48 protein-coding genes and 2 pseudogenes (2 of these 50 only partly in view) are annotated in these 57,671 nt (G+C 70.8%); 27 read left to right on the top strand and 23 right to left on the bottom strand.

The window, feature by feature from the left end; genetic code table 11:
- A protein-coding gene (locus ACFP2T_RS09710) for an amylo-alpha-1,6-glucosidase (RefSeq protein ID WP_377419865.1) crosses the window boundary here: on the bottom strand, nt 1-347 show its beginning. It extends 1,828 nt beyond the left edge of the window; 347 of the gene's 2,175 nt are visible here — the first part of the coding sequence; it begins with the start codon at nt 345-347; the stop codon falls past the left edge of the window.
- Nucleotides 348-523: 176 nt separating this feature from the next.
- Nucleotides 524-1,240, bottom strand: a complete 717-nt coding sequence (locus ACFP2T_RS09705) for a VOC family protein (RefSeq protein WP_377419863.1) — start codon at nt 1,238-1,240, stop codon at nt 524-526.
- 160 nt (nt 1,241-1,400) lie between these two features.
- Here ACFP2T_RS09705 and ACFP2T_RS09700 point away from each other — a divergent pair, with 160 nt between their 5' ends.
- From ACFP2T_RS09700 to ACFP2T_RS09675, 6 genes are all read left to right on the top strand, one after another.
- Nucleotides 1,401-2,450 (top strand): FecCD family ABC transporter permease, encoded by a 1,050-nt coding sequence (locus tag ACFP2T_RS09700; protein WP_377419861.1) that lies wholly within the window; start codon nt 1,401-1,403, stop codon nt 2,448-2,450.
- Nucleotides 2,447-3,484, top strand: coding sequence for a FecCD family ABC transporter permease (locus ACFP2T_RS09695; RefSeq protein ID WP_377419859.1), 1,038 nt, complete (start codon nt 2,447-2,449; stop codon nt 3,482-3,484). The genes ACFP2T_RS09700 and ACFP2T_RS09695 overlap by 4 nt, the downstream gene beginning before the upstream one ends.
- On the top strand, nt 3,485-4,339 hold the full coding sequence (locus tag ACFP2T_RS09690; protein ID WP_377419857.1) for an ABC transporter ATP-binding protein: 855 nt from the start codon (nt 3,485-3,487) through the stop codon (nt 4,337-4,339).
- Nucleotides 4,285-5,235 carry an ABC transporter substrate-binding protein gene (locus ACFP2T_RS09685; protein WP_377419855.1) on the top strand — a complete coding sequence of 317 codons (951 nt, stop codon included), beginning with the start codon at nt 4,285-4,287 and terminating at the stop codon, nt 5,233-5,235. The genes ACFP2T_RS09690 and ACFP2T_RS09685 overlap by 55 nt, the downstream gene beginning before the upstream one ends.
- Before the next feature lie 395 nt (nt 5,236-5,630).
- Nucleotides 5,631-6,458, top strand: coding sequence for a hypothetical protein (locus tag ACFP2T_RS09680; protein WP_377419853.1), 828 nt, complete (start codon nt 5,631-5,633; stop codon nt 6,456-6,458).
- 2 nt (nt 6,459-6,460) lie between these two features.
- Nucleotides 6,461-7,276 (top strand): hypothetical protein, encoded by an 816-nt coding sequence (locus ACFP2T_RS09675; RefSeq protein WP_377419851.1) that lies wholly within the window; start codon nt 6,461-6,463, stop codon nt 7,274-7,276.
- Nucleotides 7,277-7,380: 104 nt separating this feature from the next.
- On the opposite strand, the gene ACFP2T_RS09670 is transcribed toward ACFP2T_RS09675, so the two are convergent.
- The 3 genes from ACFP2T_RS09670 to ACFP2T_RS09660 are packed head-to-tail and all read right to left on the bottom strand — an operon-like array spanning nt 7,381 to nt 9,489.
- The gene (locus tag ACFP2T_RS09670) at nt 7,381-8,016 is read right to left on the bottom strand and encodes a nuclear transport factor 2 family protein (protein WP_377419850.1); all 636 of its coding nucleotides are present in this window, start codon (nt 8,014-8,016) and stop codon (nt 7,381-7,383) included.
- 16 nt (nt 8,017-8,032) lie between these two features.
- On the bottom strand, nt 8,033-8,485 hold the full coding sequence (locus ACFP2T_RS09665) for a nuclear transport factor 2 family protein (RefSeq protein ID WP_377419848.1): 453 nt from the start codon (nt 8,483-8,485) through the stop codon (nt 8,033-8,035).
- Nucleotides 8,486-8,496: 11 nt separating this feature from the next.
- A complete protein-coding gene (locus tag ACFP2T_RS09660; protein WP_377419846.1) occupies nt 8,497-9,489 on the bottom strand; it encodes a helix-turn-helix domain-containing protein in 993 nt (330 codons plus the stop codon).
- 115 nt (nt 9,490-9,604) lie between these two features.
- Here ACFP2T_RS09660 and ACFP2T_RS09655 point away from each other — a divergent pair, with 115 nt between their 5' ends.
- Entirely contained in the window at nt 9,605-10,624 is a 1,020-nt protein-coding gene (locus tag ACFP2T_RS09655; RefSeq protein WP_377419844.1) for a hydroxyacid dehydrogenase, read from the top strand.
- 87 nt (nt 10,625-10,711) lie between these two features.
- On the opposite strand, the gene ACFP2T_RS09650 is transcribed toward ACFP2T_RS09655, so the two are convergent.
- The gene (locus tag ACFP2T_RS09650) at nt 10,712-11,602 is read right to left on the bottom strand and encodes a family 43 glycosylhydrolase (protein ID WP_377419842.1); all 891 of its coding nucleotides are present in this window, start codon (nt 11,600-11,602) and stop codon (nt 10,712-10,714) included.
- Nucleotides 11,603-11,619: 17 nt separating this feature from the next.
- Nucleotides 11,620-13,053, bottom strand: coding sequence for an RICIN domain-containing protein (locus ACFP2T_RS09645; protein WP_465264258.1), 1,434 nt, complete (start codon nt 13,051-13,053; stop codon nt 11,620-11,622).
- 82 nt (nt 13,054-13,135) lie between these two features.
- Between ACFP2T_RS09645 and ACFP2T_RS09640 the strand changes: the two genes are divergently transcribed.
- On the top strand, nt 13,136-14,344 hold the full coding sequence (locus tag ACFP2T_RS09640) for a substrate-binding domain-containing protein (RefSeq protein WP_377419838.1): 1,209 nt from the start codon (nt 13,136-13,138) through the stop codon (nt 14,342-14,344).
- A gap of 148 nt (nt 14,345-14,492) precedes the next feature.
- On the top strand, nt 14,493-16,667 hold the full coding sequence (locus ACFP2T_RS09635) for an alpha-glucuronidase (protein ID WP_377419836.1): 2,175 nt from the start codon (nt 14,493-14,495) through the stop codon (nt 16,665-16,667).
- A 40-nt stretch (nt 16,668-16,707) separates the two neighbouring features.
- On the opposite strand, the gene ACFP2T_RS09630 is transcribed toward ACFP2T_RS09635, so the two are convergent.
- Together ACFP2T_RS09630 and ACFP2T_RS09625 are read right to left on the bottom strand one after the other, a co-directional pair.
- A complete protein-coding gene (locus tag ACFP2T_RS09630; RefSeq protein ID WP_377419835.1) occupies nt 16,708-17,916 on the bottom strand; it encodes a dienelactone hydrolase family protein in 1,209 nt (402 codons plus the stop codon).
- A gap of 125 nt (nt 17,917-18,041) precedes the next feature.
- Nucleotides 18,042-18,560, bottom strand: a complete 519-nt coding sequence (locus ACFP2T_RS09625) for a GNAT family N-acetyltransferase (RefSeq protein ID WP_377419833.1) — start codon at nt 18,558-18,560, stop codon at nt 18,042-18,044.
- Nucleotides 18,561-18,608: 48 nt separating this feature from the next.
- Here ACFP2T_RS09625 and ACFP2T_RS09620 point away from each other — a divergent pair, with 48 nt between their 5' ends.
- On the top strand, nt 18,609-19,193 hold the full coding sequence (locus ACFP2T_RS09620; protein ID WP_377419831.1) for a helix-turn-helix domain-containing protein: 585 nt from the start codon (nt 18,609-18,611) through the stop codon (nt 19,191-19,193).
- Between the two features lie 139 nt (nt 19,194-19,332).
- Nucleotides 19,333-20,766, top strand: a pseudogene (locus ACFP2T_RS09615) (DEAD/DEAH box helicase); the annotation flags it as partial.
- A gap of 1,317 nt (nt 20,767-22,083) precedes the next feature.
- On the opposite strand, the gene ACFP2T_RS09610 reads toward ACFP2T_RS09615, so the two are convergent.
- Complete coding sequence (locus ACFP2T_RS09610; protein WP_377419829.1) at nt 22,084-22,875, bottom strand: SDR family NAD(P)-dependent oxidoreductase; 792 nt, start codon at nt 22,873-22,875, stop codon at nt 22,084-22,086.
- Nucleotides 22,872-23,384 carry an EXPERA domain-containing protein gene (locus tag ACFP2T_RS09605; protein ID WP_377419827.1) on the bottom strand — a complete coding sequence of 171 codons (513 nt, stop codon included), beginning with the start codon at nt 23,382-23,384 and terminating at the stop codon, nt 22,872-22,874. The genes ACFP2T_RS09610 and ACFP2T_RS09605 overlap by 4 nt, the downstream gene beginning before the upstream one ends.
- Nucleotides 23,385-23,511: 127 nt before the next feature.
- On the opposite strand from ACFP2T_RS09605, the gene ACFP2T_RS09600 reads away from it, so the two are divergent.
- The gene (locus tag ACFP2T_RS09600) at nt 23,512-24,120 is read left to right on the top strand and encodes a TetR/AcrR family transcriptional regulator (RefSeq protein WP_377419825.1); all 609 of its coding nucleotides are present in this window, start codon (nt 23,512-23,514) and stop codon (nt 24,118-24,120) included.
- On the opposite strand, the gene ACFP2T_RS09595 is transcribed toward ACFP2T_RS09600, so the two are convergent.
- The 9 genes from ACFP2T_RS09595 to ACFP2T_RS09555 form a co-directional block, all read right to left on the bottom strand.
- The gene (locus ACFP2T_RS09595) at nt 24,113-24,808 is read right to left on the bottom strand and encodes a TfuA-like protein (protein ID WP_377419823.1); all 696 of its coding nucleotides are present in this window, start codon (nt 24,806-24,808) and stop codon (nt 24,113-24,115) included. The genes ACFP2T_RS09600 and ACFP2T_RS09595 overlap by 8 nt on opposite strands.
- Entirely contained in the window at nt 24,805-26,130 is a 1,326-nt protein-coding gene (locus ACFP2T_RS09590) for a YcaO-like family protein (RefSeq protein ID WP_377419821.1), read from the bottom strand. Before ACFP2T_RS09590 ends, ACFP2T_RS09595 begins: the two co-directional genes overlap by 4 nt.
- Before the next feature lie 99 nt (nt 26,131-26,229).
- Nucleotides 26,230-26,409 (bottom strand): hypothetical protein, encoded by a 180-nt coding sequence (locus ACFP2T_RS09585; protein ID WP_377419820.1) that lies wholly within the window; start codon nt 26,407-26,409, stop codon nt 26,230-26,232.
- A gap of 196 nt (nt 26,410-26,605) precedes the next feature.
- The gene (locus ACFP2T_RS09580) at nt 26,606-27,337 is read right to left on the bottom strand and encodes a class I SAM-dependent DNA methyltransferase (RefSeq protein WP_377419818.1); all 732 of its coding nucleotides are present in this window, start codon (nt 27,335-27,337) and stop codon (nt 26,606-26,608) included.
- 49 nt (nt 27,338-27,386) lie between these two features.
- Complete coding sequence (locus ACFP2T_RS09575; RefSeq protein ID WP_377419816.1) at nt 27,387-28,571, bottom strand: cytochrome P450; 1,185 nt, start codon at nt 28,569-28,571, stop codon at nt 27,387-27,389.
- Nucleotides 28,572-28,711: 140 nt separating this feature from the next.
- Nucleotides 28,712-30,121, bottom strand: a complete 1,410-nt coding sequence (locus ACFP2T_RS09570) for an ABC transporter substrate-binding protein (protein WP_377419814.1) — start codon at nt 30,119-30,121, stop codon at nt 28,712-28,714.
- Between the two features lie 42 nt (nt 30,122-30,163).
- Complete coding sequence (locus ACFP2T_RS09565; RefSeq protein ID WP_377419812.1) at nt 30,164-30,994, bottom strand: carbohydrate ABC transporter permease; 831 nt, start codon at nt 30,992-30,994, stop codon at nt 30,164-30,166.
- The gene (locus ACFP2T_RS09560; protein WP_377419810.1) at nt 30,991-31,836 is read right to left on the bottom strand and encodes a carbohydrate ABC transporter permease; all 846 of its coding nucleotides are present in this window, start codon (nt 31,834-31,836) and stop codon (nt 30,991-30,993) included. The genes ACFP2T_RS09565 and ACFP2T_RS09560 overlap by 4 nt, the downstream gene beginning before the upstream one ends.
- Before the next feature lie 306 nt (nt 31,837-32,142).
- Nucleotides 32,143-32,661 carry a hypothetical protein gene (locus ACFP2T_RS09555; protein ID WP_377419808.1) on the bottom strand — a complete coding sequence of 173 codons (519 nt, stop codon included), beginning with the start codon at nt 32,659-32,661 and terminating at the stop codon, nt 32,143-32,145.
- A 252-nt stretch (nt 32,662-32,913) separates the two neighbouring features.
- Here ACFP2T_RS09555 and ACFP2T_RS09550 point away from each other — a divergent pair, with 252 nt between their 5' ends.
- Entirely contained in the window at nt 32,914-33,630 is a 717-nt protein-coding gene (locus ACFP2T_RS09550; protein ID WP_377419806.1) for a hypothetical protein, read from the top strand.
- Between the two features lie 17 nt (nt 33,631-33,647).
- Here ACFP2T_RS09550 and ACFP2T_RS09545 read toward each other — a convergent pair whose 3' ends face one another.
- Nucleotides 33,648-34,880, bottom strand: a complete 1,233-nt coding sequence (locus ACFP2T_RS09545) for a PucR family transcriptional regulator (RefSeq protein ID WP_377419805.1) — start codon at nt 34,878-34,880, stop codon at nt 33,648-33,650.
- A gap of 249 nt (nt 34,881-35,129) precedes the next feature.
- On the opposite strand from ACFP2T_RS09545, the gene ACFP2T_RS09540 reads away from it, so the two are divergent.
- The 9 genes from ACFP2T_RS09540 (at nt 35,130) to ACFP2T_RS09500 (ending at nt 45,433) form a co-directional block, all read left to right on the top strand.
- Complete coding sequence (locus tag ACFP2T_RS09540) at nt 35,130-37,169, top strand: metallopeptidase domain-containing protein (protein WP_377419803.1); 2,040 nt, start codon at nt 35,130-35,132, stop codon at nt 37,167-37,169.
- 74 nt (nt 37,170-37,243) lie between these two features.
- Nucleotides 37,244-38,425 carry an NAD(P)/FAD-dependent oxidoreductase gene (locus ACFP2T_RS09535; protein WP_377419801.1) on the top strand — a complete coding sequence of 394 codons (1,182 nt, stop codon included), beginning with the start codon at nt 37,244-37,246 and terminating at the stop codon, nt 38,423-38,425.
- Nucleotides 38,412-38,708: a (2Fe-2S)-binding protein gene (locus tag ACFP2T_RS09530; protein WP_377419799.1), complete on the top strand. Its 297-nt coding sequence runs from the start codon at nt 38,412-38,414 to the stop codon at nt 38,706-38,708. Before ACFP2T_RS09535 ends, ACFP2T_RS09530 begins: the two co-directional genes overlap by 14 nt.
- A complete protein-coding gene (locus tag ACFP2T_RS09525; RefSeq protein ID WP_377419797.1) occupies nt 38,705-40,186 on the top strand; it encodes an FAD-dependent oxidoreductase in 1,482 nt (493 codons plus the stop codon). Before ACFP2T_RS09530 ends, ACFP2T_RS09525 begins: the two co-directional genes overlap by 4 nt.
- The gene (locus tag ACFP2T_RS09520; protein ID WP_377419795.1) at nt 40,183-41,079 is read left to right on the top strand and encodes a dihydrodipicolinate synthase family protein; all 897 of its coding nucleotides are present in this window, start codon (nt 40,183-40,185) and stop codon (nt 41,077-41,079) included. The genes ACFP2T_RS09525 and ACFP2T_RS09520 overlap by 4 nt, the downstream gene beginning before the upstream one ends.
- On the top strand, nt 41,072-42,076 hold the full coding sequence (locus ACFP2T_RS09515; protein ID WP_377419793.1) for a proline racemase family protein: 1,005 nt from the start codon (nt 41,072-41,074) through the stop codon (nt 42,074-42,076). Before ACFP2T_RS09520 ends, ACFP2T_RS09515 begins: the two co-directional genes overlap by 8 nt.
- A 185-nt stretch (nt 42,077-42,261) precedes the next feature.
- On the top strand, nt 42,262-44,307 hold the full coding sequence (locus ACFP2T_RS09510; protein ID WP_377419792.1) for a M6 family metalloprotease domain-containing protein: 2,046 nt from the start codon (nt 42,262-42,264) through the stop codon (nt 44,305-44,307).
- 86 nt (nt 44,308-44,393) lie between these two features.
- Complete coding sequence (locus tag ACFP2T_RS09505) at nt 44,394-44,834, top strand: hypothetical protein (protein ID WP_377419790.1); 441 nt, start codon at nt 44,394-44,396, stop codon at nt 44,832-44,834.
- Nucleotides 44,831-45,433 (top strand): TlpA family protein disulfide reductase, encoded by a 603-nt coding sequence (locus ACFP2T_RS09500; RefSeq protein WP_377419788.1) that lies wholly within the window; start codon nt 44,831-44,833, stop codon nt 45,431-45,433. Before ACFP2T_RS09505 ends, ACFP2T_RS09500 begins: the two co-directional genes overlap by 4 nt.
- 66 nt (nt 45,434-45,499) lie before the next feature.
- Here ACFP2T_RS09500 and ACFP2T_RS09495 read toward each other — a convergent pair whose 3' ends face one another.
- Nucleotides 45,500-47,329, bottom strand: a complete 1,830-nt coding sequence (locus ACFP2T_RS09495; RefSeq protein WP_377419786.1) for a S8 family serine peptidase — start codon at nt 47,327-47,329, stop codon at nt 45,500-45,502.
- A gap of 227 nt (nt 47,330-47,556) precedes the next feature.
- Between ACFP2T_RS09495 and ACFP2T_RS09490 the strand changes: the two genes are divergently transcribed.
- The gene (locus ACFP2T_RS09490; protein WP_377419784.1) at nt 47,557-48,090 is read left to right on the top strand and encodes a cysteine hydrolase family protein; all 534 of its coding nucleotides are present in this window, start codon (nt 47,557-47,559) and stop codon (nt 48,088-48,090) included.
- 117 nt (nt 48,091-48,207) lie between these two features.
- Complete coding sequence (locus ACFP2T_RS09485; RefSeq protein WP_377419782.1) at nt 48,208-49,503, top strand: MFS transporter; 1,296 nt, start codon at nt 48,208-48,210, stop codon at nt 49,501-49,503.
- 260 nt (nt 49,504-49,763) lie between these two features.
- On the opposite strand, the pseudogene ACFP2T_RS09480 reads toward ACFP2T_RS09485, so the two are convergent.
- Nucleotides 49,764-52,136 (bottom strand): annotated as a pseudogene (locus ACFP2T_RS09480) (beta-L-arabinofuranosidase domain-containing protein); the annotation flags it as partial.
- A gap of 535 nt (nt 52,137-52,671) precedes the next feature.
- Here ACFP2T_RS09480 and ACFP2T_RS09475 point away from each other — a divergent pair.
- The 3 genes from ACFP2T_RS09475 to ACFP2T_RS09465 form a co-directional block, all read left to right on the top strand.
- Nucleotides 52,672-54,225, top strand: coding sequence for an aldehyde dehydrogenase (NADP(+)) (locus tag ACFP2T_RS09475; protein WP_377419780.1), 1,554 nt, complete (start codon nt 52,672-52,674; stop codon nt 54,223-54,225).
- Nucleotides 54,226-54,461: 236 nt separating this feature from the next.
- Nucleotides 54,462-56,633 carry a Xaa-Pro dipeptidyl-peptidase gene (locus tag ACFP2T_RS09470; RefSeq protein WP_377419778.1) on the top strand — a complete coding sequence of 724 codons (2,172 nt, stop codon included), beginning with the start codon at nt 54,462-54,464 and terminating at the stop codon, nt 56,631-56,633.
- 204 nt (nt 56,634-56,837) lie between these two features.
- Nucleotides 56,838-57,671, top strand: the 5' portion of a protein-coding gene (locus ACFP2T_RS09465) for a TolB family protein (protein WP_377419776.1). It continues 513 nt past the right edge of the window; the window shows 834 of its 1,347 coding nt (coding positions 1-834); its start codon is at nt 56,838-56,840; the stop codon falls past the right edge of the window.

Below are 57,671 nucleotides of genomic sequence, written 5' to 3'. Positions count from 1 at the left end.
GGCAGGCCCGGCAGCTCGGGGTTGGTCAGGAAGAACGCCGCCGAGTAGTCGTCGACGGTTCCGGAGCCCAGGATGAGCAGCCGTTCCTCGTTGATCATGAGTTCCCAGCGGCTCAGGAACCGGGTGTCGTCGTGGACCAGGCCGCCGATCGACCCCTCAGGCACGTCGCCGAGTGCGTTGGAGACCATGAAGGTGCGCCCCTCCAACACCGAAACCGCGTCCGGCCCCAACTCCGGAGGCAGGTTGCGGGCGACCGAACTCCCTACCCGGTCCGCGCGCGTACCGGCGGGTGTCGGGTCGGCTGGGGTGGGCCTACGGCCTGTCGTGGACGTGGCGCGCCTCCGCATCGGAAGAAGCTGGCGGGCTTCGCCTTCGTCACTCACGGTAGTGGACCGGCCCGAGGTGCGAGGCATGATCGATCGACGCCGACGGAAGGGTGTCCCTTTTGCTGCCGCCCAGCTCAGACCGATCCCGTGTGCGCGGTCTGTACCCCGTCGACCGGGCCGGGCGGTTCTGCTCCTCCTCACCGCTCCTTCGGCGCGAACGCGCAGAACTCGTTGCCCTCGGGATCCTTCATGATCCACCAGCTGATCACGTCGTCGGGTTCACGGTGCACCGTGGCGCCGGCCTCGACCAACTTCGCCGGGTTCCGGTCGACGAGGTCCACGTCCCAGTGCATCCGGTTCTTCACGGTCTTCGGCTCGGGAACCGCATCGAAGACCCAGCGGTCCCACGGAAAGCCGCTGGCCGCCACGACCGACGCGGCCGAACCCGAGACGTCGACCCGGCCACCCGTGACGGCGGCCCACCACCGCGCCTGGGCGACCGGGTCGCGACTGTCGACGACGAGTTCGAACACGGTCGGCCGGGCGACGCCGGTTCCGCCGTCGGCACTGGGTGGAAAGGCACAGAAGAGATTGCCGTCGGGGTCGGCGAGGACCCACCAGCCGGTGTCGTCGTCGGGCTCCCGCACCAGGGTCGCGCCCGCCGCGACCAGGGGGGTCGGGTCCGGCGTCGGCAGGCGGAGGTCGAGGTGGACCCGGGTCTTTCCGAGGCGGGGCTCCGGGACCGGGTCGATCCAGATCGACTCGGTGCCCGGGACACCCTCGGCGCGGTCGAACCGGGCCGATCCGTCGCCGAGGTCGACAAGGTGGCCGGAACGCACGTCGGTCCAGAACCGGGCGAGCCGCAGCGCGTCGGTCGCGTCCATGCACAGGTCTTTGAAGTGGGCGATGGTCACCGGCATATGGTGCCGGACCCGTCCGGCCGACGGTTGCCCGAGCGCGTCGCCGCCGGTGAGCGCCGGGTCGGCTCGGTGAGATCCGTCATCCCGGATAGGCGTGCCGAACTTCGGATCGTAAGGTTAGCCGATCCTAATTCGAGGGGTGCGAGGAAACATCGTGACAACCGTTGCGACCCGGCTGACCAGGCCGGGGGAGACCCGGCGGCGCCGCCGCGCCGCCCGGCGCGTCGCAGTCACCGCCGGTGCCGCGGTGCTGCTGATGCTGGTGGTGCTGGCGAGCCTCGCGCTCGGCAGCAAGCCGCTCGCCCCCGGTCAGGTATGGCACGCTCTGGTCGCGCCGGACGGTGGCGAGGCCAGCACCATCGTCCGGGAGCTTCGGGTCCCGCGTACCCTGCTCGGTCTCACCGTCGGACCCGCCCTGGCCCTCGCCGGGGTGCTGCTACAGGCGCTGACCCGCAACCCCCTCGCCGAGCCGCGGATTCTCGGCGTCAGTGCCGGTGCCTCCCTGGGCGTGGTGGTCGCGATCGCGGTCTTCGGCATCGGCAGCCTCGCCGGGTACGTCTGGTTCGGCGTCGTCGGCGCGCTCCTCGCCGGCCTGCTGGTCTTCGGCATCGCGAACCGGGCCCGGGAGGGCGCCAGCCCGGTGACCCTGGCCCTGGTCGGCGTCGCCCTCGACGCGAGCCTCGGCGCGGTCGTCATCGCCCTGCTGACCGCCGACGCCCGCACCTTCGAGGAGTACCGGTTCTGGGTGGTCGGCGGGCTGACCGGCCGGGACGCCGGGGTCACCGCCCAGGTAGCGCCCTTCGTCCTGGCCGGCGTCCTGCTCGCCGGCTTCGCCGCCCGGGGCCTGGACGCGCTGGCCCTCGGCGATGACGTGGCCCGGGGCCTCGGCCACCATGTCGGGCTGGTCCGGCTGGCCGGCGGTGCCGCGGCGGTACTGCTCATCGGGGCGGCCGTGGCCGGGGCCGGGCCGATCGCGTTCATCGGACTGGCCGTGCCGCACCTGGCCCGCGCCCTGGTCGGCGCCGACCACCGCTGGACCCTGGTGGTGGCCGCGCTGCTCGGCCCGGCTCTGCTGCTCAGCGCCGACGTCGTGGGCCGGCTGGTCGCACCCCCGGGAGAGGTGCCGGCCGGCATCGTCACCGCGCTGCTCGGCGCGCCACTGCTGGTCGTGCTGATCCGCCGGGCCCGGGTGGTGACCGCATGACCGCGCTGCCCGTGGGCCGGACACTGGTCCGGCTCGGCCCCGCCCGGCTGGTCGTACGGCACCGGCCGCTGCTGGTCGGCGGCATCCTGGTCGTCCTGCTCGCCGCCGCCGTCGTACTGAGCCTGTCCGTCGGCACCCCGTACGTCGCCCCGGTCGACGTGCTCCGGTCACTGTCCGGGGCCGGCACCCAGTACGACCTGGTCGTGCTCGACCTGCGGCTGCCCCGGGTCGTGCTGGCCGCGCTGGTCGGTGCCGTGTTCGGCATCGCCGGCACCCTGATCCAGAGCGTCGCCCGTAACCCGTTGGCCAGCCCAGACGTCGTCGGTGTCACCCAGGGCGCCGGGCTCGCCGCCACGGTGGCGTTGACCAGCGGTGCCGCCGCGTCACTGATCGCGCCGGCAGCGCTCGCCGGCGGGCTGGCCGCGACGGTCGTGGTGCTGCTGCTCGGACTGCGGCACGGGCTGGCCGCACACCGGTTCGTGCTGGCCGGGGTTGCCGTCGCGGTGGCACTGCGGGCGCTGACCGAGGTCGTGATGCTCTCCGCGGACCCGATCGACGGGCTGCGTGCGCAACTCTGGCTGGTCGGCACCCTGGCCGGCAAGGGATGGCGCGAGGCGGCGTACCTCGGGGTGACCCTGCTGGTGCTGCTGCCGGTGCTGCTCTGGGCCGGCTGGGCGTTGAACGGCAGTGCGCTCGACGACGACACCGCGCGCGGGGTCGGGCTCCGCCCGGTGGCCCGCCGGGTGGGCCTGGCCACCACCGGCGTCCTCGCCGCCGCGATGGTCACCGCGCAGGTCGGCGCGGTGGACTTCGTGGCCCTGGTCGCCCCGCAGGTGGCCCGGCGGCTGGTCCGTGCCGAGCGACCGCCGCTGGTCTGCGCCGCGCTGGTGGGCGCGCTCCTGGTCGTCCTCGCCGACCTGGCCGGACGACGGCTGTTCGCCCCCACCCAACTGCCCGCTGGCGTGCTGACCGCCGCCCTCGGTGGGCCGTACCTGATCTACCTGCTGCTTCGCGGTCGACGGAAGGTCTCCTAGATGCTCTCCACTCGCGATCTCGCGGTCGGGTACGACGACCGGACCGTTCTCGACGGCCTCGACCTCGACCTGCCCGCCGACGCGTTCACCGTCATCGTCGGGCCGAACGCGTGCGGCAAGTCGACGCTGCTGCGCACCATGGCCCGGCTGCTCACCCCGCGCCGGGGCACCGTACTGCTGGACGGGGCGGCGATCCGGGACCTGCCGACCCGCGCGGTGGCCCGCCGGCTGGGCGTGCTCCCGCAGAGTCCACTGGTGCCCGAGGGGGTCACCGTCGCCGACCTGGTCGGCCGGGGGCGGCAGCCGTACCAGCGGTGGTGGCGGCAGTGGTCGCCGGAGGACGAGGTCGCGGTCTCCGAGGCGATGGCGTTGGCCGACGTCCAGGAGCTGGCCGAGCGGCCCGTGGACACCCTCTCGGGCGGGCAGCGGCAACGGGTCTGGATCGCCATGACACTGGCCCAGGACACCGAGACGCTGCTGCTCGACGAGCCGACGACCTTCCTCGACCTCGCCCACCAGGTGGAGGTGCTCGACCTGCTGCACCGGCTGCGTACCGAGCGCGGCCGTACCGTCGTCGCCGTCCTGCACGACCTCAACCAGGCCGCCCGGTACGCCGACCACCTGGTCGCGATGCGGGCGGGTGCGGTCGTCGCCGCCGGGCCACCCCGGCAGATCCTCACCGTGGACCTGGTTCGCGACGTCTTCGGGCTCGACTGCGTCGTCGTGCCCTGCCCGGTGACCGGGGCGCCGTTGGTCGTCCCGACGCTCAGCACATCATCGTCCGTTACGAAAGGTTCGTCATGCGCCGCAGAGTTCTCGTCCTCCTCGCCGTCGCCGCCATCGGTGCCGGCCTGACCGGATGCGCCAGCAGCGATCCGGTGGTCGGAGAGGAGGCCGCCGGGGAGAGCCGGACCATCACCCACGCGATGGGCAGCACCAAGGTGCCGGCGCATCCGAAGCGGGTGGTGGTGCTGGACTCCGACAAGATCGATTCGGCGCTGTCGCTCGGCGTGACCCCGATCGGCGCGGCGCAGGCGGGTGAGGTCGCCGGCTGGCCGACGTACTTCGGCGCCGACGCCGTCGCCGGGATCAAGCAGGTCGGCCTGCTCACCGAGCCCGACCTGGAGGCGATCAGCGCCCTGCAACCGGACCTGATCCTGGGCAGCAAGTTCCGCCAGGAGAAGTTCTACGACGAGCTGTCCGCGATCGCGCCCACCGTCTTCACCGAGCGGGTCGGCATCACCTGGAAGGAGAACTTCCTCCTCGACGGGCAGGCGCTCGGCAAGGAGCAGGAGGCCAAGGACCTGCTCGCCGCGTACGAGAAGCGGGCCAAGGATGTCGGTGCCAAGATCGGTAACCCGGGAGAGCGGAAGATCTCCATCGTCCGGTTCCGTCCCACCGAGATCCGGGTGTACGGGCCGGCGTCGTTCTCCGGCCTCGTGCTCGGCGACGTCGGACTGGGGCGTCCCGAGCGGCAACTCCTGGCCGACAAGGAGGACAAGCGGTTCGACAAGGTGAGCCTCGAACGGATCGCCGAACTCGACGGAGACATCATCTTCGTGACCGCCTTCGGCGAGAAGGCCGCGGCCGAGCAGACCAAGGTGACCGGCGGCAGCCTGTGGCAGAACCTCGGGGCGGTCAAGGCGGGCAAGACGTACGTGGTCGCCGACGAGACCTGGATGACCGGGATCGGGGTCACCGCGGCCGGGAAGATCCTCGACGACCTGGAGAAGTACGTCCCGGCGGCCTGAGGCGTCGCGGGCCGGGATCGCCCCTGCGACGAGGGGTGATCCCGGCCTGAACAGCGGTCGAGGAGGCCGGGGCCCTGCTTTGCGTATCCCAGACGGCTTCGGTGGGGTTGAGGTCCGGAGCGAAGCTTTTCGGGCGGGCATGTCCGCCCTGATGGGGGACAGCAGAAAATGGTCCATCGTGCATTGCCCGGCGCTGGCCGGGTCTTATGAGTAATGAGATGGTCCGATCCGCCGCAGCTCGGCTTCATGACGTCAACCCGGGCGGCGAACGGTTGATCGACATAGCTGAGTGTCCATTAGACTCTGGCTGCCCGTCATCGCATTTGACGTAGCCTCTCCTGCTTCCTTCTCCTAGTGTTGGCCGGAACTGCCGACGAGTGCGGGAGGGGCCGGCTGTGTCTGCTCAGAAACAGGTTTTCATCAGCCATACCGATGATCAGGTTGGCAACGCGATGCAGGATGTCGTCCAGCGCGCGTTTGATGGCAAGGTGAGATCGTTCAACACGTCGCGTGCCGCCCGTGGCCTGGCTGCGGGAGTTCGCATCGACGAAGGCCTGCTGGAAGGCTTGCAGAGTTCGGATCTGTTCTTGTCGTTGTGGACCCCTGGGGCCGTCGCTCGACCAGCGTGGATGTCGTGGGAGCTCGGTGTGGCCGCTGCCATGCGAGCGACAGTTCTGGTTGGTCGTGCCCTGGGTGTCGACGTGGGACAGTTGCCACTCGGCCTCGGCGCCCGCTTCGCCAACGATCTGGGCGACGAGGATTCACTCGTCCGGCTCGTCGAAGATATCTCAGCCATCCTGGACGTCGATAGCGACACCGCGCGCGTTCGGGAACACTTCTCCGGCCCACGTCATTCGGTGTTCCGCGCCCGCCACAGTTCAGCGCCCAAGTTGAGTATCAGCGTGCACCGCAAGTATTTCTTGATCGAGAACGTGAGTACGACCGAGTTGGACGATCTGCGGGTCGTTCCCGTCGAAACCGACACTCTTGGTGTCAGCGTGGTCAAGGCGCTTGATCGTGCGCTCCACAAGGACGGACGCAAGTTGTCTGCGTCGGGCCGGCTCGTTGCCACCCTCCCTGACGGGGGCGGCGATGATCGACAGCCACCGGACCTCGCCATACTCAGAGAGCGGGACTTGATCATGCAGGCGGAATGGCGCGCGCCGGAAATCGGCCGCGAGTGGGCCGAGGTCACCATCTTTGGTCGAGACTCGGAGGCCTGAGCATGCGGTTCTATCTCGATTTGAAGTACCAGTTGAAGCCGCACGACGACGTGGACGAGTTTATTACGAGGATGCGACGTGACGCGATTCTGGCGATCGACGGCGCGGGTGACTGGACCCGGAGCGTCGGGCGGGATTTCGAGCTGTTGATCAAAGAGATGGTCACGCAACTGCCGGAGGAAGACGCTGACCGCTTCCTGCGGACTGTCGACTTTGGCTTTCGTAGCAGCGGACTTGAGACCGGGATGACTGTCAGTGTGCTGCAGGTTCCCCTTGCCGAGGGGGCCACGGGTGTTCGTCTGAGAGTACGAATCCTTACACTGGCCGAACTGGAGGCCAAGCTGCCGACGATCGGACTGATGATTGCGAACCTGCTTCTTCGCAAGCTGCCGTACCTTGCATTCGCCGCCATGATGATATGGAAGGACCGCAACCGCAAGCCGGTTCTTGAGGGCGATATGAGACCGCGACGTACCCGCCGCGAAGTCACCGCTGCGGCTGCCTCCTCCGTGATCCTGTTCATTCTGTCGGCAGTCGCACTCCTGGCCCTGTTTACTGGAGCGCTCGTGCAGGACGGGACCGGATTCACTCTCAGCTTCCTGCGTTCCGATGCGTTGGACTGGTTCAAGCGCCTTGTCGGACCCTTGTTCTGGGCAGCAGTCACCGCGTTGACCCTGATTCTGCTGGAAATACGGAAGGATCGCGAGCCTACAGCCTTCTGGCGGCTCGACGCAGTTCGTACCTCACACAGCGACAGGCATCCCTCCCGAGCGCGTACGAAACGCAGAAGAGCGCCTCGGCTCCGTAGTGGCCGTTGATCTGGCATCCCTCGGGGTGACATCACTGGTTCCGCCCAGCCCCGCCAGCCGGACGGTCAGTCAGTCAGTCGGGAATGTCCCTACGGGTCTAGCCCTTGCCCGGATCACTCCGGCGGAACGTGGGTCCAGGCCAGCTCGTTGCCGCGGGCGTGGGTGACGTCGGTCAGCGCGATGGCGCTGCACCGCCAGCCCTCGCGGGTACGCACGAGCCGGTGGGCGTAGTTTCCCCACACCTCCCACAGTGCGTCGCCGAGCGGGCGGGTCAGCCTGTTGAAGGCGTACCCCTTCGACCGGACGCCGGCCCGGTCGCCGTCGACGGTGACGCGGTGGTTCGACCGCATGTGAAAACTGGTCTTGTCGGCGAACAGGTTGCGCCGCCATCCGGCGACGAGGTCGTCGGCCGGCATCCGGCTGGCCGGCCCGCCGTTCAGGGCGGCGAAATCCACGTCCACCTCGTCGGTGAAGAACGCGCGACAGCGTACCCAGTCCTTGGCGTCCACCGCGTCGTCGATGCCGTCGACGACGAGGCGTACGGCGTCGACGTCGTACGAGGAGGGCGGGCCGGCCCACGCGGGTGGTGCGGGTGCCGTGACGGCGATTCCGGTGCCGGCCACCGCACCACCGGCTACCCCGACGACCCCGGCCAGGACCGCCCGGCGGTGTACGGGGCCGGGCCCGACCGGGCCGGTCACGGCCGACGGCTCCTCCTCGGGGATGTCACGTCCTTCGTTCTGGCACATCTCTCGGCTCTCCTTCTCAGGCGTACTGGAGATCGGCGACGGCGATGAGATCGCCCGCGTACGTGAACCGGTAGTGGGCGCGCCAGCCGGTGGAGCCCGCCGGGGCCCACTGGACCAGCAGGTCCTGCCCACCCGCCGTCTCGCTCACCGTGATGACCTGGAGCCGGCCGCCGATGACCTCGTTCTCCGCCCAGGTGCGGATCGCGGTCCGGCCGGTGATCCGGCGGGTCACGTCGACGATGGTTCCGTCCTCGGCGAACGCGGCGACGAGAGCGTCCAGGTCCTCGCTGTTCACCGCGTCCACATAGGCCTGCCCGGCGCGGGCGACGGCGTCGTCGGCGGAGGTGGGGCGCTCGGCGGAGGTGGGGCCTCCGGCACAGGCCGCCAACATCGCGATCGCGGTCGTCGCCACGATCCGGATCGGCCACCGGGCCGTACGTCGGGACCAGCCACCGGTTTCGTTCCGCACGTCTGCGCCTCCTAGCTGCGACGATCGCCAGATCTGTCGCCAGCGTAGGAGGGAGCGACGTCCGCCCGGTTGTACGTTCTTGCGGATCTGGCGTACCGGCCGGGCCGCATGCCGACCAGCCGGGTGAAGTGCCGGGTGAAGTGGCTGGGGTCGTAGAACCCGGTGCGGTACGCCACCTCCGTCACGCTGCCGGCCTGGAGCAGGAGCCGCCGGGCGAGGTTGATCCGGGCCTGGAGCAGGTAGGCATGGGGGGAGAGCCCGAACTCCTGGGTGAACGTGCGCGCCAGGTGGTACGGGCTCAGGTTTGCCACCCGGGCCAGCTCGACAAGTGACACGTTGCTGGCCAGGTTGTCCAACAGGTACGCCCGCGCCTGGCGTACCGGGTGCCTGGCGCCGGTCGTCGTTCCTCCGCCGCCCGGCCGGCGACCACCGTGCCGTCCCAGCAGTCCCGCCAGCGCCGACTGGAGCAGACAGTCGCGGGTCAGCCTCGACTCGCCGACCTGGTAGGCCCGGTGCAACCGGCTGAAGCGGTGGAACAGGTCGTCGTCGGGCACGACCAGGTCGGCGAAGCTCGGGCGGGCCGCCGGGCGACCGACGAGTTCGGTGGCCAACTCGTCGACCGGGCCGGGGCCGAGATAGAAGACCCGGTAGTTCCCGCCGGCCACGCGATCGTCGACATCGCGGGTCTCGTGCACCTCTCCGGAGGCGACGACGGTCAGGCTGCGTGGCGGTACCGTGTGCCACGCCCGGTCGTACCAGACCCGGCCGGGCAGTTCGAAGTTCAGGCAGAGCTGGTATTCCTCGTGTGCGTGCCGGGGATAGGCGACCCGGGGTCCCGGGCCGTACCGGTACCGCTCCAGCACGACGTCGTCCACGGTCCACGCCTCGATCTGCGGCTCGCCCACCCGTGTCGGCACCGCGCCGTCCCCCTTCGCGTGTCCGGCCCGCCGCAGGCGGTACGTCGCCGCGCCCCGATGTTCGTTCCTGACCTGTTCCGACCGCATTCGATCGAACTATGGCCGGCACGCGCGCAACCAGGTTATCGATGTTGTACACGGACCACACGCTTTCCGGAGGCTCGCGGCGACCACCTCCCGGACTGTTCGAAGGGGAGAGACGTTGTCGGAGAGAACGAAGCCCACCGCGCTCGTGGTCATGGATCGGCCGTCGTTCCGGGCCCACTTCGACCCGGTACGCCTCGAACGGCTCGGACGGCTGGTCACCCTGCCCGATCCGGTCTGGGTGGACGAGTTGGACTCGCCGTCGGCTCGCGCCCGGCTGGCCGAGGCGGAGGTGCTGCTGACCTCGTGGGGAGCGCCGACGCTGACCCCGGAACGTCTTGCGGCGGCCCCCGCGCTGCGGGCGGTGTTCCACTGCGCGGGCAGCGTCCGCTCGCTGGTCACCAGCGAGGTCTGGCGCCGGGGCATCCAGGTGACCAGCGCGGCGGACGCCAACGCGATCCCGGTGGCCGAGTACACCCTGGCCGCGATCATCCTCGCCGGTAAGAAGGCACCCTTCATTGCCGCGAACCCCGACGCGGCCAATCGGGGCTGGGGTCACCTCGCCGGCTACGGCGACCTGTCGAACTACCGCCGTACGGTCGGCATCGTGGGCTTCTCCCGGGTCGGCCGTCGGGTCGTCGACCTCCTGGGGTGTCTCGACTCCACGGTGTGCCTGGTGGCCGACCCGTACGCGGACCCCGAGGTGGTGCGGTCGGCCGGCGGCACGCTGCTCGACCTGTACGAGGTGCTTCCCCGCAGCGAGGTGCTGTCGCTGCACGCACCCGCCCTGCCCAGCACCCGTCACATGATCGGAGCGACCGAACTCGCGCTGCTGCCCGACCACGCGACCGTGATCAACACGGCGCGCGGGAGCCTCGTCGACTCACCGGCCCTCGCGGCGGAATGCCGGTCCGGCCGGCTCTTCGCGATCCTCGACGTCACGGAGCCCGAGCCGCTGCCCGCCGACTCGCCGTTGCGTGCCACACCCAATGTGATGATCACCCCCCATCTCGCCGGTTCGCTGGGTTCGGAGATCCTGCGGCTGAGCGACCACGCCCTGGACGAACTCTCGCGCTGGACCGTCGGGGAGCCGCCGCGGGCCGAGGTCACCCCCGAGGCATTCGTACTGAACGCCTGAACCCGGCACCGGGCCCGGGCGACACCGATCCGCGGCGCCCTCGGCAGCCTGCGCGGCCGGCCCAGGGCGCCGCAGATCGGCGCGGGGTCACTGGCGGGCGACCGTGCCGTGCCGGCAGCCGGGGCAGTCGATGCGGCTGATGCCCGACCAGTTGTTCAGGTCCGAGCTGGTCGCGGTCCAGATCCCGCCGTTGGTGTACCGGTCGATGTAGATGCGCCAGGTGCCGTCGTCCATCTGGATCACGGACGGCCCCTCGTGCCCGGACGTCCAGAGGCTGCTCACGGGCACCCATCCGCTGGTCAGGTTGGCGGTGGTCGTCCAGTGCTCGATGTACTTCGACGTCTCGTCCTTGACGAAGGCGTGGTACGTGCTGCCGGACTTCACCACGAACGTGTCGATGTGGTTCGTTCCCAGCCCCCACATCTGCGCGGGTCCGCTCCAGGACTCCAGGCCGGTGTTCTGGGCGGTGTAGACGTACGGCCGGAAGCAGTTGGAGCAGGTGGTCTGGGCGACGCTGGCGATGATCCGGACGGTGCTGCCCTCGACGAAGAACTCGGGGGCCCAGACGAACCTGGTGTTGGCGATGCCCGAATTCACGGTGGCCACGTGCGTCCAACTGGTCAGGTTGGTGCTGGAGGCGACGTGGAAGTACGTCGAGTTCGTCGTCCACGACTGGACCGTGTACGCGATGAAGTACCGGCCGTTGTGCTTGATGATGCTGGGGTCCCGCAGGACGCCGGTGGGGCCCCGGTAGTTCGTGTCCGCCAGCACGCTGAAGCTCGTGCCGTTCGTCGACCGGTAGATCCACAGTTCCTGGTCCGCGGCGCCGTCGCCCTTGAACGTCGGGTAGACGTAGGTACTGGCCGCGTGTGCCGGCGGCGCCGCGAGGACGAGGCCGCCGACGAGGACGAGCAGCGCGCTGGTCAGGCTGGCCAGCCAGCGCCGGGCGCCGGGCCGCCGATCCAACTCAGCTCTCATGGCCGTCTCCTCTCGGTTCACGACTGGGTGCGGGACCATTGCTGGTTGGTCTGGCTGCCGCAGGCGTACTGCTGGATGTCTCCGCCGTCGGCGGTGGAGGAGTTGACCACGTCGAGGCACTTGCCGCTGTGCCGGGCGCGGAGCTGGAAGTAGCTGCCGGTGGCGACCCATTGCCATTGCTGGTTGGTGCCGCCGCCGCAGGCGTACTGGATGATGTTCGCGCCGTCGGCGGTGGAGGAACTGGCGACGTCGAGGCAGTGTCCGCTGTTCTGGTTGATTATCTGGTAGTAGCCGCCGCCGGTGTCCTGGAAGAGCCACCTCTGGTTCGCGCCGCTGTTCCAGCCCCACTGCTTCACCTCGGCGTTGTTCGCCGTCGAGGAGCTGATCACGTCCAGCACCTTGCCGCTGTGCCGGGCGGTGATCCGGTAGTAGGTGCCGGTCGGTGGTCCGCCGCTGCCGGAGATGGTCCCGGTGGCGGTGTCGATGGTGACCTGCGGATACCAGCTCAGGCTCATGCTGGTGCTGGAGGGAAAGGCGATCGGCAACCAGACGTACTGGGAGTCGTTCGCCGGCCCGCCCCAGGCGCCGGCCCACCGGTCGCCCATGTACAGGTAGCTGGTCGTCGACGAGCCCTGGACCGGCAGCACGTACGTCGGCTGGGAGTCGAAGGTCGTCGAGTTGCCGGCGTTCGTCCACCCGGTCCACGGCCCGGAGATGCTCGACGCGGTCGCGTATCTCGCCTGGTTCGGGCTCCAGCCCGTCGCCCCCGAGGTCAGCAGGAAGTAGACGCTGCCCCGCTTGAACATCGCCGGGGCCTCGCGGTGGGCGCCGTCCCAGAAGTTGCCGACCAGTGTGCCGATGCTCAGGTAGTCCGAGGTCAGCCGGTAGATGTGCAGGTCGTAGTTCTCGTCGGCCGCCGAGATCATGTACGCCGTGCCGTTGTCGTTGTAGAGCGTGATGTCCCGGGACATGTGTCCCAGCGGCCGGAAGCTGCCGTGGTACGTGTAGGCGCCGTCGACGGTGGCCGAGGAGGCGACCGCGGCCCGCGCCTCGCCGTAGTCGGATCCGTTCTCCTTGTGCATCCACATGACGTACCGGCCGGTGGAGCTGTTGTAGATGACCTTCGGGCGCTCGATGTTGGCGACGTTCAGCTCGGAGTGCGACGACTGGGTCAGGACGTTGTTCCGGAACTCCCAGTTCCGCAGGTCGGTGGAGCGGTAGACGGAGACGGCCCGGAACGTGTTGTTCGAGTTCCGGTTCTCGCCGAACCAGTAGTAGTAGTCGCCCACCTTCAGTACGCCGCCGCCGTGGGCGTGCAGGACGTTGCCGCCGGTGTCGCGGAACTGGGTGCCGTTGGTGATCGTCACCGGCGCCGCCTGGGCCGCCGGTGCGCCGTAGCCCACGACGACGGTGGTGAGCAGAAGCGTCAACACGAGCGCCGCACGCCGCACTGTCCCGAGCGGGGAACGCGCCGGGTGACGAGGTTGGTCCACTGTGGTCGGCCGCGGTGCGGACGGGTGTTGACGAGCCATCATGATGATCCTCTTGGATGAAAGACATGGAAGCTGGTCACTGTGTAGGACCCGAGTGCATCGTTTCGATGCGGTAACGTCAAGGCTTCTGAAAGGTTTCGATCTGAAACGGTCACCAATGCTTACCCAGGAACGTCACGATGTGATCTTGGAGGAGCTTCGCCGCGTCGGTGTGGTCCATGTCGACCGTCTCGCGGCCAAACTCGCGGTCAGCGCGGTGACCGTTCGGCGCGACCTCCGCGAACTCGCCGACCGGGAACTGCTGCGCCGGGTCCGCGGCGGTGGGGTGCTGCCGGTGGTCCCGGGCGCGGCCGGGCGCAGCACCGCCCGGCCCACCGGCCTGGTCGTCGGCATGGTCGTTCCCTCGCTCGACTACTACTACCCGCAGATCATGCGGGCCGCGCAGGCCGCCGCGAACGCGTACGGGCTCCGGATCGCCTTCCGGGGCTCGATGTACGGCTCGGCCGCCTCCGACCAGCGCCAGATCGAGCGGCTGCTCGGCGAGGGCGTCGCGGGCATGCTGCTCACGCCCTCGTCGCCACTGAGCGACCGGGAACCCCTGCTCGACTGGGTGGGCGCGCTGGACATGCCGGTGGTGCTGATCGAGCGGCAGCCACCGAGCGACAACGCACGGTGGGCGAGGCTGGAGAGCGTCAGCACCGACCACGAACTCGGCGCGGCACTCGCCGTCGAGCACCTCACCGCCCTGGGGCACAAGGCGATCGGTCTGGTCGTGCCCCGGACGAGTCCGACCAGTGAGCCGTTGCGCGCGGGCTTCCTCGCCTCGATGCGACGGCTCGGTGCGACCCGACGCCGGATCACCGAGATCGACGGCGACGAGGTCGCAATGGGGGGCGCGGGTTCGGCCAGGGCCCTGGAGGCGTGCCTGGCGATGGGGGCGAGCGCGCTCCTGGTGCACGCCGACCGACACGCCGCCGCGCTGACCCAGGCGGCCCGGGACGCCGGGATCGACGTACCGGGGACGCTGTCGGTGATCAGCTACGACGACGAGATGGCCGGGGCGTTCGACCCGCCGCTCACCGCCGTACGGCCACCACGCACTGCCATCGGTCAGGCGGCGCTGGAGCTTCTGGCCGCCCGATTGTCGCCGAGCCAGAACCGCCGCCCACCCTGCCGGATGCGGCTCGCTCCACAGCTGATCCTGCGCCAGAGCACCGCCAGACCGGCCCGCGTCCCCGCGCCGAGATAGCGGAGAGGCCCGGTCGTCCCGACCGGATAGCTCCCGAGATGTACTAAAGTCGATCACCGGCCGGCGCCCCGTCCGACCAGCCCTCCGTCGGACCCGGGCGGCCACCCACCCACCGCCGTGATGATCGCACGCATCCCCTGGAGCCTCCGTGACCACTCCTCACCCGTCCGGCGTCCACCCCGCCTGGTTGCCGCCGGAGGCGTTTCGCGCGCTCGGTTCGCGCCGGACCCTGGTGCACGGTGCCGGAGGGCTCGTCGACACCGTGCTGCGCGAGGTGGCGCAGGCCGGCGCCGGGCACGGCGGCCAGGTGCGGCACCAGGAGCCGCGGCCCGCCGACGGGCAGCGGGTGGTGGCGGGGGAGGTCGACGCCGGAGCCGGGGAGTTCGACCTGGTGCTCGCGCTCCGCACCACGGCACCGCTGCCGGACCAGGCGGTGGCGGTCGAGGCCGAGTTCCGGCAGAGGTACGGGGAGCACGCGGACCCGCTCGGCGACGAGGGTTTCGTGCTCGGCCGGCACGGCCAGGGCACGGTGGTGCTGGCCGACGCGCCGGCCGGACTGCTCTACGGGCTGTTCCACGTGGTCCGCCTCGGCGAGTCCGCGTTCGGCGCCGACCGTCCGGTGGAGCGGCACCGGCCGGCGATGCGACTGCGGATGCTCGACCACTGGGACAACGTCGACGTGCATCACGACTCGGGCCAGGTCGAGCGCGGCTACGCGGGTGGGTCGATCTTCTGGCAGATCGGTGAGCCGCGCCGCGACCCGGACCGGGTGCGGGCGTACGGACGGCTGTTGGCGGCCTGTGGGGTGAACGCGGTCGCGGTGAACAACGTCAACGTGCACGCCACCGAGGCGCGGCTACTGACGGACCGGATCGGTGACGTCGCCGCGATCGCGGAACTGCTGCGTCCGTACGGGGTCCGGGTGTACCTGTCGGTCAGCTTCGCCGCGCCGATCGTCCTCGGCGGACTATCGTCGGCCGATCCGCTCGACGAGGAGGTCCGGGCGTGGTGGGCCGGGACCACCCGCCAGGTGTACGAGACGATCCCCGACTTCGGGGGCTACGTGGTCAAGGCCGACTCGGAGGGGCAGCCGGGCCCGTTCGCGTACGGGCGCAGCCACGCCGACGGCGCCAACGCACTCGCCGAGGCGCTGGCCCCGTTCGGCGGAGTCGTGCACTGGCGTGCCTTCGTCTACAACCACCGGCAGGACTGGCGCGACCGGTCGACCGACCGTGCCCGCGCGGCCTTCGACCACTTCGCCCCGCTCGACGGTCAGTTCCGGGAGAACGTGATCCTCCAGGTGAAGCACGGCCCGATGGACTTCCAGGTGCGTGAGCCGGTTTCGCCGGTGATCGCCGCGATGCCCGCCACCCGGTTGGCGGTGGAGTTCCAGGTGACCCAGGAGTACACGGGTCAGCAGCGGCACGTCTGCTACCTGGGCCCGTTGTGGCGCGAGGTGCTCGACTTCGGCCCGTGGGGTGCCGGCGGACCGACCGTCGCCACCGTGGCCGCCGGCCCGGCGGTGGACGACGGCGGCTCGGCGTCGGCGGCCGGCGGCTCGGCGCCGACGGCCGGTGGCGGGCTGGTCGCGGTGTCCAACGTGGGCGACGATCCCTTCTGGACCGGGCACCCGCTCGCCCAGGCCAACCTGTACGCCTTCGGCCGGCTGGCCTGGGCGCCGGGAATGGATCCGTCGGCCATCCTCGACGAGTGGATCGACCTCACCTTCGTGCCGTCGACGACCGCCGACCCCGAACTGCTCCGACGGACGTTGCACGAGATCATGGACGACTCCTGGCACACCTACGAGCGGTACACGACGCCGCTGGGGGTCGGCTTCATGGTCCGCCCCGGACACCACTACGGCCCCGACGTGGACGGCTACGAGTACACCGCCTGGGGCACCTACCACTTCGCGGATCGGGACGGCATCGGCGTGGACCGGACGCGGAGGTCGGGGACGGGGTTCACCGGCCAGTACCCGCAGCCATGGTCGGACGTGTACGAGTCGCTGGAGCGGTGTCCCGACGAACTGCTGCTCTTCTTCCACCACGTCCCGTACGGGCACCTCCTGCACAGCGGTTCGACGGTGATCCAGCACATCTACGACACCCACTTCGCCGGGGTCGAGGAGGTGGCCCGAATGCGGCGGCGCTGGGAACGGCTCTCCGCCGCCGGCCTGGTCGACCCGGGCTTGGACGCCCGGGTGCGGGAACGCCTCGACGAGCAGTTGCGCTCCGCGCAGGAGTGGCGGGACCAGGTCAACACCTACTTCTTCCGCAAGTCCGGGGTGCCGGACGCGCGGGGACGCCGCATCCACTAGAGCCGCATCTCACTGACGCCGGGACCCGCCGCTGCCCGGGTCAGGTACTCCGCAGCCACCGGTCGAGCCAGCGGAACGCCTGGTCCTGCATCTCGGGCGGGAACACGTGGCCCAGTCCCGGCCAGAGCACCGGGAGGAGCCGGTCGTCCGCGCGCTGGGACCGCCAGACGGCCCGCATCTTCGCGTAGGCGTCGTGTACTCCGGCGACGGGGAAGAGGGTGTCGAGTTCACCGTTGAAGAACAGCATCGGCTTCGGTGCCGCGATGCTCGCCACGTCGGGGATGTCGAGGTGCCGATGCAGGCCGGGGTGCAGCATGAAGTACGCCGACTGGCCACGCAGGGTGTTGTTGCCCGGCACCATCATCGCCTTGAGGGTGGTCATCCAGCACACGGATGCCGCCGCGGCGACATGGTCGGAGAGCGCGGCCACCTGCCATGCCCGGTAGCCGCCCATGGAGAAGCCGAGCGCCGCGATCCGCCGCCGGTCCACGTACGGCAGCGTGCCGAGGAAGGCGGCCATCCGTACGTCCTCCCGGGCCGTCAGACCGGCCAGGGAGGAGCCGAGGTGGAACAGGTTGCTGGCGAGCGCCTGCTGCGCCTCGTAGCCGAGGCCGGATCGGTCGCCCCAGCCGAGCGCGTCCACGGCGAGAACCACGTACCCACGGCGGGCGAGTTCGTCGCCGACGAACCGGCCGCCGAAGTACCGGTCGGACCAGGCCTGGGCCGACCCGAGCCGGTCCTGGTCGTACCAGGGCCGGATGAGTTTCTCCTTGCCGATGTCGAACTTCGAGCCGTGGTCGTGCAGGAGCAGCACGGCGGGGTGCGGCCCGCGACCCCGGGGCACGAGCATCGCCGCCCGGACCCGGCTGTGCCGGGTCAGGTTGACGCTCAGCGTGCGTTGCAGGTAGCCGTCGCCGTCCCGCTCGTCGAGGATCTCGGGATCGAACCGGGTGGCGTCGTCCGGCTGGCAGAGCAACTCCTCGACCTTCGCCCGGGCGGTCCGGCGCCAGGTGCGGAAGCTCCGGGTCCGTGACCTGGTCCAGGCCAGTGGGAAGGTGAGTTCGTCGGCGAGTGCCGGGTAGAACGCCGGCAGGTTGCCGTCGACGATCGCGGGCGAGGAGAAGGCGGCGCCGGCCGACGCGGTCACGCTTCCGCCGGTTTCGGTCAACCCGGTCGGGGGCGCCGCCCCGGGCATGGTCGGGGGCAGCATCGCCAGTGCGGGAAGGGACACGAAGGACCGTCTCTTCATCCGGGACTCCTACCGGTCCGGACACCGGCACCTGCCGCCGGGGCGGTACGACTGCTGGGGCTGGGGCGGCGGGGTCGGTGACATCGACGTCTGTCGTGCCGAGTCTAGCGGGAAAGCGGTTACCTCTACGCCTCTGGCAGCAGGGAGCGTTGCAGCAGTACGGTGTCCAGCCAGCGCTCGTGCTTGTGACCGACCCTGCGCAACCGGCCGACCTCGGCGAATCCGAGCCGGCGGTGCAGCCTCATCGAGGCCGGTTCACCGGTGTCGACGATCACCGCGATCAGCTCGCGGACCCCGGCGACGGTGCTGACCCGCAACAACTCGGCGAGCAGTGCCGTGCCCAGTCCCCGGCCGACGGCCCGGGGCGCCAGGTAGATCGAGTTCTCGGCGGTGTGCCGGTACGCCGGTCGCGACTTCCAGCGGGTGCAGTACGCGTATCCCGCGATCCGTCCGTCCACCTCGGTCACCAGGAACGGCAGTCCGGTCTCGGCGATCGCCCAGTAGCGCGTCGACCAGTCACGCCGGCCCGGCGCCCGCAGCTCGAAGGTTGCCGTCGTGTTCGCGACGTAGTGCGCGTAGATCTCGCCGATCGCGTCGAGGTCCGCGGGCGAAGCCGGTCGGATCGTCGCGAGGTCCTCGTCCATCGGGCACCCCGTTGCGCTATAGAGGAATTGATTGCTACTATAGCGTACATGGATCTGGAGCTTCTCGGCCAACGGGTTCGCCGGCTGCGCCTGGACGGTGACCTGACCCTGCAGGGACTGGCCGACCGGTGCGGGGTCAGCGTGAGCATGCTGTCCTCGATCGAGCACGGCGACAAGGCGGCCACCGTCGTGCTGCTGGACAGGATCGCCACCGGGCTGGGCGTCCGACTGGTCGACCTGCTGACGGACGAGACGGACCGCCGGTTCACCGTGCGCCGGGCGGCCGAGCAGGACGTCGCCGACGAGCCCGGCGGCTGGCGTCGGACGATCCTCACCCCGGTGGTGCCCGGGGTGAACTTCGAACTGGTCCGCACCTCGCTGCCGCCGGGGTGCGACGCCGGGGAGTTCCCGGCCTACGCGCCCGGCTCGCACGAATTCGTCGTCGTCGACTCCGGAACATTGCGGCTGACCGTCGGCGACCGGACCGCCGACCTGACCGCCGGGGACTCGGTCTACTTCGCGGCCGACCAGCCACACCGGTACCTGAACCCGGGGCGTACCGCCTGCGGCTACTACGTGGCCGCCATCATCATGCGTCCCCGAGGCCCGGCGGCCCGGTTCGTCCGGCCGTAGCGTCGACCGGACGGGCCCCTCGGCTGGCCCGGCCCCACCCGCCGGTCCCGTCACCGCCGACGGCGGCCGAGAACGGGAGCCAGGTCGGTAAGGTCACCATGGGCGGAGCGATCAACCGAGAGTGGAGCGATACGGGTTCATGGATCCAGGCGAGGGGCGTCCACGACCCATCCTGTGGCTGAAGATCGCCGATCCTGCCGTGCCACTGCCCGAGATCCCGCCCGGCGCCGACATCCGGGTGCTGCTCCCCACCGACGACGGCTGCACGGCACTCGCCGAGGCACTGGCGGCCCGTGGCGCCGAGGTCCGCCGGGTTCCCTTCCTGCTGGAAACGGAGTTCGTCCACGATCCGGGTCCGGGTGCACCGTTGGTCGGGCAGAGCGAACCGTGCGGACTCGTCCGGGGCGGCCGACGCGGCATGGTGCGCAGCTCCGGAGCGGCCGCCCGAGCCGCCCGTGACGCCTTCGCGCTGCTGTGGCACATGCACGCCCCCAGCATCGAGTCACGGCCGCCGAGCCCCGTCGCGGACATCCTCCCGACGGACTGGGTGCGGTTCCTCGCGCATCCGACGCTGAATCCCGCCCAGGCCGAGGTGATCCCCGCGATCCTGGACAGCGACCGGAACCTCGTCGTCGTCGCGCCGACCGGAGCCGGTAAGACCATCATCGGCATGGCCGCCACCCTGAAGGCGATGCTCCACCAGGGACGGCGTGCGGTGTGGCTCGTACCGCAGCGCTCGCTGACCGACGAACTCGACCGGGAACTCGACGCCTGGCGGCGCCAGGGCGTCACCGTGGAGCGGCTGTCGGGCGAACACGCCATCGACGTGGAACGACTGCGGCACGCACAGCTCTGGGTGGCCACGACCGAGAAGTTCGAGGCGGTATCCAGGACCTCGAGCCTCCGCGACGCGATCGACGCGGTCGGCTGCGTCGTCGTCGACGAGATCCACCTCCTCGGTGACGACGCCCGCGGCTCGACCCTGGAGGCTCTGCTCGCCCGCATCCGCGACCTCGGATCGAGTGTCCGCGTCGTCGGCCTCTCCGCGACGGTGAGCAACGCGGACGAGATCGCGGACTGGCTGCACGCCGCGCTGATCCAGGTGTCGTGGCGGGCCAGCCAACTCACCTGGCAACTCCCCATGATCGCGGCGCACGCCGACTGGAACGTCACCGACGCCACCCGGACGAGACTCGCGGCGGCCATCACCCACCTGGTCGCCGGGACCGGCGGCAGTGTGCTGGTCTTCTGCGGCAGCAAACGCAACGTCCGGCGGACCGCGTTGGTGATCGCCGCCGGGCGGGGCGCCAGCGTCACCGGTGTGCACCCCGATGACGTCCAGCGGGTCCACGACACCTGCGCCGCCGTCGGGATCGGGCTGCACTACAAGGGCTGGGACCACCGGCACGACGCGGAACGCGCGTTCCGGGAGCGGCGCTTCGACGTACTCGTCGCCACCCCGACCGTGGCCGCCGGAGTCAACCTTCCGGCGCGTGCGGTCGTGGTCCGCGACACCCAGGTCGGGCTGGGTACGTTCGACGTCGCGATCGTGCAGCAGATGTTTGGCCGTGCGGGCCGGGTCGGCACCGGCGAGCGCGAGGGGGCCGCGTTTCTGATCACGGACCAGGACGAGCGTGCGCAGTGGCAGGCCCGCCTCGTCGCCGGAAACCGGGTACGGTCCCAGATCCACGCGAGCCTGCCGGACCACCTGCTCGGCGAGATGGTACGGGGCACCGTCGGCACGATCGGCGAAGCGGAACAGTGGTGGGTCCAGACGCTCGCGTTCCACCAGGGGAACCGGAGCCTCGACGCGCTGCACGGGGCCGTCCGGTTCCTCGACGACGCCGGTCTGGTCGCGAGGGGCGGGCAGGACGACGACGACAAGGGCGTACTCACCCCGACGGATCTCGGCTCGCTCACGGCCCGGCTCATGGTCCCCAGCACCATCGGCCACGCGCTCAGGGCCGCGGTCGGTGCGGTGGCCACACCCACCGACGCCGATCACGCCGAGGACATCCTGATCGACATCCTCGCCACCCAGGTCCCCAAGCTTGCGCAGGCGTCGGTCGGGGACGACGGGAAGGCCGCCGTGACGAACCTCGTCGCGGCCCGCGGAAGGGTGCTGCACGGCGATGCCGACCGCCACGACGAGGGTTCGGCCGCGCCGGAGCAGGCGGCCGAACCACAGCGGGGCGACCTGGCCCGGGCGGCGCTCCTCACGGCCGCCAACAGCCCCGAGATGTTCGGACGCAGCACCCGGGACATCGCCGGGGTACCCTCCGCCGCGATCTACCCGGTGCTCGAGGAGGCTCCGCGCTACCTGCACTGGCTCGCCAGCCAGGGACTACTGGGCACCGTGCATCCGTGGATCGCGATCGTCGCCGCCGACCTCGGCCGCCGCATCCGCTGGCGCCGATGCCAGCCACGGCGCGGCGCCGGGCGGCTGTTGTGGATGTGCGAGCAGATGGCGACGGCCACCCACCTGACGGAGTTGGTGCCCCGGATGTGGGAGGCCGCGACCGCCCGAGGCTACCCGGCGCCCGACTGGCGTCCGGGGCCGCGACCGGCCCTGTGCGAACTCGACGACGCCGCATACCAGGAACTCCTCCGGGAACGGGCCTGCAACGTCGCCATCACCGTCGACGACGCACAGGTGGTGGCCGAGGGCCCGGCATCGTCCGTGCTCGTCGTCTGGAACGAGACCGGATACCACGTGACGCCGCTGCGCCGGGGTACCGCGCAGGTCTCGGCGGCGTCGACGGTCGGCGGCGGGGCGGCGGTCTTCACCTGGCGCGGCGACCACAGGGCGACGGGTTGGCTGGCCCGGTACGCGGGCGTTCCCGGCTCTGCGGGTGACGGCCGGCCCCGCCCTCCGGCCCCGGCCCCGTCCTCAGCCGGTGGCGGCCGGCGGGCTCAGGTCCCGGGAGGCTCGGGCGATGACGGCGATCGCGGTACGGCGCGGAAGCAGGCGGGACATCAGAGCCGACGAGACCCGCATGGCGAGGCCCGGAATCACCCGGGGACCATGGCCGAGACCGCGTAACGCCGCCGCGGCGACCTGGTCCGGTGTCTGAGTGCCCGGGGCCGGGCGACTCTTCACACCGGTCAGGTTGGGTGTGGCGACCGCACCGGCAACGCAGGTGACCACGTCCACGCCGGTGCCGCGTAGTTCCGCCCACAGACCCTCGGCCAGGATCGCGCCGAACGCCTTGGTCGCGGCGTACACGCTGATCGGCGGGGATCCCTGCATGCCGGCCAGCGACGACATCACGACGAAGCCGCCGCGTCCCCGCGCCGTCATCGGCGGAAGGAAGTGGTGGGCGAGCGCCAGCGGCATCCGGCAGTTCAGGTCCACCGCGCGACCGGACTCCGCCGGGTCCAGCTCGACGAACCGGCCGATCGGCGAGTAGGCGGCGTTCGCCACCACCAGTCCGACGGCCCGACCCTGCGCCGCGTCGACGACCTGGCGTATCCCTTCCACGGTGGCCAGATCGGCGTGGACCCCGATGGTGTGGGTGGGCAGCGTCGCCGCCAGGTCGGCCAGTGGTCGCGCCCGGCGTGCGGCCAGGATCAGGTTGAGCCCCTGTCCGGCCAGCCGGTGTGCGAAGGCGGCGCCGAGACCCTCGGACGCACCGGCCACCACCGCCCAGGGCCCGTACCGGTCGGCGAAGTCGGCCCTCATGGCGCCACCGGCTCCGGCCGGGTGAACGGGTGCTCCCGACGCATCCGCCACATCATCAGGAACGGGGTCAGCAGCCAGGTGCCGTTGGCGGCCAGCACGATCGCGAAGTTGGGCGCCGGGGTGACGCCGTACCGCTCGTCCATCAGGATGATCAGCACGTTGGCCAGCATGGTGCCGGACCAGACCAGCGCCGGTACCTTGATCCAGTTCCGGCCCCGGACGAAGGCGTACACGGCGAACAGGTAGAACGGTCCGAAGAAGACGATGTCGATCCAGATCGTCATCCGCCAGAACGGGGGCCGGGCCATCAACAGCGGGTCGTAGGTGTCGCCCCACCAGTGCACGAGGTCGATCGCGGCGGGCGGTGGCCACACCGGATAGTCGAAGTCCGTCGGGTCGGCGACCACCAGTTGTTCGAGGTCGACGATGTAGGTGATGACCAACGCGTTGATCGCGAAGAAGACGATGAAGAAGACGTCGTACGGACGCTGGCGCAGCGGTACGGTCATGGCCCCTGATCCTAGGAACTGGATGGGCTCGCGCCACCCTGGACCGAGATCGGTCCGCATTGATCAAACCCGTCGCCGTGGCTATCTTGCGGTTATCGGCCACTGAAGGCCGGGTCGGAGGCGGGGGATGCACACCGATCGACGGATCACACGTACCCGGCGGGCGCTGTACCGCGCGCTGGTGGATCTGACCACGGCCGGCGGCTTCGACGCCGTGACGGTCGCGGACCTCACGGGACGGGCCGGGGTCAACCGGACCACCTTCTATCGGCACTACCAGGATAAGTACGTCTTCGTCACCACCATCGTCGAGCAGGGCCTCGACCGACCGGTACGTGCGTTGCGCACGGCGTACCGGACCCGGTCACGGGTGGCCCAGGTGGGTGCGCTGGAGGCGGTCTTCGGCCACGTCGAGCAGCACCGGCAGTTGTATCTCGCCCTGCTCGGCCGGCGCCAGAGCCCGTGGTTCGCGGACTGGCTGCACGGCTACTGGCGGGAGACGACGACCAGCCTGCTCTGCGAGGATCCGGCCCACGACGTACGGGATCCGCGCACCGGCGTGGCGGCGGTGCTGGCCGCGCACGCACTCATCGGCGCGGTGAGCTGGTGGCTCGAGCCGGACCTGCCGGCACCGGCGAGCGACATGGCCGAGTGGTACGCCGACTTCCTGCGCGGCGGGCTGTCCGGGCTGCTCGCCGACGACGCGCCGCCGGAGGTGACCGTCGGGGTCAACTAGGTTCGGCCGGGATCGCAGGTCCTGCCGGCGCCGGAGGTGTCGGGTTCGCCGCCTCCCGGATGCGCCGCAGCAGCGCCAGCGCGTCCGTGCGTTTGGCGTCGGCGGCGGGATCGGCCAGGTATGCCGCCAGCCCGGCGCACTCCGGCTCGCCGACCTCTGCCGCCAACAGCCGAAGCACCCCGGCGCGGGTGCGCTGCGGGAAGTAGGTCGCCTTGCCCAGCGCCAGGAACCGCCCGGCCAGTGGCTCCGGCACCGCACCGGCGGCGACCCCGGCGGCGAGCGCGATCCGCCAGTTGACCAGCGGCTCGGACATCGCCCGACCGGTCTCCTCGTCGTAGGCGATCGCCACCTCGTCGTCCGCGTCGACCCGGCCCGAGGCGTACTCGTCGTACACCTTGCCGACCCCGATCATCCCGTACGGCGCGCACTCGACCGCCCGCAGCGCGCCCATGCTCGACGAGCCGTAGACGGCGATGCCGGCGTCGATCGCCCGCAGCACCTCCTTGGGGGAGATCGCCATGCTGTGCAGGAAGCGTCCGTCGACGATTCCGATCGTGTCCGGGCGCCGTGGCCGGGTCAGCAGGGCGTCGATGTCTCCCCGACGCACCGGAGGGAGATACTCGGCGTCGAGTTCCCGCTCCGCGTCCGCCCGGTCGAGGCTCGGGCCCAGGAAGACCACCGCGTTCATCCGGCCGTCACCGACTCCCGTCGCACCTCCCGCAGCGCCGCGTTCCAGGCCGCCGTGGCTCGGGCACCGATCTTCGACCGGTCGATCGCCCAGGACTCCAGGCCCGGCACGATCATCCGGACCACCTTGACGGGTATTCCCGGCGGCGACAGGTCCACGGCGATCGCCCGCCGGATGCCGGCCGCGCGCAGCCGGTCCAGGATGAACCGGAGGTCGGCCATCACGTCGTCGCCGCGGAACGACTCGTCGGCCCCGCCGTCGGCCGGATCGCCGTGGTCCTGCCAGATCCAGGCGTGCCGGTTGAGCATGACCGAACGCTCGTGCGGCCTACCGAATCCGCCGGGATCGGTCGGCATGACCAGGTCCTCGCGCATGGCCTGGATGTCCACCGCCCGGCCCTGGGCGCACTCGGTGATCGCCCGCATCATCGCGACCTCGGCGTTCGGATGCGTGCCGATGCCGCTGAAGTTCGTGGACATGGTCGGTCCGAAGTCCTCGGTGTTGGTCGCGAAGTACGTCGGCACGCCGAGGTCGGACGTCAGCCGGATCAGCCGGACTTCGAGCCCGGCCTGGTGGAACCGGTCGGCGACGGCCTGTACCCCAGGTGGGGTCGCGGCGAGGTCCACCCGGGGATGCCGCATCGCGAGGGGCGTGACGTCCACCGTCGTACCCCTGGCCTCGGCCGTCCGCACCAGTGACTGGCTCAGCCGGTGGCTGATCAGTTCGGCCAGCGTCATGGCATCGCGTTCGACCAGCTCACACAGCGCGTGGCAGATCGCTTCCTCGAGGCTGTTGCCGGACGCCAGGCCGTTGGTGGTGGTCATCGGGTACGGCGTCTGCTCGTGCGGTCGTCGCTGGTAGACCGCCGCGTCGTGCGGCACCAGGACGGTGCACTCGGAGAGCAGGTCCCAGCCTTCGACCCAGGAGATCGGCCCGTCGTCACGGTAACCGGGCACGACCGCGAAGCTGTGCTCGCGCGGATCCAGCACCGGCCGGTCGGCCGCGGCCAGTTCCGCGTACGACGCCACCGCGGCCGGACGCACCGGCAGCCAGGCGGAGAACCGCTCCACCGCCTCCATCGCCGCCGACGTCCGGGCCGCGAGCGGAGTGACGCCCTTGCCGTTGTAGACCGAGATGATGTCGTTGGAGCGTGGGGAGATCGCGTTATAGACCGGGATGCCGAGCCGGTCGAGGCCGGTGAGGTCGGCCAACCGGGTCACACCGATCCGGCGGAGATGACCGCTGATCCGCTCCCAGGTGACCTCGACCGGAAACTCGTGGGTGGCACCGCCGCCCTTGACCACCCGATCGCGCAGTCTCAACCCTCACCCCTTCCGTAACCGCGACCGCCGAATGGCCCGTCGACTCGCTCGGCCCGGGCGGTGACCCGGGGGCCGGGCGGGCCGACGGGCCACCGGCGATCAGTTCCGGATCTCGGCGGGCAGCAGCGCGAAGGGCTGGCTCAAGCCCTGCATGCCGTCGGCGACCGAGGAGCCGAAGCCCGCCTCGAGGAACTCCTGGAGCCCCTCCGGCGTGAACTCCTCGGTGGTCCACTCCGCCGTGTCGAGGCCGCGTACCTCTTCCAGAGTCGTCTGCGCCATCGTCAGTCTCCTTCGCTGGACGTGCCCGAGCCTCCGGGCCGGCCCGGCGGGCACCGAACCGTGCGACCAGCGTGCGGCAGCGCTTGCCGTGGGACAAGCAACACCTGCCGGCAAGTGTCGCTTAGCCAACATCAACGACCATCTGTGCCGGATCAGGAAACAAGCCCCGAACACGGCGCGGCGGGCATCGCGCGGGTCAGGTGCGTTCGTACACCGAGATGTGGCTGCCGCTGCCGGAGTCGAAGGGGCGCCGGTCCCAGTCGCTGTAGCGTCCGCGCAGCCGGAGGCCGGCCAGCCGCGCCATCAGGTCCAGTTCGCTGGGCCAGCAGTACCTCAGCGTGACCGGATGCAGTTGCATTCCTTCCGCGCTCAGCCGCACGTGCTGGTACGTCACCCGTTGCCGGCTCGAGTCGTGCCGGGCGAACGACACGTCCACCAGGTTCTCCGAGACGGCCCTCGTGTGGACGAGCTGGCCCCGGTCGAACGGGAGATGGTCCGGCATGAAGCACTCGATCACGAAGAACCCGCCGGGATCGAGCACCCGCGCGACGTTGCGGAAGCAGTCGACCTGCCGTTCCTGGCTGGTGAGGTTGAACAGCGTGTTGTAGATGAGGTACACCAGTCGGTACGGCCCGGTCACCGGAACGTCGGCCATGTCACCGATCGCGACCGGTATCGAATCTCCACCCGGCTTCTCGCGCAGCCGGTCGACCATCGCCTGGGACGCCTCGACACCCTCGACCTCGATCCCCTTGGCGGCGAGCGGCAGCGCGACCCGGCCGGTCCCGATCGCCAGTTCCAGGGCGCGACCGGTGCCGGTCAGCCAGACGAGGAACTCCACGGCCGGGGCCGGGTCGATCTCGGTCCGCTCGTCGTAGACGGCCGCCCACCGGTCGCCGAAGAACGCGGGATCCTCAAAGCCAGACATGCGCCACACCCAACCAGACCGACCGGGGCGGCGCCACCGGCTGTCGATCTCACCAGGTGACCGGTACCGCGACCGGTCCGATGTCGACCTGGCCCTCGCTCCACCGGATCTCCTCGACCGGGCGGGCGAGCCGCAGGTCGGGCAACTCCCGGGCGAGGGCGAGCAGGGCGGCGCCGACCTCGATCCGGGCGAGCGCGGCACCGAGACAGTGGTGGGGACCGTGCCCGAACGCCAGGTGTGGATTGGGCTGCCGGTCGGGGTCGAACCGGTCCGGGTCGGAGAATCGGGCCGGGTCACGGTTCGCGCCGGAGAGCCGGACGAGGACCAGGTCGCCGGCCTCGACGCGTACCCCGTCCAGGTCGACCTCCTCGTGTGCCCAGCGCGGCATGGCCTCGCCGGTGAGCCCGGCCTGCCGGCGGAGCAGCTCCTCGACGTACGCCTCGACGCGTCCCGGCTCGGCGGCGAGGTCCGGCAGCCGCCCGGTCGTGATCAGCTGGATCGCGCCGACGGAGATCGCGTTGCTGGAGCTGAGGTAGCCGGCCGAGACGAGGGTGGCCGCCATCCCGACCAGTTCGCCGTCGTCCAACCGTCCGTCGTCGCTGTCGCGCACCGCGATCAGGTCGCTGAGCAGGTCGTCGGCGAGCGCGTCGCGCTTGGCGGCGATCAGGTCGCCCATGTACGTGTAGAGCCCGCGCCATGCCTGCTCCATGGCGGCCGGGTCGAATCCGCCGTCCGGGCCGGTGGTGTCCACCATGAACGCGGCGTCGGCCCAGCGGCGGAACGGCTCACGCTCCTCGACCGCGATGCCGAGCATCTCGCCGATCACGGTGATCGACAGCGGTGCGGCGAGGAGGTCGACGAGGTCGGCCGGCGGGCCGGCGGCGGCGAGGGCCGCGACGCGCTCGGCGGCCAGCCGTTCGACGGCCGGTCGCAGGGTGGCGATCCGCCGGGGCGTGAAGACCTTCGCGACCAGTCGGCGCAGTCGGCCGTGTGCGGGACCGTCCTGGAACAGGGTGTCGTTGCCGGCGATCGGCGCACCGGCCGGGGCGACGCCGATGCGCGGATCGGTGAGTACCCGACTGACCAGGTGGTACGAGGTGACGAGCCAGGCGGGTTGCCCGTCGGGGGTCCTGACCCGGGTCACCGGTGCGGTTTCGCGCAGTTCGGCGTGGGCCGGTGGCGGCTCCATCGGGTTCGGCTGGTCGAACGGCAGTGTCGGGCTGGTGGTCGTCATGACGGGTCCTCTCCGCAGCGCTTACAATACGACTGCAATGTAAAAGCGCTGCGGCGGACATGTCAATACGACTGCAATGTGAAAGAGGGGCCCGAGGTGGGCCAGGGCCGACGGTGCGCGGCCCTGGCCCCGGCCCGGACTCAGCCGACCGACTTGTTGTAGCTCTCGATCTCCGGCTGGACGCTCGCCGCGGCGTCCTTCATCGCCTGCTCGGCCGGCTTGGTGCCGACGATGGCGGCCTCCAGGCCGTCCTCGGACGCCTTGCGCGCCTGCGGCATCGTTCCCAGCAGGCACCCGGCCGACGCGACCGACGGCGGCAGCGCGTGCAACTGGTCGACGGCGGTACGGAACTGCGGGTACTGGGCGACCCAGTCCTTGTCGATCTGCTCCTCCAGGGCCTTCGGGTTGATCGGCACGTAGCCGGTGCCGGTGTGCCACTGCGCCTGCTGGGCCGCGCCGGAGGCGAACTTCACGAACTCCCAGGCGCCCCGCTTCTCGGCGGCGCTGTGGCCCACCCCGTTGATCCAGAGCGACGCGCCGCCGATGATCGGTCCACCGGCGGAGGCGTCGTTCACCTTCGGATAGGGCGCGGTGAGGACGGTGAACCTGCCCTTCGCGGCGTCGACGTACCCGCGCAGCACGCTGGTGGACTCGAGGTGCATCGCGACCGTACCGGCCTTGAACGCCGCCTGGGCGTCGTCGGTCTTGCGGCCGGTGTTCGTCGCGTACCCGTTCCGGACGAGATCCGTCCACCACTGCGCCACCTGCACGCCGGTGGCCTGGTCGAACTGGACCTTCGTCGCCAGCTTGTCGCGCCCGTTGCCGTTGTCGCAGTACTCCTTGCCATCGGTCGCGAGCAACTGCTCCAACAGCCAGCCGTAGATGGCCGCGCCGAAGCCGTACTGGGTGGTCTTGCCGCCGCTGTCCTTGACGGTCAGCCGCTTGGCCAGGTCGCCGATCTCGGCGAGGGTCTTCGGCGGCTTGGTCGGATCGAGGCCGACCCGCTCGAACGCCTCCTTGTTCAGGTAGAGCAGCGGGGTCGACGAGTTGAACGGCATCGACCAGAGCTTGCCCTCGACCGAGTAGTAGCTGGCGATGTTCGGCTCGATGTCGGCGGTGTTGAAGCCGTCCTTTTCGATGAACCGGTGCATCGGGACCACCTGCTTGGAGTCCACCATGAACCGGCTGCCGATGTCGTAGACCTGGACCAGGGCCGGGGTGCTCTTCTGCTGCACCGACGCCTTGTACTTGGCGATCGTCTCGTCGTAGCTGCCCTGGAAGACCGGCTTGACCTCGACCTTGCCGCCGCTCTGGGCGTTGAAGTCGGCGACCAGCTTGTCGACGGCGGCGGCGTTCGCACCCTTCATGGCGTGCCAGAACTCGATGGTCGTCCTGCCGTCGGCGGAGTCGAGCGCCTCCGCGCCGGGCGCGTCCAGAGCGTCGGCCGAGTTGCCGTCGTCGGAACCTGAGCCGCACCCACCGACCAGGGTGGTGGCGACGAGCACGGCGAGGGCCAGCCTGCCCGTCCGAGGTAACCGCGGAGATGCCATTGCTGCTCCTTTTGAGAGATTCGACGGTCCTTCAGTAGGGGTTCACCGCAGTGCGCCCGCCGTGAGTCCGCGGACGATGTACCGCTGGCCGAAGAGCACGACGGCGAGGGTGGGAAGCAGCGAGAGTGCGACGCCGGCCAGGACGAGACCCGGTTGGGCCGCCTCGGCGTCGTTGAGCTGCGAGATGCCGATCTGCAGGGTCTGGTAGTCGGCGTCCCGGATCAGGATCAGCGGCCAGAAGTACTGGTTCCACGCGGAGAGGAAGACGTAGACCCCGACCGCGGCGATCGACGGCTTGGACAGCGGCACGATCACCCGCCACAGCAGTCGCCAGTGGCCGCAGCCGTCGATCACCGCCGCGTCCCGCAACTCGGCCGGGAACTGGAGGAACGCCTGGCGCAACAGGAAGGTGCCGAACGCCGAGGCGAGGAACGGCAGGACCAGACCGAGATAGGTCAGCCCGCCCCGGGTCAGTCCCCAGTCGGAGATGGCCAGGTAGTTGGGGATGATGATGGCTTCCCACGGCACCATCAGGGTGGCCAGGAAGAGACCGAAGGTCGCCGCCTTCGCCGGCATCCGGAGGAACGCGAAGGCGTACGCGGCGAGGATGCTGGTCACCACCTGGGCGAGGGTGATCACGCCGGCCTGGATGGCGGAGTTCAGGTAGAACCGGCCCAGCGGCACGGACCGGAACACGTCGCCGAAGTTCTCCCAGCGCAGCGCGCTCGGCACCAGTGACGGCGGATAGCTGGCCAGGTCACCGGGGCCCATCACCGCGCCGGCGAACGCGTAGTAGACCGGGAACAGCACCGGGATCAGGGCCAGCCCGAGTACGACGTAGACCACGATCCGCCCGGCCTGTGGTCGTCTCATCGGTAGTGCACCCGCCGTTCCAGGACGCCGAACTGGACCGCCGTGCAGATCAGCATGATCACCAGTAGCACCACCGCCTGGGCGCTCGCTCCGCCGAAGTCCGACGAGCCGAACGCGAAGGCCCGCTCGTAGATCGAGTAGACCAGGGTGGTGGTCGCGTCGTCCGGGCCTCCCTTGGTCAGGATGTGGATCTGACCGAAGCTCTGCAACGCGTGGATGGTGGAGACCACGACGAGGAAGAACAACTGCGGCGAGAGCAGCGGGATGGTGATGCCGGTGGCCAGTCGCCACCCCGTGGCGCCGTCGAGCCGGGCCGCCTCCACCACCTCGGGCGGGATGGCCGCCACTCCGGCGGAGAGCACCAGGACGTTGTAGCCGAGGTTCATCCAGACCGTGGCCAGACCGACGGCGGGCAGCGCGATCGAGGGATCGGTGAGCCAGTTGACCCGGTCGACGCCGATCGCTCCGAGCAGCCCGTTCGCGATCCCGATCGCCGGGTTGTAGATGACGGCGAAGACCACCGACGCGGTGGCCACGGAGAACGCGAACGGCAGGGCGAAGGCGGTCCGCAGCAGTCGTACGCCCCGTAGCCGCGCCTCCAGCAGCAGCACCACGACGAGCGCGCCGAGCACGGCGGGCAGCACGCTGACCAGTGTGAACAGCGCGGTCGTGGCCAGCACCCTGCCGAACTCGCCGGTCAGCATGTCGGTGTAGTGGTCGACGCCGACGTAGGTGCTCGGCGCCCCGAAGATGTCGTTGCCGTGGGTGGACAGATAGAAGGTCCGGGCCAGCGGCCAGAAGATGAACAGGGCGAAGACCACGACCGAGGGCAGTAGCAGCAACCAGGAGAGCCCGCGTTCACGCCGTGGCCGGCCACCCGTTGGCGGCGGCGGACCGGCGGCCACTCCGGTCCGAGAGCGCTCTACAGCCAGAGGGGGAGACACTGCCGCACAGTACCAACGGACCCGGGTCGGCGAAATCGTCGCGACTCGATCTTTTTATCCGCTGGTAACAGCCCTGCTGCCCCGGCCGAGCGTCGAAGGTGGTCATGATCAGCGAATCCGCGTGCCGTCATCGGCATTGGAGGTCGCCGATCGGGTCCACCAGATCTCGGCCGGGGGCAAGAGGCCAGGGGTGCGGTCCGAAGGTCAGGGGTGCGTCCAGCCGGCCGCGTGCAGGGCATTGTGGAAATAGTTGCCCTGGTGCGCGTACGCGACGGTGCGCGGTTGCCACCAGGTGGCGCGGATCTGCGGCTGGTCCTGGTGCGGGAAGGCGGCCAGCGTCTCCGCCAGGCTCTCCGCTTCGGGCCGGGGCAGCGTCGCGATGGCGGCCTCCGGGGTCAGGCCGAACGGCTCGGTCAACTCGGGGTGCGCCCGGAGGTGGTTCGCGGCGTGCCGGACCACCGCGGCCAGTCGCCGCTGGAGCAGCCCCGGGTCGGCCTCCCCGGCCGATTCCCGCAACTCCGTCAGTTTCCGGGTCGGGCCGAACACCGGCAGCAGCCGCCGGCCATTGACGTCGAAGAATTCCAGGTCGTTCCGATGATCGCTGTCCGGAGCCATGATCGGGTCTTCCCGCAGGGCCCGCAGATCCGGGTACGTGTGCGCGAACGTGTCGTCACTGGCGACGGCGACGATGCCGTCTCGGGATTCCGCTCGTTGTCCTTCCACAGCCGTGTCCTCCGTGTTCGTCTGCTACGCGGCCTGATGATGGTTGTCGATTCTATTTCCGGACGCGGGCGGTCGGTTGTCCCCATCCGCGCTCCATTTGCAGAACGCGTGGGAAGCGACAACCCGCGGGTCCTGGCGTGCCGGCGGATCCGAACGGTCTGCGGTGGCCGGGGCGGCCGCGGTGGCCGGGTCGGCGGCCGGTGGGAACCCGGCATCGGCCCGGCGGCTCGTGCTGGGTGGAGGTGGTCAACGATGCGTACCCCGCGCATGCTCGCCGCCGTGGCCGCGACGATGGTCGGGCTGATCGGCGTACCGGTCCTGGCCCCGGCGCCCGCCTACGCGGGCAACTGGGCGGTCACCGTGCTGGACCCGCTGCCGGACCGGCTGGAACCGGGCAAGGGTTACACGATCGGGCTGTGGGTGCTCCAGCACGGCTTCCACCCGTACGAGGGCGACCTCGGCAAGGTCGCGCTGCGGCTGGTCGACGAGCAGGGCGCCTCGGTGTCGTTCCCGGCGGTGGCGCTGCCCGAGCCGGCCCACTACGCGACGGCCGTCGCGGTGCCGCGTCCGGGTTCCTGGACGGTGGTCGGCGTCCAGGGTCGGTTCGCCGACTACCGGGTCGGCACCCTCACCGTGCCCGGCACGCTGTCGGTGCTCGGGGTGCCGGCACCGATGCAGTCGGCGGAGACCGAGAGGTACTGGCCCGGCGCGATCCGTCCGCCGGTCGTTCCGGTCGACGCCGACCGGGACCCGTTCGCCGCGGTCGTCGGTTCGGCACCGCTCGACAACGCGCCGGCTCCGGCCGTCGAACCCGCCGCCCAATCCTCGGCCGCGCCGCCCGCTCCCACGCCCCGCCGGGCCGCGCTGGTCGGCGTCGCGCTCCTGGTCGCGGCCGTAGTGGGCCTCGGCCTCGTCACCGGGCATCGCCGGCTGCGAACCCGGGCCGCCGGCGGCCCGCCGCGGGGATAGCGCAGGCCCGGACGGTCTCAGTGCCCCGGCCGGTAGTGCCCGGTGAGGCGACCCAGCTTCAGCGCCAGGTGCAGGCAGAGCCGTTCGTTCCCGTCCTTGAGGTCGGTCTCGGCGAGTTGCTCCACCCGGTGCAGCCGGTAGTAGAGCGTGGTGCGGTGCAGCCGTAGCTGCTCGGCGGTGGCGTGCGCGTTCCCCGCCAGGTCCAGGTACGTCTCCAGCGTCTCCAGCAGTACCTGGTTGGTGTCCTCGCGGAGCAACCGCTCCAGGCCCGGATGGACGCCGGCGAGGTCGAGGTGCTGGTCGTCCATCCGGGACAGCATCCGGTAGATCCCGAGGTTCGCCCACGAGATGATCCGGCCCAGCGCGGGGAGCTGCACGCCCACCCGGGCGGACTGGAGCGCCTCGTCGTAGGAGTGCACGGCGTCGGCGAGCCGGGGGCGGGGCTCGCCGACGCCGACCACCACCCGGGCCACCGAGGTCAGGTTCCGGGTCGCGTTGTGCAGTGCCTCGCTCAGATACCTGGCGGCGGCCTCGGTGGACGGGCGACCGGCGACCTGAGCGCCGCAGATCAGCAGCACGCCCTGGTCGTGGCGGATCAGATGCAGTGCCTCGCGTACGCCGATCCACCTGCGGGTCGCCACCAGCACCTGCTCCAACGCGATCCGGGCGACCTCGTCCAGCACCTGACCCCGGGTCGGGACGAGCTGGGCGACCAGCGCGGTGGCCGGCCGGTCGCTCGCCACCACACCGTCGGCGAGCAGCGAGCGGACCACCTCGTTGCGGGTCTCCGCGCTGTCGACCAGCAGGGTCCGGGCCGCCTCGGCCTCGCGTTGGGAGGCCAGCTCCCCGAGCAGGTTCTCCCGGTAGAGCGCGAGCGACAGTTCCCCGGTCGCCCGGCTGACGACCTCGATGTCGGCGTCCGTCATGCCGCCGTCGGCGTCGATGAACCAGACGAAGCCGAGCAGCAGGTCGTGGTGGAAGATCGGCACACAGAGCCGGGGCAGCAGGTCCAGCTCCGGGCAGGCCGGCGTGCGGATCGGATCGCGGGCCTTCATGATGCCCGCGTCGCGGAACCACGAGATGACCTCCGGCGTCGTGTGCCGGCGCAGGATCGAGGTCCGGCGTACGTCGTCCATCAGCCCGGTGTGCTCGCTGTACACGACCACCCGCTGCCGGCGGTCCTCGATCAGCGCCGGCCGGCCGACCCGGGTCGCGACCGCGTCGACGATGCGTTGCAGCTCCGCGTGCATGCCGTCCCCTGACCGTCATGGCCCGTCGGCGGCATCGAGCCCCGCCGGGTTGTCGAATCCACGCCGACCGCCGGTCCTTACCCTCTGACGGGCCGGGCCGCCCGCGCAAGGGTCTCGCCCAACGTGCGAGGCAAGTCCCAACAGGAGTCCTGATCCGGCGACCGGGCTTTCTGCACTTGTTCGAAGACTTCGGCCCACCGCCGTCCGTACCGTGCTGCGGTATCCCCGGCTCCGACCGAAGGAGACGCGTTGCGCCGCCTCATCCGCAGTAACCAGCTCCGCAGGGCGTACGTCACCTGCGTCGCGGCCCTCGCGGCGACCGCCCTGCTGACCGGGCCGGGAACCGCACCGGTACAGGCCGGTCCGGCCGCCGGAACCAGCCGACTGGATCCCGTCGATCCGCAGTACTGGCAGGACCAGGAGACCATGACCTGGGACGACTACCGGGCGGTGCCGGGCGGCAACTGGGCCGACCCGGCTCGGCAGCCCAGCCAGCGGAAGCTGAGGATCGCCCTGGTCGCCGCCGACAATTCGGACCAGCCGTTCGTCATCACCCAGCCCCGTGGCTCGGACCCGTTCCGCAACCCGCAGGTCGCCCCGGTCGCCCGGGCGGACGTGGCCAAGTTCTACGCCGACTTCTGGGGTACCCCCAGCGCGCTGAACCACGGGCACACCGTGCACGAGTACTGGATGGAGCAGACCAACGGGCGGGTCGGAGTGGAGTTCACCCCGTTCGGTCCCTACCGGCTGCCCCGGCCGCAGTACGAGTACGGCCTCAACGACATCGGGCAGGAGCGGGCGGGCTGCCCGGCCGGGCACACCTGCGACGGCAACCTGGACCGGGACGTGGACGCGCTGTGGCAGGCCGCCGAGGGCGCCGACGTCCGCAGCCGGTTCGACCTGGTCCTGCGGGTGTACGCCGGCTACGACGAGACGTCGGTCTGGCAGGAGTTCGGCGAGATGATGTTCCAGACCCGGGAGGACGTGCCGGACGCCTGGGGGCCGCCCGACCCGAACCTGCCCAACTGGGTACGGTCCCGCTACGTCGACTGGACCTCCTGGAAGGCCGGCTCCCAACTGTGGGGCTCGTCCAGCATGCGGCAGGGCGAGAGCTCGGGCACCATCACCCACGAGATCGCCCACACCTTCGGGATCGCGGACAACAACAACAATCCGTACGTGTCGCCGTACCGGCGGGTGGGGTCGGGGACCTGGGACGTGATGGACCGCGGCTCGTTCAACGGGCCGGGTGGTCCACACAACCGCTGGGTGGTGCCCGCCAGCCAGGGCGCGGCGATGCCGGCCGGGCAGACGCTCCGGAGCAAACTGAAGCTCGGCCACATCGACGAGGCGCAGGTCGTACGGCTGTCCCGGGAAGCGCTGCGGACCACCGGACTCGCCGTGATCACGGTCAAGGCCCGCTCGGCGGTGCCTGGCGCCCGGGACGTGCAGGGCGTACGGATCGGAATGGACCGGGACCTGACCCCGGCCTGTGACATCAACGCCGATCCGCTCTGCCCCGGCAGCCCGGTCTACGACTTCTACAGCCTGGAGACCGTGCAGCGGATCGGGGCGGACTCGTTCACCCCGGACAACGGTGTGCTGATCGCCAAGAACAAGACCGCCGAGACCAACACCTGCGGCTACACCTGCTTCACCTGGGTCGTCGACGCCAACCCGCAGGACATCGACATGGTCGACTACTACAAGCCGGACGGCACCCCGGTCAAGCGGACGGTCGCCGACTACCGGCAGCTCAACGACGCGCTGTTCCACGCCGGCACCCGCTCGGGCAGCGAGGACGAGTACGTCGACGAGCCGAACCGGCTGCACTTCTACGTACTCGACCGGGTGGTCGACGCGGACGGGCTGCTGTCGTACACCCTCGGGGTCCGGCACCTGGACGGGGCCGGACCGTCGCAGCGGGGTGTCGCCGTGGCCCGACCCTCGGGCGGTCCCACCGGCAACCCGACCGGTGCCGGCGCGACCTGCACCTTCACCCTCACCAACACCGGCCGGTACTCGGCCGGCGGCCAGGCCCATCCGGAGGACGTCTCCGCGTACCTGAAGTCGGACGTCTACCGGCTCTCCGCCGCGATCGACGGGCGGGGCTGGACCGTGGTCCTGCCGACCGAGCTGACCAGCGCCGCGTTCGGCAGGTCTGTTCCGGTGAAGGCGGTGGCCACGGCCAGCGGCTCCTCGGCGTCGAGCGGCCGGATCACCCTGACCGCCAGGTCGGAGAGCGATCCGAGCAGGACGGCGACCGCGACCTGCCGGGTCGACAAGTAACGGAACGAACCGGCTGGGCCGCCTCCGCGCTCCGACGGGGCCGGGGCGGTCCAGCCAGCCGGGGGAGGGGCGTCATGGCAGGCAACTTCGACGTGGCGGTCGTCGGCGCCGGCATCGTCGGTGCGGCATGCGCGTACGCCTGCGCCCGGCGCGGCCTGACCGTGGTCGTGCTGGAGCGGGCCGGGCTGGTCGCCGGTGCCACCGGTTCGGGCGAGGGGAACCTGCTGGTGTCGGACAAGCCGCCCGGCCCGGAGCTGGACCTGGCGTTGCTGAGCAACGGGCTCTGGCAGCACTGGGAGGCCGAACTCGCCGGCCGGTACGGGGACATCGAACTGGAACGCAAGGGCGGGCTCATCGTCACCGAAACCGCGGCCGGGCTGGTCGGGCTGCGGGCGACCGCGACCGCGCAGGCCGAGGCGGGGGTGGTGGTGGAGCCGCTGGATCCGGCCGGGGTGCGCGGGCACGAGCCGGCCATCACCCGACAGGTGGCCGGTGGCGTGTTCTATCCGCAGGACATGCAGGTCATGCCGGCCCGTGCCGCCGCGGCGCTGCTGGCGGCGGCCCGGGATCACGGCGCCGAGGTCCGGCTGCGTACCGAGGTCACCGCCCTGCTCCGGAACGCCGCCGGCCGGGTGGTCGGGGTGGACACCGATGCCGGCCCGGTGGCCGCCGGACACGTGGTGAACGCCGCCGGTGCCTGGGCCGGCCGGCTCGGTGGGTCGGCCGGAGCCGCCGTCCCGGTCGCGCCTCGCCGGGGCTTCGTCCTGGTCACCGAACCCGTCCCGCCGCTGGTCCGGCACAAGGTCTACTCGGCCGACTACCTGGACAACGTCGCCAGCGGGGACGCCGCGCTACAGACGTCCACCGTGGTCGAGGGAACGCCGGCCGGCACCATCCTGATCGGCGCCTCCCGGGAACTGGTCGACTTCGACCGGCGGCCCAACCCCGACGCGGTACGCCAACTCGCCCGTGGCGCGGTACGGCTCTTCCCGGCGCTGGCCAGGGTCCGCCTGATGCGGGTCTACCACGGCTTCCGGCCGTTCTCCCCGGACCACCTGCCGGTGATCGGGCCCGACCCGCGCGCTCCCGGCCTGGTGCACGCGCACGGGCACGAGGGTGCCGGTATCGGGCTGGCACCGGCCACGGGCCGGCTGGTCGCCCAGGTCATCGCGGGTGACGCACCGGAGGTGGACCTGCGCCCCTTCGATCCATTCAGGTTTCCGGCTCCGAGGGAGGACGCCCGTGCTGCCGCCTGAGGCCGGCGCCGGCCCGGCCGAGTTCACCATCACGGTCGACGGCGATCCGGTACCGGTGCTCGCCGGGCAGACGGTGGCGGCGGCGTTGCTGGCCGCCGGTCGGCGTTCGACCCGGCGGACCCGGTTCGCCGATCGGCCCCGGGGCGTCTTCTGCGGCATCGGGATCTGCTTCGACTGCCTCGTGGTGTGCAACGGCGAGCCCGGGGTGCGGGCGTGTCTGCGGCCGGTCGCGCCCGGGGACACCGTCGACACCCAGCACGGAGCCGGGGAGGTCACGCCGTGAGGAACGCCGGAGCCGCCCCGCTGGCCGTGGTCGGTGCCGGTCCGGCCGGCCTCGCCGCGGCGGTCGCGGCGGCGGACGCCGGTGCCACGGTCGTCGTCGTCGATCTGGGCCAGCGTCCCGGCGGGCAGTACCTGCGCCAGCCGACCGTGGCGGGCGTACCGGCGGTCGCGCACTCCCGCCGGGCGGACGGGCTGCTGCGCGAGGCCCTGGCGCACCCCCGGATCACCTTCCGCACCCGCCACCAGGTCTGGTCGACCTCCATTGCCGGGACGTCGGCCGACGGGAGGCCGACCACCGCAGACATCTCGGCGGCCAACGGAAGAGCCGCCGGGGACGGCGGTATGGACGGAGTGACGCTGCGGCTGATCGGCCCGGACGGCCCGGCCACCCTGACCACCCTGGTGCTGGTGCTGGCGCCCGGCGGGCACGACCGGGTGGTGCCGTTCCCCGGCTGGGACCTGCCGGGCGTGGTCACCGCAGGGGCCGCCCAGGCGCTGGCCAAGGGGCAGGGTGTACTGGTCGGCCGGCGGGTGCTGGTGGCCGGCACCGGCCCCTTCCTGCTCGCCGTGGCGGCCGGACTGGCGCAGGCCGGCGCGCAGGTGGCGGCGGTGGTCGAGGCCGCGCCGCTGCGGCGGTGGGCCCGGCACACCCGGGCGGTCGCCGCGACACCGGGCAAGCTCGTGGAGGCGGCCCGCTACCTCGGCGCGCTGCGCCGACGCGGCGTGCCGGTCTGGCGCGGCCAGGCGGTCACCGAGGTGCGGGAGTACGACGACGGCCTCCGCGCCACGGTCAGCCGGGTGGACGCGGACTGGCGACCCGGCGGGGTGACCCGGACCGTGCCGGTGGACGCCGTCTGCGTGGGTCACGGCTTCACGCCGTCGGTCGAGCTGGCCGTCGCGCTCGGCTGCGCCACCCGGGTCGATCCGGCCGACGGCAGCCTGGTGGTCGACGTGGACGAGTGTGGCCGCAGCAGCGTGCCGGGGGTCCTGGTGGCCGGCGAGGCGACCGGGGTGGGCGGCGCCGACCTGGCGATCAGCGAGGGGCGGCTGGCCGGACTCGCCGCCGCGCACCGGCTCGGACTGTTGGACGACGCCGGACTGGACCGGGCCGTCGCGCCGGTCGCCCGTCGGGCGGTCCGGCAGCGGCGGTTCGCCGCCGCCCTGCACCGGGCGCATCCGGTGCCGGACGGCTGGACCGGCTGGCTCACCGACGACACCGTGGTGTGCCGCTGCGAGGAGGTCACCGCCGGCCGGCTGCGTGCCGACGTGGCCGCGTACGGGCTGGACGACGTGCGCGCGCTGAAACTGGTCACCCGGATCGGCATGGGGCTGTGCCAGGGGCGGGTCTGCGGTCGGGCCGCCGCCGGCCTGCTCGCCGCCGCGTCCGGCCGGGACCAACCGCTGGAAGGCTTCGCCAACCGTCAGATTGTGCTGCCGGTACCGCTGGGTGCCGTCGCCGAGGAAGGAACACCCCAGTGACAGCTCGGAAACCGTGGCAGGGCGTCGTGGTCGCGATTCCCACGCCGTTCCGCGATGATCTCTCGGTCGATTTCGACCGGCTCCAGGAGCACGTGAGGTGGCTGGCCGACGAGGGCTGCCACGGGGTGACTCCGTGCGGTTCGTTGGGGGAGTACCAGAACCTCTCCGACACCGAGCGCGCCGACGTGGTCCGGGCCGCCGTGCAGGCGGCGCCGCCGGGCTTCTCGGTGGTACCCGGCGTGGGCGGGTACGGCAGCCGCCAGTCCCGGCACTGGGCCGAACAGGCGCAGACCGTCGGTGCCCACGCGGTGTTGGCCCTGCCGCCGAACACCTACGCGGCCCGGGACACCGACGTCCTGGCGCACTACCGGGAGGTGGCCGGGGTCGGGCTGCCGGTGGTGGCGTACAACAACCCGTTCGACACCAAGGTGGACCTGACCCCCGAACTGCTCGCGCAGATCGCCGAGACCGACGGTGTGGTGGCCGTCAAGGAGTTCAGCGGTGACGTCCGCCGACTGCACCGGATCCGGGACCTCGCCCCGCACCTGGACGTGCTGGCCGGGGCGGACGACGTACTCCTGGAGCTGGTGGTGTGCGGCGCGACGGGGTGGATAGCCGGCTTCCCGAACGCGCTGCCCCGACTCTCCGTACGCCTCTACGAGCTGTGCCGGGCCCGCGACCTGGCGGCGGCCCTGCCGCTCTACACCGAGCTGCATCCCATCTTCGGCTGGGACTCCCGGCCGGAGTTCGTCCAGGCGATCAAGCTGGGCATGGAGTTGGCCGGACGGTACGGCGGCCCGTGCCGGCCGCCGCGCGGCGCGTTGCCGGCGTCGGCGCGGACCCAGGTGACGAAGGACATGGAGCGGGCGCTGAAGGCCGACGCCGATGCGTAGCCGGCTGGTCCTGCACGCGGTCGACTCACACACCGAAGGCATGCCCACCCGGGTCATCACCGGTGGCGTCGGCACCCTGCCCGGCGCCACCATGCTGGAGCGGAAGCTGCTCTTCGAGCGGGACCGGGACGGCCTGCGCCGGCTGCTGATGTCCGAGCCGCGCGGGCACTCGGCGATGTCCGGCGCGATCCTGCAACCGCCGACCAGGCCGGACGCCGACTACGGCGTGCTGTTCATCGAGGTCTCCGGCTGCCTACCGATGTGCGGGCACGGCTCGATCGGGGTGGCCACGGTGCTGGTCGAGACCGGGATGGTGCCGGTCGTCGAGCCGGTCACCACGATCCGGCTGGACACTCCGGCCGGGCTGGTGGCGGTGGAGGTCGCGGTGCGGGACGGCCGGGCGACGGCGGCGACCATCCGCAACGTGCCGTCCTTCCTGCTCGCCGCGGACCGGAAGGTGGAGGTGGGCGGGGAGATCGGCACGATCCGGTACGACATGGCGTTCGGCGGCAACTTCTACGCCATCGTGGAGGCCACCGACCTGGGACTGTCGGTGGAGCCGGCGACCGTGCCCGAACTCATCCGCCGCGGGCTGCGGATCATGGAGGCGATCAACGAGCAGGCGCCGCCCCGGCACCCGACGATCTCCGCCATCGACGACTGCCGCCACGTGCAGATAGTCCAGGACGGCACGGACGGTGCGGACGCCCGCAACGCCGTGGTCATCCATCCCGGCTGGGTGGACCGCTCGCCGTGCGGCACCGGGACCTCGGCGCGGATGGCCCAGCGGCACGCCCGGGGCCTGCTGGGCCTGGACACGCCGTTCGTCAACGAGTCGGTGATCGGGACCCGGTTCACCGGCCGGCTGGTGGAGACCACGACCGTCGGCGACCTGCCCGCCGTGATACCCACGGTGACCGGCCGGGCCTGGATCACCGGCACCGCGCAGTACCTGCTGGACCCCGAGGACCCGTTTCCCGAGGGTTTCCGGATCTGACCGGTTCCGTTAGCCTGACGGCCACTCCTGCACGTGTCGCAAGTGGTCGATCCACCTACCGACATCTGCACAGTGACCGCCAGGAGCGCCGGCTCATAGATTCGCCTCGGCATGATCACGGTTGACCAGCGCCTCCCGGGTGCGCCGCCGGATGCCATCCCCGACCGAGTACGAGAGGTGACCGCATGCACCTACTGTCCTCCAGACGTACGGCCCGGCGCTCGGTGCTGGTCGCCGCGGTGGTGACGGCGCTGGTCGCCTCCGCCGCCGCGACGCCGGCCACCGCCGCGCCGGGCAATCCCAGCGGCGGTACCGGTCCCTTCGAGGTGCTGGACCCGCAGTCCTGGCAGAACCCGGACACCATGACCTGGGACGACTACGTCGCCGTGCCGAACCGGAACTGGGCCGACCCGGCCGTCTCCGGCTCGGTACGCGACTTCAAGATCGCGCTGGTCACGCTCGACTATCCGGACCAGCCGTTCGTGGTGACCCAGCGCGCCCGCTCGACGGTCTTCGGCAATCCGCAGTCGACCGCCGCGAACATCCCCCGGGACCAGGTGGCCAAGTTCTACACGGACTTCCTGAACACGCCGAACGACCTGAACAAGGGCCACACCCTGCACGAGTACTGGATGCAGGATTCCAACGGCCGGTACGGCGTTGACCTGTCCGGGTTCGGGCCGTACGAGATGCCGGCCAAGTCCTACCAGTACGGCATCGACAACGGCTTCAACCCGGGCGCCTGCCCGAGCGGTGAGCAGTGCGCCAAGAACATCCGGACCGACGGGCTCGGCGCCTGGCGGGCGGCGGTCGGCGAGGAGGTGGCCAACTCGTTCGAGCTGGTCTTCATCCTCTCCGCCGGGCAGGACGAGTCGTCCACCTGGCAGGAGTTCGGCCAGATGATGTTCCAGACCAAGGAGGACGTGCCGGACGCGTGGGGCCCGCCGGACCCGAGCCTGCCGAACTACGCGAGTACCCGGTACGTCCCCTGGACCTCCTGGAAGGCCGCCTCGACCATCTGGCCGAACGCGGGCGGTGGCTCGTCGACCCAGGCGGAGAGCTCCGGCATGGGCGTGTACGCCCACGAGCTGAGCCATCTGCTGAGCATCGGCGACAACTACAACAACCCGTACGGCGAACCGCTGCGGCGGGCCTACACCGGCATCTGGAGCATGATGTCGCGCGGCTCGTTCAACGGGCCCGGCGGGCCGCACACCCGCTGGCAGATCCCACCGGTCAACGGCGGCTCGATGGGCTCGCTGCACACCGTCCGGGACAAGGTGAAGATCGGCCTGCTCGGTGAGGAACACCTGCTGCGGCTGTCCCGGGAGGCGCTGGCCTCCTCCGGTATGGTCGTCGCGACGCTGACCGCGCGGGCGGTCGACGCCGGGCCGAAGGGGCTCACCGGAATCAACATCGCGATGAACAAGGACCTGTCGCCGAGCTGTGACACCAACACCGATCCGCTCTGCGACGGCGGCAACTACAACAACTACACGGTCGAGACCGTGGACCGGATGGGCGCGGACTCGTTCACCCCGGACAGCGGCGTGCTGGTGTCCAAGACGAAGAACGCCGACAGCGCCCCGTTCGTCTGGGTGGTCGACGCCAACCCGCAGGACATCGACATGGTCGACTTCTACCAGCCGAACGGTACCCCGCAGAAGATCACCATGGGGGACTACCGGCAGTTGTCCGACGCGCTGTTCCACGCCGGCACCCGCTCCGGCAGCGAGTACGAGTACGTCGACCAGGCCAACCGGCTGCACTTCTACGTACTCGACCTGAAGCGGAACGCCGACGGGGTGCTGTCGTACACGGTGGCGGTCCGGTCGCTGGACGGCAACGGCGGTACGAGCAGCCACGGCGTGGCCATGTCCAAGGGTGAGGTGACGACCGCGACCCGGCCGACCGCCCGGGGCGTGACCTGCTCGTTCGACCTGACCAACACCGGCGCCTACTCGGCCGGCGGCCAGCGGCACCCGGAGGACGTGACCGCCTACGTCAAGTCCGACGTGTACCGGCTGTCCGCCTCGGTGAACGGCAAGGGCTGGCGGGTGGAGGTGCCGAACGCGCTCGCCACCGCCCAGTTCGGCCGCACCACCACGGTCCGGGTGTCGGTGGGCGCGACCCCGTCGGCCACCCAGACGGGAATCGTCAAGCTCACCGCGACGTCGGAGAGCGACCCCACGAAGACCGTGACCAAGCAGTGCCAGGTCGAGAGGTCCTGACCCGCCGACAGTGATGTCCGAGGGGCGGTGTGCGGTTCACCGCCCCTCGGACAGCATCCCCACCACGATTCACCCCCGGAGGACACGTGCGGCGCTCGCGATACGGTCGCCTGGCGGCGCTACTGCCGCTGCTGTTGTCCGGTGTGCTCGCCGGCTGCGGCGACGACGACGAGCCCCGCTCCGCGATGACGGTCCGGGTGCTGGTCCGGGACATCAACATCCGGCCCGAGGGCGTCGACTGCGCCGGCACCGGCCCCTACACCTACTTCCACAACAAGGCGCCGTACCGGGTCGTGGACGCGGACGGCAGGACGCTGGCCGAGGGCGTACTGCCGCCCGGCAAGTCGGTCCGCACCTTCGAGGAGGACCTGGAAGTGGAGCGCATCCCGACGTTCTGCGAGTTCGCCATCCCGGTCACCGTGACGCGCCGGGAGACGTACCGGCTCGTCGTGGACGACCGCAAGCCGATCGACCTGACCGAGGACAGCAGCGAGGGCCCGGCGCTGGTCGCCGTGGTGCCGTCGTGAGGCGGCGGTTCCGGCGGACGGTACCGGTCGTCGTCGCGCTCGCCGTGGCTGCCGCGCTCGTTGCCGGCGGCTGCACCTCGGGCGACGACGATCCCGGTCCGGTGCCCGCCGTGGCGGGTGGGGCCGCGGCCATGCCCGGACCGGTGCCGGGCGATCTCGCGCTCCGGCCGGCACCCACCGACTCGCCGGTCGCCCCTCGGGTCTCCGGCACGCTCACCGACGGCAGCCCGCTCGCGGTGGCCGACCTGTGGGCCGAGCGGCCGGTGGTGTTCACCTTCTTCAATTCCTGGTGTACGACCTGCGCGCAGCGGCAGGACGGCTTCAGCGAGTTGGCCCGCGGCTACCGCGACAAGGTGGTCTTCGTCGGGGTGGCCGGCGAGGACGAGCCGGACGCCGTGCAGGCGTACCTGCGTGAGCACCGGGTGGAGTACCCGGTCGTGCTCGACGACACCGGCACCATCTGGCGGTCGTACGCCGTCCGCGAGCCGCCGGCCGTCGTGCTGGTCGCCAAGGGCGGCGCCCTGCTGCGCGGCTGGCCGGGTGGCGTGGACGCCGCCACCCTCGACGGCACGCTCCGCGAGCTGGTGCTCGCCCCCTGACACAGGTGTTAGGAAGGGGCCCTTCTTCTACAGAAAACGATAAGAAGGGCCCCTTCCTTCAGGTCCTCAGCGGGTTCCGGCGGTGGCCGGCGCGGCGGACCCGACGCTCTGTAGGGCTGCCCGGAGGTTCGGCAGCGGCCCGATGCGCTGGCTGACGTCGCCGCCCTGTGGCGTACCGGTCGACTTCAGCAGGTTGCCGAGCTGCCCGGCGGTCCAGACCGGTCGGCCGGTCGCCTTCAGGTAGGACTGGATCGCCACCACGGCTCCGGTGACGATCGGCCCGGCGCCGGAGGTGCCGCCGAACGACCGGGTGTACCGGATGTTGAGGTTCGCCGCGCCGGTGCCGCCCTGGAGGTTGCCGTTGCTGCCGGTGGTGGTGATGTTCTGCCCCCAGCCCTGTACGTCGACCCGGGACCCGTAGACCGAGAAGTTCAGCCGGGACCGGTTGGTGCTCGAACCGGCACCGACCACGATCGCGCCGGAGTCCCGCACCGACCGGTTGAAGCGCCCCTGGAACTCCGGGCCGTCGAGGTTTTCGCCCCCGTTGCCCCCGGTGGCGACCACCACCACTCCGAGCTGGGTGAGCAGCCTCGTCGCGTCGAAGACCGACTGCGTCCACTCCGCCGGGACGTACCGGGTGCCGCCGTTCGGGCCCACCGTCTGCTGCTCGATCAGCAGCGCGTCACCGGGGCTGAGGAACTGGGCGACGTGGGTCATCGCCGCCGCCGGGCGGTAGCTCGCCTGGCCACTGCTCAGCCGCTGCATCGGGGAGATGCCGAACATCGACGCGTCCGGTACGCCGCCGGTCACCCCGTACCCGTTCTCCTCGGCGACCAGTTCGCCGAAGACCGCCGTACCGTGCTCGTCGGCGAAACTCGTGTTCCGGGGGTACTGGGTGCCGCCGAGGTCGCTGGACCAGTCGAGTTGCAGATCCTCGTGGAAGGGGTTCCAGTCGTACTCCAGGTCGACGATGCGGATTCCGGCTCCCCGCGCTCTCGGGTCCTGCCGGGCGAAGTCCGCGTCGACGCCCTGCGGGGCCGGCCGCTGGTAGCCCTGCATCGAGGTGAAGTCGGGGGTCGCGGGGGCGGCGGGCGGCGGGGCCGGTTCGGGCGCCGGATAGGCCCAGGCCACCTCGGGAAGGGCGTGCAGGTCCTTGAGGGCCGCGGCGGGGTCCGCCCCGGCCGGCAGCGTGAGGTGGTACCAGGAGGCCATGTCCGGCGCCGGCCGCCCGGACCGTGACGCCGCCATCGCGGTGAGCCGGGACAGTTGCGCGCTGGTCCGTTCCGGCAGCAGCGGAGCGAGTTGGACGGCGCCGTGCCGGTCCAGGACCGCTCGTACCCCGGTCAGGTCCTGACCCCGGTCGCTGCGCAGGTTGCCGTCGGCGCCGCGCACCACGGCCGCCTCCTGGAACTTGACCTCGAGTACGACCTGCGGGGCGACGGCGTCCGATCCGCCGACCGGGCGGCCGTCCCGCAGCCGGCCCGAGATGCTCAGCTCGGTGGTGGTGGCGTCGAGGTGTCCGCCCGCACGCAGGGCTTCCTTGTCGAAGTACAACCGGAGGTCGTCGCGTCCGTCGGAGTCCACATCGGTCACGCCGGTGATAACGGCACCGCCGACCCATCGGGCGACCCCGACGCCGTGTCCGAGGTTCGCTCCGGCGTCCTGACCGAGCCGTACGGTGCCCGGATCGAGTCCGGTGGCATCCACCTCGTCGCTGCTGAAGACCGTCACCGCCAGTTGGCCGGAGCCGGCGAGATTCGGTGTTTCGGGTGCGTCCAGCCGGATCGTGGCCGGGATGTCCGGCGCGGCTCCGGCCGGCGTCGGCGTTCCGCCGAGCAGGGAACTCGCCGTGACGAGCGATCCCAGCGCGAGCAGGGATGTCAGACGTTGTGGCATGCCGAACCTCCGGCGTAGCGGGATCAATGCCTGGGTGTGCATTGAGGAAGCTACTTAAGGCAGTGAAGGCGGTCTATCGGCAGGTGTTGGGAGATCGGCGCACGCGAATCTACTTCTGTTGTACGAAATGTTTTCGGCGACGATTCGGCTGGACGGTTAGGCTTTCCGGACCGCGTCATATTTCCGTGCTGCTCCGAGACCGAGGCGCTGGTTGGCAGACTTGGGACATGAACGTTGCGCGCGCTGCCCTGGTAGTCGTTGACGTGCAGAACGGCTTCATTACCGAGCGCAGTCAGCACGTCGTGCCCAAGGTCCTGGACCTTGTGAGGCGCTGGGAGGCTGCCCAGCGGCCCCTCGTCTTCACCCGCTATCACAACTACCCCGGCAGTCTGTATGAGCGGCTGATCCACTGGTCGAAGTTGCACGGGCCACCAGAAACCGACATTGTGCCCGAGTTGATCCCGCACGCGGGAGCGGCACGAGCCCTGATCGACAAGAAGATCTACTCGTGCTTCACGCCAGACTTCGTTTCGCTTGTGCAAGACGAGGGGTGGACAGACTTGATCTTCTGTGGCATCGCCACGGAAAGCTGCGTCTTGAAGTCGGCCGTAGACGCCTTCGAGCACAATCTGACGCCTTGGTTGGTGACCGATGCATCCGCCAGCCATGGCGGCCAGGCAGCTCACGATGCCGGCCTCCTGGTCGCGCGTCGATTCATCGGTGCCGGGCAGCTCGTCACCAGTGCCGACGTGCTGTTCTAGATGTTGGGCCGCGTTCCGGCCGCTGGCCAAGCCGCTCCGTTCGACGAGCGTGGGCGGGTTCGGGCGGGAATGGTCCGGTTAGGCTTTCCGGACCGCCGCCTACCCTAGGGGTCCACGATGCCGCTGGCCGACCGATTCGGCCTGTTACGCGACCCCGATTTCCGTCGGCTGTTCGTCGCCACCGCGACGAGTCAACTCGGGGACCGCGTCATCTTTCTTGCGCTGCCCCTGGTGGCAATTGTCGCGCTGGACGTCGGCGAGTTCGAGGTGGGCCTGCTCAGCGCCGCGACGACGGCAGGCTCGTTGCTGGTCGGACTACCCGCCGGAGCCTGGGTCGATCGGCTTCGGAAGCGCTCGGTCCTGATCCACACCGACCTGCTGCGCGCCGCGACGATTCTGACCGTACCCGTTGCCTGGTGGGCCGACGTCCTCACGATGTGGCTGCTCCTCGCCGTGGCGCTGGTCCATGGTGTGCTGACGGTCTTCTTCGACGTCGCATACGTCAGCTGTCTGCCGCACCTGGTCGGGCGGGACAGGTTGACCGAGGGCAACGCCAAACTGGCGTCGGTGCGCTCGGCGGCCAGCGTCAGCGGGCCGGGACTGACCGGTCCGCTGGTGAGCCTGCTGGGGGCACCCGTCGCGCTCGCGGCGAGTTCGCTGGGCATGGCGGTGTCGGCGCTGTTCGTGGGGCGGATCCGCAGCCGTGAGGTCCCGTACGCGCCGACGGGGCGGCCATCGCTGGGCCGGGAGATAGCCGCCGGGCTGAGGTTCGTGCTCGGGCATCCGCTGCTCCGGGCGATCGTGCTCGCCGACGGGGTGTTCGGGCTGTTCCTGGTCATTTACCAGACCATGCTGCTGGTGTTCCTGGCCCGGGAGATCCACCTGGGATCGTTCGGGATCGGGGTGGTGCTGTCGGCGATGGGTTGCGGCGGGCTGCTCGGCGCGCTCGTCGCGCGTCGCGTCATCACGCGGATCGGGCCGGGACCCGCGATCTGGCTGGCTCCGCTGCTGACCTGTCCGCTGGCTGCCCTGATGCCCCTGGCCGGCCCGGGATGGGGCGTCCACCTCGCGACCGGCGGCCTGCTGATGCTCTCCCTGGGCGGCGTGGTCCGCCTCGTCGCCCGGGCCGGGGTCCAGCAGTCCGGTCAGGCGCTCAGGGCCGACCGGGCCCGGACCGCCGCGAGCAGGATCGCCCGCCGCTGGTCGCGGGTGTGCCGGCCCGCCGCCAGCCACTGGTCCGAGACTTTCACCACCCGTCGGACGAAGTCGCCGTGCCGGGCGAAGGGCGCCGACTCCCAGACCCGGTCGAGGAAGGTCTCCCCGTCGTCGTCCCGGATACCGTCGTTGGGCACGCCGGTGCCGACCGACCCGAACACGACCTCCGGCTCCACCCGCCGGACGTACGGGTGGTAGGCGTTGAACTCGCCCGGCACCGGATCGGAGATGTAGTACGGGGCCAGCAGGTAACCGTGGGTGCGGAAGTGCATCGGCAGATCCGTCGGTTCGATCGCCCCACCCAGGTCGCCGTCCAGCTTCAGGTCCTTGAAGAACGCGAACTCCCGGTAGCTCGGGTTGCCGTCCCGGACGACCATCAGGGTCGGTCCGTAGAGGATCGACTGGACGGAGTGGTCGTCCAGGGCCTTCTCCACCCGGAAGCGCAGCGGTATCGCCACGTCGATCCGGTCGCCCTCACTCCACCGGCGGTCCAGCGTCACGTAGCTTCCCGGGTCGGCCCGGAGCTTCTGCCGGACTCCGTTGATCCGGACGGTGTAGCCGGAGCCGACCCAGGAGGGCACCCGGAGCTTCACCCTCAGCCGGCCACGGCCCCGGTCGAACCGGAGCGTGCTGGCGCCCTGCGCCGGGTAGTCGGTCTCCTGACTGATCACGAAGCCGCGCTCCGGCCAGCTCAGCGCGGAGGCGATGAAGAGGTTGACGTACAGCGTCGAGTCGTCGGCCGACCGGAAGTAGATCGACTCCTGGTATTTGGTGTGGCTCTCCAGGCCGGTGCCGTTGCAGCAACTGCCGTTGCCGCCGTACCGGCTGTACTCGACGACGTTGCCGATTCTTCTCGACCGGCCGGGCCACATGTTCTGGTGATAGGTCACCTCGGTGCTGGTGACGCTGTCGACGTCCCGGCGCGAACTGAGGATCTGGTTGTGCAGCGCCTTCTCGTAGTAGTCGAGGTACGCCGGATCCGGGTCGTGGAAGAAGAGGTTCCGGGTCAACCGCAGCATGTTGTACGCGCAGCACGTCTCCGCGTGCCGGGGATCCGTGCTGGAGGAGAATCCGGAGGTGATGACGCCGCGCTGCCGGAAGTGCTCGCTCTGCCCCGCGCCGCCGTTGCTGAAGATGCGGTGCGGTACGACCATCGACCAGAAGTTCTTCGCCGCGCGGTGGTAGTCGGCCTCGCCGGTCCGCTCGAAGATCCGCAGGTAGCCGATGTTCGGCGCCATGTACTGGTTGGCGTGCCGCCCGCTCAGCTCGTCCCGCTCCGCGATCGACGCCTCGAACAGCGTGCTGAAGGTGAACGCCTTCGCCGTGTTCAGGTAGCGGTCCCGCTGACCGGGGTCGGGCGCGAGCGCCGAGAGCTCGGCCATGACCTCGTTCATCGAGCCGGCCTCGCCGGCACTGTAGATGTTCCACATCCGGTCCAGGTCGGCCCGGCTGATCCGGCTGAGCCGGCCGTGTGCCCAGTCGCCCATCCGGAAGACGATCTCCAGCGCCTCCTCGTTGCCGGTGAGCTGGTACGCGTTGAGCAGGCCCCTCATGATCTTGTGGCAGGTGTACCAGACCGCCCAGACGGCGTTCGGCCCGCTGTTGGGTTGGAAGGTCGGCGGTTCGAGCCGGCTGAACTGGCCCTCGGGAAACGCGGACAGGTAGCCCGGATGGCTGGTGCCGACGATCGTGGCGTCGTGGCCGTTGCCGGAGTGGTCGACGGCGGTCTCGCCCTCCTCCTCGAACCGGTACCAGACCAGCGGCCCGGCCCCCACCGGCGTTTCCGGCTGACCGTCCGGGGCGGCGGCGAGCGTGCGGATGTCGTCCGCGGTCAACGCCCGGCCGTAGACCTGGAGGTCGTCCACCGTCGCGTTGAGCAGCGGGTCGTTGTTGGCCGGCGAGCGCCCGATCCAGTTGTCGACGGTCCGACCGAGGCCGGCCGGACCGAGGGTCACGCTGCCCGCGCCGGTCTCGACGCCGTCGACGTAGATCCGGGCCATGCCCTCGGTCGTCGAGAGGGTGACGGCCAGGTGTGTCCACTCGTTCACGGCGACGGGGCCGCCGCCGCTCACCCGTTGCTCGTTCGCGGCGCCACTGTTCGTGATCGCGAAGCGTGGACCGGCATCGGCCGACACCCGTGCGGTGAGCGACAGGTAGGAGTTCGGGCCGGCGCCGAAGCTGAAGACCTTCGCGGCGGTCTGGGCGCTGGCCAGGTTCACCCAGGTGCTGACCGTGAGGTCGGTGACGCCGTCGAGGATGCCGGCCGGCAGCCGGACGTACTGGTTGGGATGGGGGTCGCTCAGCCGTACCGCCCGGCCGGAGCGGCCGGGGACCCGGCCCCGGTTCCGGCGATCCAACTCCCGCTGGCACTTGCCCAACTCCTCGACGAGGTAGTCGAGCTTGTCGACGAAGACCTCCTCGCCGGTGTCGGCGTAGCACTGGGCCAGCATCGTCAGGTAGTGCCCGGTGAAGTGGCCCCGCAGCAGGTGGTTCGGGGTGTCCCAGCCGCCGGGCCAGGTGCCGGGGGCGGGCAGCCCGGCGTTGGCCCGGAACAGGTGCAGCATCCGGTCCGGGCCGTCGAGGACACCGCCGGTGCCCGGGTAGTTCCGCGCGTAGTTGAGCATCCGGTCGCGCTTCTGCTGGAAGATTCCGTCGCGCAGGGCCACCTGGTTCAGGGCGAAGGGCCGGACGGCCCAGGTGTCGGCGGTCCAGCCCGGTCGGGGTGGCACCCCGCCGACACCCCCGGCTGCGCCGCCACCCGTGGCGGCCGGTGTCGCTCCGGCGGCCGAGGTGGGGGCGAGGGACCCCAAGGCCGGTACGGCCGCCGCCATCGCGCCCAGCCGTAGGGCGTCGCGTCGAGAGAACCTCTTGCTCACGGTGGTCTCCTCTGTTCTGCCGGTGCTCAGGGGTGCGGGCCCGCCGGCCGGATGGGCCGGTCGAGTCCACCTGGGATCCGCGCGGTCGATCCTCAGGCGCAGTCGGGGTGACCCGGTCAGACGGGATTCGCGACAACGGGACGGGTGCGGCTGCGCGTCGGGCAGGGACGCGTCGGCATCGAACTGGCGTACGGCGAACGGGACGGTCGGCGATGTGGTCCGGAGACCACCCGATGCGGGGCGACGCGGTGCCCTGCATGTTAACGCTCACAGCGGGAACCGGGTCAAGACTTCAATTCCCTTTCGGGCCGCCCTTTTCCGGCCGCCGGGGCCCGCTCCTTCAGCTGTCGGAAGCCTTTTCCCGGCCTGCCGACATCTGCACGGTGACACCGGTGCGCTCCACTCCCTACATTCGTCTGGCGCGTGACGACCACGGCGGAAAGCCGCCCCGCACCGTGCGACCGGGCGACACGAGACGACGAGGGACGCGGTGCGGACAGAAGCTTTCGACCAGGGCGTGGATCCGCACACCGGAAAGCCGACGGGTGCACCGGTGGCACACACCTCGGCAGCCGAGCTGGACCGGGTCGCTCGGCTGGCCGCATCGGCGGCGCCGGCACTCGCCGCGATGTCCCCGCCGGACCGCGCCGCGCTGCTGCGCGCACTCGGCGCGGCACTGGAGGCACACCGGGACGAGATCGTCGAGCTGGCCGTACGGGAGACCGGGCTCGGCGAGGTACGCCTGGCCGGCGAGCTGACCCGCGCCGTCGTACAGTTCGAACTCTTCGCCGACGCGCTCGACGAGGGGTCCGTGCTGGAGGCCGTGATCGACACCGCGGATCCGGCGGCCCGACCGGCGCCCCGGCCGGACCTGCGGCGGATGCTGGTACCCCTGGGACCGGTCGCGGTCTTCGCCGCGAGCAACTTCCCGCTGGCGTTCTCGGTGCCCGGTGGCGACACGGCCAGCGCTCTCGCCGCCGGGTGTCCGGTCGTCGTCAAGGCGCATCCCGGGCATCCGACCCTGTCGGCCCGGTGTGGCCGGATCCTCGCGGACGCCCTCGCCGCGAGCGGCGCCCCGACCGGCTCCCTGGCCGTGGTCCACGGCATGGAGGCCGGACGGGCCCTGGTGGTGCATCCGGCGGTCACGGCCGTCGGCTTCACCGGGTCGGTGTCCGGCGGCCGGGCGCTGTTCGACCTGGCGTCCGCCCGGCCGGACCCGATCCCGTTCTACGGAGAACTCGGCTCGCTGAACCCGGTGGTGGTCACCCCGAGGGCGCTCGCCGACCGGGGGAGCGCAATCGTCGCGGGCTTCGTCGGATCGTTGACGATGGGCGCGGGACAGTTCTGCACCAAACCCGGACTCCTGCTCCTGCCGGCCGGTCACGGCCTGGCCGACGCGCTGGCGAAGGCGATCGAGGCGATCGCGGTCGGCCCGGTGCTGAACCAGCGGATCCGGGACGGCTACCTCGCCGAGGTCGCCACGCTGGCGACGGTGCCGGGAGTACGGACGATCGCGGCGGGCGCGATTCCGGCCGGTCCGGCCGGCGGCGCCGGGTACCACGTGACGCCGTGGCTGCTCGCCGTTGCCGCACCCGACCTGGTGGCCCACGCCGGGGAACTGCTGGTGGAATGCTTCGGCCCGGCCGCCCTGGTGATCGAGTACGCCGACCGGGCCGAGCTGGACGAGATCTGGGCGGTGCTGCCCGGTGGGCTGACCGCGACCGTGCACGCCACGCTGCCCGACGAGGACGACCTCGCCCGTCACCTGATCGACCTCTGCGCCGCCCGGTCGGGTCGGGTCATCTGGAACGGCTGGCCCACCGGTGTGGCGGTCACCTGGGCGATGCAGCACGGTGGGCCCTGGCCGGCGACGACCGGCTCGGTCCACACCTCCGTCGGTACGACCGCCGTGCGGCGCTTCCAGCGACCCGTGTCGTACCAGAACGTGCCGCAGAGCCTGCTGCCGCCGGCGCTGCGGGACGACAATCCGCTGGGCATCGTCCGCCGCCGCGACGGCGCGCTCGGCATCGACGGACGCGACTGACCCGTCGGTCAGCCGGCCGGAGATCAGGCGGCGCAGCACGCCCAAGTCGCCCGGCCGCTACGTCGGACGGATCACGCCGGCCGAGGTTCCGTCAACTGTCTGGTGCCGTCGACCGCGACATACCGCTACGGTCTGGTGACCGAGCGGCGTCGTCGGCAGGCAACCGGTCCTACCCGGCGGCGGACCGTCCCGGCGCCGATCACTGTGACCTGGTCCGACGACGGGAAGGAATTCCGATGAGGCGTGGGAACGCACGCTTTCGGTTCGCCGCCCTGGTAGCCGTTTCGTGCACCGTCGTCCTGGCCGCCGGTACGGGGCTCGCCGGACCGGCCGCCGCCGATCCGTCAGGTGCCGATCCGGTGGGTGTCGGGCCGGCGGATGTCGGGCCGGCGGGTGTCGGGCCGATCTTCGTCGATGGGCAGGCCCAGATTGTTCCGGAGTTCGCCGATCCGAGCACGTGGATCCGTCAGCGGCTGTGGGTCGAGACCGGGTTCGACTCCGACGGCGACGGGCGGCGCGACCGGATGCACGTGGACGTCACCCGGCCCGGACCGACCGCCGACGGACTGAAGGTGCCGATCGTCTACGAGACGAGTCCCTACTACGCCGGCACGGCGTCGACCCAGCGGCAGTACTTCTGGGACGTCACCCACGAACTCGGTCAGCAACCCCCGGCCCGGATCTCACCGCCGCCGATCGCACACCAGCCGGACCGTACCGCCGTGTCGACCAGCGAGGTCAGCACCTGGGTACCGCGTGGCTTCGCGGTGGTGCACTCCGACTCTCCGGGTACGGGGCTGTCGCAGGGGTGCCCGACGGTGGGCGGTCGCAACGAGTCCCTGGCGCCCAAGGCGGTCATCGACTGGTTGGCCGGCCGGGCCAAGGGTTACTCCAGTGTCGACGGTGGAGCGGAGATCTCGGCGACCGGCTGGTCCACCGGCAAGGTCGGGATGACCGGTACGTCGTACAACGGGACCCTTCCGCTGGCCGCGGCGAGCACCGGGGTCAAGGGTCTCGGAGCGATCATCCCGATCGCGCCGAACACCTCCTACTACCACTACTACCGCTCCAACGGCCTGGTCCGGAACCCGGGCGGCTGGGTGGGGGAGGACATCGACTACCTCTTCGACTACATCAGCAGCGGGTACCCGGACCGCCGCGAGTACTGCGCCCGGCACGTCCGGGTCGACGAGATGAACAGGTTCCAGGACCGGGCGAGCGGCGACTACAACACGTTCTGGGCCGGGCGTGACTACCTGAACGTCGTGGGGAAGGTCAGGGCCGCCACCCTGATGGCGCACGCCTTCAACGACTGGAACGTGGTGCCGGAGCACAGCGTCCGGATCCACGCGGCGCTGAAGGCACAGGGTACGCCGGTGCAGGCGTACTTCCATCAGGGTGGACACGGCGGCGCCCCGCCGCTGGACCTCCGCAACCGGTGGTTCACCCGATACCTGTACGGCGTCCGGAACGGCGTCGAGCGCGACCCCCGGGCGTGGATCGTGCGCAACGAGACGGGCCCGAGCCAGCTCACGCCGTACGCCGACTACCCCAATCCGGCGGCGGCGCCGGTCACCCTGACGCTGCAAGCCGGTGGTGGTACCAGCGGTGGGCTGACCTCGTTGGCCCGGCCCGGCACCGGAACCGAGCAACTGGTCGACGCCGGTCACGACGCCTGCAACGCCGGCATCCTGGCCAGCACGGTGTCGGAGAACCGCCTGCTCTACGTGACCCCGGAACTCACCGCGCCGCTGCACATCTCCGGTACGCCGCAGGTGAAGCTCCGGCTGGCGGCGAGCAGGCCGGCGGCGAACCTGTCGGTGGCGCTCGTGCGCCTGCCGTGGACCGGGGCCGCCCAGTGCGAGTCGAGCACCCGGGGGGCGACGACCAGCATCATCACCCGGGGTTGGGCCGACCCGCAGAACCACCGCTCGCTGTGGCGTTCCGAGCCGCTCAGACCCGGGAAGTTCGTCGAGATGACCGTGCCGCTCCAGCCGGACGACCAGGTCACCCCCGCCGGTCAGCGGATCGGGCTGATGATCTGGTCGACCGATCACGAGTTCACCCAGCATCCCGCTCCGGGCACGGTGCTCACCGTCGACCTCGCGGCGGCGTCCGTCGCGCTTCCCGTCGTCGGCGGGCCGTTGGCGATGCCGGTCTGCGCCGAGCGCGACGCCCGGGAGACCGTCGTGATCGGTGGTGTCGACAGCGGCGTACCGAACGGGGCGTTGGCCGGCGCCTGCACGATCAACGACCACATCCTCGACGCCGAGCAGTGGTCGAACCATGGCCGGTTCGTCAGGCACGTGACCGAGGTCGGCAACCAACTTGTCGCCGCCGAGGTGATCACCGCACGGCAGCGTTCGGCCATCATCCGCGCGGCCGCCAGATCCGGCGTCGGTAGGTAGGCCGGGACGCCGGCACGACGCAGAAGCATCGGAGTCCTGCCCGCCGTGCCTCGGTCGACCGGCGGCGGCTGGCGCTGGTGAGCCAGGCGCCTGCGCACCGTGGATGCCGAAACCAGACAGCGTTGCCGAATGAGTTTGCCGAACAAATGGCGGATCTGGTGGGACCAACAGGGTGACAGGTTCACCCGACAGAGGAGATCCGCCATGCATCGTCTACCAGCACTACCGCACGCCGACAGGAGTTGCCGCCGGGCCATCGCCGCGATCTGCGCCGGGCTGGCGGTCGGGACCGCAGGGCCACCGGCCGGGATGGCTCAGGCGGCCGAATCGGGTACCCGAACCAGCCGGGCCAGCGTCGCGACCGCCGGAACGCAGGCCAACAGCTACAGCCTGGGCCACGCCATCAGCAGCGATGGTCGGTACGTGGCCTTCGACTCGGCGGCGTCGAACCTGGTGCCGAGGGACACGAACGGCGCGAGCGATGTGTTCCTTCGTGACCGCGAGCGGGCTACGACCATCCGGGTCGGCGTGTCGCGCGATGGTGGGCAGGCCAACGGCAACAGCGCCGAGCCGACGATCAGTCCGAATGGTCGCTACATCGGCTTCACCTCGATCGCATCGAACCTGGTTCCCGGTGACTCCAACGAGGTCGAGGACGTGTTCCTCAAGGACGTGGGGACCGGTGCGGTCAGCGCGGTAACGGTGAGCGGCGTCAATGGGCCGGCCAACGGGAGCAGTTTCGGACCGGCGGTCAGCGCCGACGGCCGGTACGTCACCTTCTCCTCGTACGCGTCGAACCTGGTGCCCGGCGACACCAACAGCGCGCCGGACGTGTTCGTCCGGGATCTGCGGGCCGGCGTGACGACCAGGGCCAGTGTCTCCGACGCCGGAGAGCAGGCGGACGACGGCAGCTATGAGCCGGCGATCGATGCCGACGGCCGGTACGTCACCTTCTCCTCCTCCGCCTCGAACCTGGTGCCCGGCGACACCAACAGCGCGCCGGACGTGTTCGTCCGGGACCTGCGGGCGGGCGTGACG

Origin of the sequence: Plantactinospora solaniradicis (genome assembly GCF_042658085.1) — a bacterium.
GTDB classification, from domain to species: Bacteria; Actinomycetota; Actinomycetes; order Mycobacteriales; family Micromonosporaceae; genus Plantactinospora; species Plantactinospora solaniradicis.
The sequence above is the reverse complement of the archived record's forward strand: the minus strand, read 5'-3'. Positions and strand labels throughout refer to the sequence as shown.

Excerpts from the sequence above, each read along its gene's own strand:
- ACFP2T_RS09610 (WP_377419829.1), bottom strand. The coding sequence starts at position 22,875 with ATGAGGGCCGACTTCGCCGACCGGTACGGGCCCTGGGCGGTGGTGGCC.
- ACFP2T_RS09605 (WP_377419827.1), bottom strand. The coding sequence starts at position 23,384 with ATGACCGTACCGCTGCGCCAGCGTCCGTACGACGTCTTCTTCATCGTC.
- ACFP2T_RS09675 (WP_377419851.1), top strand. The coding sequence starts at position 6,461 with ATGCGGTTCTATCTCGATTTGAAGTACCAGTTGAAGCCGCACGACGAC.
- ACFP2T_RS09650 (WP_377419842.1), bottom strand. The coding sequence starts at position 11,602 with ATGAGAGCTGAGTTGGATCGGCGGCCCGGCGCCCGGCGCTGGCTGGCC.
- ACFP2T_RS09585 (WP_377419820.1), bottom strand. The coding sequence starts at position 26,409 with ATGGCGCAGACGACTCTGGAAGAGGTACGCGGCCTCGACACGGCGGAG.
- ACFP2T_RS09550 (WP_377419806.1), top strand. The coding sequence starts at position 32,914 with ATGCGTACCCCGCGCATGCTCGCCGCCGTGGCCGCGACGATGGTCGGG.
- ACFP2T_RS09600 (WP_377419825.1), top strand. The coding sequence starts at position 23,512 with ATGCACACCGATCGACGGATCACACGTACCCGGCGGGCGCTGTACCGC.
- ACFP2T_RS09495 (WP_377419786.1), bottom strand. The coding sequence starts at position 47,329 with ATGCCACAACGTCTGACATCCCTGCTCGCGCTGGGATCGCTCGTCACG.
- ACFP2T_RS09570 (WP_377419814.1), bottom strand. The coding sequence starts at position 30,121 with ATGGCATCTCCGCGGTTACCTCGGACGGGCAGGCTGGCCCTCGCCGTG.
- ACFP2T_RS09640 (WP_377419838.1), top strand. The coding sequence starts at position 13,136 with ATGATGATCCTCTTGGATGAAAGACATGGAAGCTGGTCACTGTGTAGG.
- ACFP2T_RS09695 (WP_377419859.1), top strand. The coding sequence starts at position 2,447 with ATGACCGCGCTGCCCGTGGGCCGGACACTGGTCCGGCTCGGCCCCGCC.
- ACFP2T_RS09575 (WP_377419816.1), bottom strand. The coding sequence starts at position 28,571 with ATGACGACCACCAGCCCGACACTGCCGTTCGACCAGCCGAACCCGATG.
- ACFP2T_RS09630 (WP_377419835.1), bottom strand. The coding sequence starts at position 17,916 with ATGAAGAGACGGTCCTTCGTGTCCCTTCCCGCACTGGCGATGCTGCCC.
- ACFP2T_RS09510 (WP_377419792.1), top strand. The coding sequence starts at position 42,262 with ATGCACCTACTGTCCTCCAGACGTACGGCCCGGCGCTCGGTGCTGGTC.
- ACFP2T_RS09485 (WP_377419782.1), top strand. The coding sequence starts at position 48,208 with ATGCCGCTGGCCGACCGATTCGGCCTGTTACGCGACCCCGATTTCCGT.
- ACFP2T_RS09490 (WP_377419784.1), top strand. The coding sequence starts at position 47,557 with ATGAACGTTGCGCGCGCTGCCCTGGTAGTCGTTGACGTGCAGAACGGC.
- ACFP2T_RS09535 (WP_377419801.1), top strand. The coding sequence starts at position 37,244 with ATGGCAGGCAACTTCGACGTGGCGGTCGTCGGCGCCGGCATCGTCGGT.
- ACFP2T_RS09545 (WP_377419805.1), bottom strand. The coding sequence starts at position 34,880 with ATGCACGCGGAGCTGCAACGCATCGTCGACGCGGTCGCGACCCGGGTC.
- ACFP2T_RS09565 (WP_377419812.1), bottom strand. The coding sequence starts at position 30,994 with ATGAGACGACCACAGGCCGGGCGGATCGTGGTCTACGTCGTACTCGGG.
- ACFP2T_RS09470 (WP_377419778.1), top strand. The coding sequence starts at position 54,462 with ATGAGGCGTGGGAACGCACGCTTTCGGTTCGCCGCCCTGGTAGCCGTT.
- ACFP2T_RS09660 (WP_377419846.1), bottom strand. The coding sequence starts at position 9,489 with ATGCGGTCGGAACAGGTCAGGAACGAACATCGGGGCGCGGCGACGTAC.
- ACFP2T_RS09670 (WP_377419850.1), bottom strand. The coding sequence starts at position 8,016 with ATGTGCCAGAACGAAGGACGTGACATCCCCGAGGAGGAGCCGTCGGCC.
- ACFP2T_RS09620 (WP_377419831.1), top strand. The coding sequence starts at position 18,609 with ATGGATCTGGAGCTTCTCGGCCAACGGGTTCGCCGGCTGCGCCTGGAC.
- ACFP2T_RS09515 (WP_377419793.1), top strand. The coding sequence starts at position 41,072 with ATGCGTAGCCGGCTGGTCCTGCACGCGGTCGACTCACACACCGAAGGC.
- ACFP2T_RS09595 (WP_377419823.1), bottom strand. The coding sequence starts at position 24,808 with ATGAACGCGGTGGTCTTCCTGGGCCCGAGCCTCGACCGGGCGGACGCG.
- ACFP2T_RS09685 (WP_377419855.1), top strand. The coding sequence starts at position 4,285 with ATGCGCCGCAGAGTTCTCGTCCTCCTCGCCGTCGCCGCCATCGGTGCC.
- ACFP2T_RS09580 (WP_377419818.1), bottom strand. The coding sequence starts at position 27,337 with ATGTCTGGCTTTGAGGATCCCGCGTTCTTCGGCGACCGGTGGGCGGCC.
- ACFP2T_RS09690 (WP_377419857.1), top strand. The coding sequence starts at position 3,485 with ATGCTCTCCACTCGCGATCTCGCGGTCGGGTACGACGACCGGACCGTT.
- ACFP2T_RS09625 (WP_377419833.1), bottom strand. The coding sequence starts at position 18,560 with ATGGACGAGGACCTCGCGACGATCCGACCGGCTTCGCCCGCGGACCTC.